General features: G+C 60.8%; 50 protein-coding genes, 5 tRNA genes and 1 pseudogene. 19 read left to right on the forward strand and 37 right to left on the reverse strand.

Going from position 1 to position 54,758, the window contains the following annotated elements; translation table 11 throughout:
* The 4 genes from ACTJLA_RS02960 to ptsP form a co-directional block, all read right to left on the reverse strand.
* Window positions 1-1,260 (reverse strand): alkaline phosphatase D family protein (locus ACTJLA_RS02960; RefSeq protein WP_440840640.1); only part of this gene is annotated, 1,260 nt, incomplete at its 3' end.
* A 205-nt stretch (window positions 1,261-1,465) separates the two neighbouring features.
* Window positions 1,466-3,175, reverse strand: coding sequence for a PTS fructose-like transporter subunit IIB (locus tag ACTJLA_RS02965; protein WP_314547633.1), 1,710 nt, complete (start codon window positions 3,173-3,175; stop codon window positions 1,466-1,468).
* A gap of 11 nt (window positions 3,176-3,186) precedes the next feature.
* Window positions 3,187-4,107, reverse strand: a complete 921-nt coding sequence (gene pfkB, locus ACTJLA_RS02970; protein WP_314547631.1) for a 1-phosphofructokinase — start codon at window positions 4,105-4,107, stop codon at window positions 3,187-3,189.
* Window positions 4,108-6,966, reverse strand: a complete 2,859-nt coding sequence (ptsP, locus tag ACTJLA_RS02975; protein ID WP_314547630.1) for a phosphoenolpyruvate--protein phosphotransferase — start codon at window positions 6,964-6,966, stop codon at window positions 4,108-4,110.
* Between the two features lie 284 nt (window positions 6,967-7,250).
* Here ptsP and cra point away from each other — a divergent pair, with 284 nt between their 5' ends.
* Window positions 7,251-8,246 (forward strand): catabolite repressor/activator, encoded by a 996-nt coding sequence (cra, locus tag ACTJLA_RS02980; protein WP_034126263.1) that lies wholly within the window; start codon window positions 7,251-7,253, stop codon window positions 8,244-8,246.
* A gap of 2 nt (window positions 8,247-8,248) precedes the next feature.
* Complete coding sequence (locus tag ACTJLA_RS02985; RefSeq protein ID WP_034126262.1) at window positions 8,249-9,025, forward strand: TatD family hydrolase; 777 nt, start codon at window positions 8,249-8,251, stop codon at window positions 9,023-9,025.
* On the opposite strand, the gene ACTJLA_RS02990 is transcribed toward ACTJLA_RS02985, so the two are convergent.
* The 6 genes and pseudogenes from ACTJLA_RS02990 to ACTJLA_RS03015 all read right to left on the reverse strand — a co-directional run bounded on the left by ACTJLA_RS02990 (window position 8,972) and on the right by ACTJLA_RS03015 (window position 15,426).
* The gene (locus ACTJLA_RS02990) at window positions 8,972-9,400 is read right to left on the reverse strand and encodes a hypothetical protein (protein ID WP_054896896.1); all 429 of its coding nucleotides are present in this window, start codon (window positions 9,398-9,400) and stop codon (window positions 8,972-8,974) included. The two genes, ACTJLA_RS02985 and ACTJLA_RS02990, sit on opposite strands and share 54 nt — an antisense overlap.
* Window positions 9,401-9,525: 125 nt before the next feature.
* Window positions 9,526-10,455 carry a methyl-accepting chemotaxis protein gene (locus tag ACTJLA_RS02995; protein WP_371262625.1) on the reverse strand — a complete coding sequence of 310 codons (930 nt, stop codon included), beginning with the start codon at window positions 10,453-10,455 and terminating at the stop codon, window positions 9,526-9,528.
* Window positions 10,432-11,523, reverse strand: a pseudogene (locus ACTJLA_RS03000) (methyl-accepting chemotaxis protein); the annotation flags it as partial. The gene ACTJLA_RS02995 and the pseudogene ACTJLA_RS03000, both read right to left, overlap by 24 nt.
* A gap of 297 nt (window positions 11,524-11,820) precedes the next feature.
* Window positions 11,821-12,657: a regulatory signaling modulator protein AmpE gene (ampE, locus tag ACTJLA_RS03005; protein WP_034126259.1), complete on the reverse strand. Its 837-nt coding sequence runs from the start codon at window positions 12,655-12,657 to the stop codon at window positions 11,821-11,823.
* Window positions 12,654-13,217, reverse strand: a complete 564-nt coding sequence (gene ampD / locus ACTJLA_RS03010; protein ID WP_054896894.1) for a 1,6-anhydro-N-acetylmuramyl-L-alanine amidase AmpD — start codon at window positions 13,215-13,217, stop codon at window positions 12,654-12,656. The genes ampE and ampD overlap by 4 nt, the downstream gene beginning before the upstream one ends.
* A 61-nt stretch (window positions 13,218-13,278) precedes the next feature.
* Window positions 13,279-15,426 (reverse strand): DUF1631 domain-containing protein, encoded by a 2,148-nt coding sequence (locus ACTJLA_RS03015; protein ID WP_314547621.1) that lies wholly within the window; start codon window positions 15,424-15,426, stop codon window positions 13,279-13,281.
* Between the two features lie 245 nt (window positions 15,427-15,671).
* On the opposite strand from ACTJLA_RS03015, the gene nadC reads away from it, so the two are divergent.
* Complete coding sequence (gene nadC, locus ACTJLA_RS03020; RefSeq protein WP_089041392.1) at window positions 15,672-16,520, forward strand: carboxylating nicotinate-nucleotide diphosphorylase; 849 nt, start codon at window positions 15,672-15,674, stop codon at window positions 16,518-16,520.
* A gap of 170 nt (window positions 16,521-16,690) precedes the next feature.
* Here nadC and ACTJLA_RS03025 read toward each other — a convergent pair whose 3' ends face one another.
* The 3 genes from ACTJLA_RS03025 to ACTJLA_RS03035 form a co-directional block, all read right to left on the reverse strand.
* Window positions 16,691-16,996, reverse strand: a complete 306-nt coding sequence (locus ACTJLA_RS03025) for a DUF6388 family protein (protein WP_034126255.1) — start codon at window positions 16,994-16,996, stop codon at window positions 16,691-16,693.
* Between the two features lie 149 nt (window positions 16,997-17,145).
* A tRNA-Thr gene (locus ACTJLA_RS03030) sits at window positions 17,146-17,221 on the reverse strand.
* A 64-nt stretch (window positions 17,222-17,285) separates the two neighbouring features.
* Entirely contained in the window at window positions 17,286-17,699 is a 414-nt protein-coding gene (locus ACTJLA_RS03035; protein WP_054919391.1) for a pilin, read from the reverse strand.
* A 201-nt stretch (window positions 17,700-17,900) separates the two neighbouring features.
* On the opposite strand from ACTJLA_RS03035, the gene ACTJLA_RS03040 reads away from it, so the two are divergent.
* From ACTJLA_RS03040 to yacG, 4 genes are read left to right on the forward strand one after another with little or no spacing between them, the layout of a single operon-like run.
* Window positions 17,901-19,109, forward strand: coding sequence for a type II secretion system F family protein (locus ACTJLA_RS03040; protein ID WP_314547617.1), 1,209 nt, complete (start codon window positions 17,901-17,903; stop codon window positions 19,107-19,109).
* The gene (locus ACTJLA_RS03045) at window positions 19,106-19,972 is read left to right on the forward strand and encodes a prepilin peptidase (protein ID WP_057976746.1); all 867 of its coding nucleotides are present in this window, start codon (window positions 19,106-19,108) and stop codon (window positions 19,970-19,972) included. The genes ACTJLA_RS03040 and ACTJLA_RS03045 overlap by 4 nt, the downstream gene beginning before the upstream one ends.
* Window positions 19,969-20,592, forward strand: coding sequence for a dephospho-CoA kinase (gene coaE / locus ACTJLA_RS03050; RefSeq protein ID WP_054896889.1), 624 nt, complete (start codon window positions 19,969-19,971; stop codon window positions 20,590-20,592). The genes ACTJLA_RS03045 and coaE overlap by 4 nt, the downstream gene beginning before the upstream one ends.
* Window positions 20,589-20,789 carry a DNA gyrase inhibitor YacG gene (gene yacG, locus ACTJLA_RS03055; protein ID WP_003188437.1) on the forward strand — a complete coding sequence of 67 codons (201 nt, stop codon included), beginning with the start codon at window positions 20,589-20,591 and terminating at the stop codon, window positions 20,787-20,789. Before coaE ends, yacG begins: the two co-directional genes overlap by 4 nt.
* On the opposite strand, the gene ACTJLA_RS03060 is transcribed toward yacG, so the two are convergent.
* On the reverse strand, window positions 20,786-21,001 hold the full coding sequence (locus ACTJLA_RS03060) for a hypothetical protein (protein ID WP_003171680.1): 216 nt from the start codon (window positions 20,999-21,001) through the stop codon (window positions 20,786-20,788). The genes yacG and ACTJLA_RS03060 overlap by 4 nt on opposite strands.
* A gap of 64 nt (window positions 21,002-21,065) precedes the next feature.
* Window positions 21,066-21,755 (reverse strand): energy-coupling factor ABC transporter permease, encoded by a 690-nt coding sequence (locus tag ACTJLA_RS03065; RefSeq protein WP_314547615.1) that lies wholly within the window; start codon window positions 21,753-21,755, stop codon window positions 21,066-21,068.
* Between the two features lie 128 nt (window positions 21,756-21,883).
* Between ACTJLA_RS03065 and ACTJLA_RS03070 the strand changes: the two genes are divergently transcribed.
* Genes ACTJLA_RS03070 through ACTJLA_RS03080 form a run of 3 tightly spaced genes read left to right on the forward strand, consistent with a single transcriptional unit; the run spans window position 21,884 to window position 24,100 of the window.
* Window positions 21,884-22,513 (forward strand): DUF1780 domain-containing protein, encoded by a 630-nt coding sequence (locus ACTJLA_RS03070; protein WP_003188431.1) that lies wholly within the window; start codon window positions 21,884-21,886, stop codon window positions 22,511-22,513.
* A 54-nt stretch (window positions 22,514-22,567) separates the two neighbouring features.
* Window positions 22,568-22,741: a DUF3094 family protein gene (locus ACTJLA_RS03075; RefSeq protein ID WP_034126248.1), complete on the forward strand. Its 174-nt coding sequence runs from the start codon at window positions 22,568-22,570 to the stop codon at window positions 22,739-22,741.
* A 60-nt stretch (window positions 22,742-22,801) separates the two neighbouring features.
* Entirely contained in the window at window positions 22,802-24,100 is a 1,299-nt protein-coding gene (locus ACTJLA_RS03080) for an NAD(P)/FAD-dependent oxidoreductase (protein WP_032903990.1), read from the forward strand.
* Window positions 24,101-24,307: 207 nt separating this feature from the next.
* On the opposite strand, the gene ACTJLA_RS03085 is transcribed toward ACTJLA_RS03080, so the two are convergent.
* The 7 genes from ACTJLA_RS03085 to rluD form a co-directional block, all read right to left on the reverse strand.
* Window positions 24,308-24,384: transfer RNA gene (locus ACTJLA_RS03085), tRNA-Pro, on the reverse strand.
* A 94-nt stretch (window positions 24,385-24,478) separates the two neighbouring features.
* Window positions 24,479-24,554 (reverse strand) — tRNA-Lys (locus ACTJLA_RS03090).
* A 5-nt stretch (window positions 24,555-24,559) separates the two neighbouring features.
* Window positions 24,560-24,636, reverse strand: a tRNA-Pro gene (locus ACTJLA_RS03095).
* 9 nt (window positions 24,637-24,645) lie between these two features.
* Window positions 24,646-24,721: transfer RNA gene (locus ACTJLA_RS03100), tRNA-Asn, on the reverse strand.
* Between the two features lie 295 nt (window positions 24,722-25,016).
* On the reverse strand, window positions 25,017-27,581 hold the full coding sequence (clpB, locus tag ACTJLA_RS03105) for an ATP-dependent chaperone ClpB (protein ID WP_003188426.1): 2,565 nt from the start codon (window positions 27,579-27,581) through the stop codon (window positions 25,017-25,019).
* Between the two features lie 135 nt (window positions 27,582-27,716).
* Window positions 27,717-28,442: a peptidoglycan editing factor PgeF gene (pgeF, locus tag ACTJLA_RS03110; RefSeq protein ID WP_034128049.1), complete on the reverse strand. Its 726-nt coding sequence runs from the start codon at window positions 28,440-28,442 to the stop codon at window positions 27,717-27,719.
* Complete coding sequence (gene rluD / locus ACTJLA_RS03115) at window positions 28,439-29,401, reverse strand: 23S rRNA pseudouridine(1911/1915/1917) synthase RluD (protein WP_003188422.1); 963 nt, start codon at window positions 29,399-29,401, stop codon at window positions 28,439-28,441. The genes pgeF and rluD overlap by 4 nt, the downstream gene beginning before the upstream one ends.
* 149 nt (window positions 29,402-29,550) lie before the next feature.
* On the opposite strand from rluD, the gene ACTJLA_RS03120 reads away from it, so the two are divergent.
* Both ACTJLA_RS03120 and ACTJLA_RS03125 read left to right on the forward strand, forming a co-directional pair.
* Entirely contained in the window at window positions 29,551-30,576 is a 1,026-nt protein-coding gene (locus ACTJLA_RS03120; RefSeq protein ID WP_034128050.1) for an outer membrane protein assembly factor BamD, read from the forward strand.
* Window positions 30,577-30,703: 127 nt separating this feature from the next.
* Window positions 30,704-30,937 carry a PP0621 family protein gene (locus ACTJLA_RS03125; protein ID WP_034128051.1) on the forward strand — a complete coding sequence of 78 codons (234 nt, stop codon included), beginning with the start codon at window positions 30,704-30,706 and terminating at the stop codon, window positions 30,935-30,937.
* Here the strand turns inward: ACTJLA_RS03125 and thiO are convergent.
* Genes thiO through pilV form a run of 5 tightly spaced genes read right to left on the reverse strand, consistent with a single transcriptional unit; the run spans window position 30,924 to window position 34,231 of the window.
* Window positions 30,924-32,033 (reverse strand): glycine oxidase ThiO, encoded by a 1,110-nt coding sequence (gene thiO, locus ACTJLA_RS03130; protein WP_054896886.1) that lies wholly within the window; start codon window positions 32,031-32,033, stop codon window positions 30,924-30,926. The two genes, ACTJLA_RS03125 and thiO, sit on opposite strands and share 14 nt — an antisense overlap.
* Window positions 32,034-32,092: 59 nt before the next feature.
* Window positions 32,093-32,497 carry a type IV pilin protein gene (locus ACTJLA_RS03135; protein WP_034128053.1) on the reverse strand — a complete coding sequence of 135 codons (405 nt, stop codon included), beginning with the start codon at window positions 32,495-32,497 and terminating at the stop codon, window positions 32,093-32,095.
* 11 nt (window positions 32,498-32,508) lie between these two features.
* Window positions 32,509-33,039: a pilus assembly PilX family protein gene (locus ACTJLA_RS03140; protein ID WP_057977372.1), complete on the reverse strand. Its 531-nt coding sequence runs from the start codon at window positions 33,037-33,039 to the stop codon at window positions 32,509-32,511.
* A 5-nt stretch (window positions 33,040-33,044) separates the two neighbouring features.
* Window positions 33,045-33,752: a PilW family protein gene (locus ACTJLA_RS03145; protein ID WP_314550863.1), complete on the reverse strand. Its 708-nt coding sequence runs from the start codon at window positions 33,750-33,752 to the stop codon at window positions 33,045-33,047.
* Window positions 33,749-34,231, reverse strand: coding sequence for a type IV pilus modification protein PilV (gene pilV, locus ACTJLA_RS03150; protein WP_034128056.1), 483 nt, complete (start codon window positions 34,229-34,231; stop codon window positions 33,749-33,751). The genes ACTJLA_RS03145 and pilV overlap by 4 nt, the downstream gene beginning before the upstream one ends.
* A gap of 197 nt (window positions 34,232-34,428) precedes the next feature.
* On the opposite strand from pilV, the gene ACTJLA_RS03155 reads away from it, so the two are divergent.
* Window positions 34,429-35,010 carry a GspH/FimT family pseudopilin gene (locus ACTJLA_RS03155; protein WP_054896883.1) on the forward strand — a complete coding sequence of 194 codons (582 nt, stop codon included), beginning with the start codon at window positions 34,429-34,431 and terminating at the stop codon, window positions 35,008-35,010.
* Here ACTJLA_RS03155 and ispH read toward each other — a convergent pair.
* The 6 genes from ispH to murJ all read right to left on the reverse strand — a co-directional run bounded on the left by ispH (window position 34,964) and on the right by murJ (window position 42,485).
* Entirely contained in the window at window positions 34,964-35,911 is a 948-nt protein-coding gene (gene ispH / locus ACTJLA_RS03160) for a 4-hydroxy-3-methylbut-2-enyl diphosphate reductase (RefSeq protein ID WP_032893637.1), read from the reverse strand. The two genes, ACTJLA_RS03155 and ispH, sit on opposite strands and share 47 nt — an antisense overlap.
* Window positions 35,912-36,092: 181 nt before the next feature.
* Window positions 36,093-36,530: an FKBP-type peptidyl-prolyl cis-trans isomerase gene (locus tag ACTJLA_RS03165; RefSeq protein WP_169855857.1), complete on the reverse strand. Its 438-nt coding sequence runs from the start codon at window positions 36,528-36,530 to the stop codon at window positions 36,093-36,095.
* Window positions 36,531-36,537: 7 nt separating this feature from the next.
* A complete protein-coding gene (gene lspA, locus ACTJLA_RS03170) occupies window positions 36,538-37,050 on the reverse strand; it encodes a signal peptidase II (RefSeq protein ID WP_034128058.1) in 513 nt (170 codons plus the stop codon).
* A complete protein-coding gene (ileS, locus tag ACTJLA_RS03175) occupies window positions 37,043-39,874 on the reverse strand; it encodes an isoleucine--tRNA ligase (RefSeq protein ID WP_034128059.1) in 2,832 nt (943 codons plus the stop codon). Before ileS ends, lspA begins: the two co-directional genes overlap by 8 nt.
* 14 nt (window positions 39,875-39,888) lie before the next feature.
* Entirely contained in the window at window positions 39,889-40,827 is a 939-nt protein-coding gene (gene ribF / locus ACTJLA_RS03180; RefSeq protein ID WP_003188404.1) for a bifunctional riboflavin kinase/FAD synthetase, read from the reverse strand.
* A gap of 119 nt (window positions 40,828-40,946) precedes the next feature.
* Window positions 40,947-42,485: a murein biosynthesis integral membrane protein MurJ gene (gene murJ / locus ACTJLA_RS03185; RefSeq protein WP_034128060.1), complete on the reverse strand. Its 1,539-nt coding sequence runs from the start codon at window positions 42,483-42,485 to the stop codon at window positions 40,947-40,949.
* Between the two features lie 253 nt (window positions 42,486-42,738).
* Here murJ and rpsT point away from each other — a divergent pair, with 253 nt between their 5' ends.
* The gene (gene rpsT / locus ACTJLA_RS03190) at window positions 42,739-43,017 is read left to right on the forward strand and encodes a 30S ribosomal protein S20 (protein WP_003188401.1); all 279 of its coding nucleotides are present in this window, start codon (window positions 42,739-42,741) and stop codon (window positions 43,015-43,017) included.
* Window positions 43,018-43,296: 279 nt separating this feature from the next.
* On the opposite strand, the gene ACTJLA_RS03195 is transcribed toward rpsT, so the two are convergent.
* Window positions 43,297-43,782, reverse strand: a complete 486-nt coding sequence (locus tag ACTJLA_RS03195) for an FKBP-type peptidyl-prolyl cis-trans isomerase (RefSeq protein WP_003188398.1) — start codon at window positions 43,780-43,782, stop codon at window positions 43,297-43,299.
* Between ACTJLA_RS03195 and ACTJLA_RS03200 the strand changes: the two genes are divergently transcribed.
* From ACTJLA_RS03200 to ACTJLA_RS03210, 3 genes are all read left to right on the forward strand, one after another.
* On the forward strand, window positions 43,781-44,068 hold the full coding sequence (locus ACTJLA_RS03200; RefSeq protein WP_102666761.1) for a DUF3565 domain-containing protein: 288 nt from the start codon (window positions 43,781-43,783) through the stop codon (window positions 44,066-44,068). The genes ACTJLA_RS03195 and ACTJLA_RS03200 overlap by 2 nt on opposite strands.
* Window positions 44,069-44,147: 79 nt before the next feature.
* On the forward strand, window positions 44,148-46,247 hold the full coding sequence (pta, locus tag ACTJLA_RS03205; protein WP_003188396.1) for a phosphate acetyltransferase: 2,100 nt from the start codon (window positions 44,148-44,150) through the stop codon (window positions 46,245-46,247).
* A complete protein-coding gene (locus tag ACTJLA_RS03210; protein WP_314550852.1) occupies window positions 46,248-47,147 on the forward strand; it encodes an acyltransferase in 900 nt (299 codons plus the stop codon).
* A 181-nt stretch (window positions 47,148-47,328) separates the two neighbouring features.
* On the opposite strand, the gene cysN is transcribed toward ACTJLA_RS03210, so the two are convergent.
* The 3 genes from cysN to ACTJLA_RS03225 all read right to left on the reverse strand — a co-directional run bounded on the left by cysN (window position 47,329) and on the right by ACTJLA_RS03225 (window position 51,166).
* Complete coding sequence (cysN, locus tag ACTJLA_RS03215; protein WP_003188392.1) at window positions 47,329-49,227, reverse strand: sulfate adenylyltransferase subunit CysN; 1,899 nt, start codon at window positions 49,225-49,227, stop codon at window positions 47,329-47,331.
* A gap of 9 nt (window positions 49,228-49,236) precedes the next feature.
* Window positions 49,237-50,154 carry a sulfate adenylyltransferase subunit CysD gene (gene cysD, locus ACTJLA_RS03220; protein ID WP_054896879.1) on the reverse strand — a complete coding sequence of 306 codons (918 nt, stop codon included), beginning with the start codon at window positions 50,152-50,154 and terminating at the stop codon, window positions 49,237-49,239.
* A 253-nt stretch (window positions 50,155-50,407) separates the two neighbouring features.
* Window positions 50,408-51,166, reverse strand: coding sequence for a Nif3-like dinuclear metal center hexameric protein (locus ACTJLA_RS03225; RefSeq protein ID WP_020302961.1), 759 nt, complete (start codon window positions 51,164-51,166; stop codon window positions 50,408-50,410).
* A 101-nt stretch (window positions 51,167-51,267) separates the two neighbouring features.
* Between ACTJLA_RS03225 and algW the strand changes: the two genes are divergently transcribed.
* Together algW and ACTJLA_RS03235 are read left to right on the forward strand one after the other, a co-directional pair.
* Window positions 51,268-52,428: a Do family serine endopeptidase AlgW gene (gene algW / locus ACTJLA_RS03230; RefSeq protein WP_003188388.1), complete on the forward strand. Its 1,161-nt coding sequence runs from the start codon at window positions 51,268-51,270 to the stop codon at window positions 52,426-52,428.
* Window positions 52,429-52,540: 112 nt separating this feature from the next.
* Complete coding sequence (locus ACTJLA_RS03235) at window positions 52,541-54,634, forward strand: TonB-dependent siderophore receptor (protein ID WP_314550844.1); 2,094 nt, start codon at window positions 52,541-52,543, stop codon at window positions 54,632-54,634.
* Window positions 54,635-54,758 lie beyond the last annotated feature (124 nt).

Below are 54,758 nucleotides of genomic sequence, written 5' to 3' on the forward strand. Positions count from 1 at the left end.
ATGCGCCGCACAGTAATGCACATCGGCCGTCAGCCACAGGTGGTTGCGCACCTTGTGCTCATGCAGGAACCCTAGCAGTTCGGCGATCTCCAGCTCACGCCCTTGCGCCGGGCCAGGGTCGCCATTGGCGATCGCTTCCCAACGCGCCACGCCGGGGCTGACCTCACCGTCGGGCACGCCCAGGCCGATAGGCATGTCGGCGGCTACCACCTTCCACTGCGCTTGCGATGCCTTGAGCCCGCGCTTGAGCCAGTCCAACTGTTCACGCCCAAGAAAGGGTTTTTCAGCGCCCAGGTTGTCATCATTGGGCCCGCGATAGCTGCGCATATCCAACACAAACACATCCAGCAGCGGCCCATAACTGAGCTTGCGATAAATGCGCCCGCCACTGTCGGCGCTCTGTCGGCGCATGGGTGAATATTCCAGCCAGGCCTGGCGGGCACGGCCCACCAGGGTGTTGATGTCGCGGGTCTGGTAACGCTCATCCAACTGCTTGCTCGATGACCAGTTGTTGATCACCTCGTGATCGTCCCACTGCCAGATCTGCGGCACCTCGGCGTTGAAGCGGCGTACGTTTTCATCCAGCAGGTTGTAACGGTAATTGCCGCGATATTCATCGAGGGTTTCCGCGACTTTGCTTTTGGCTTCAGTGGTGATGTTGCGCCAGATGCGCCCTCCTTCAGTGGTGAGCTGCGCGGGTATCGGGCCGTCGGCGTAGATGGTGTCGCCGCTGTGGATAAAAAAGTCTGGCAGGCGCAGGCGCATGGCTTCATAGATGCGCATGCCACCGATGTCCGGGTTGATGCCGAAGCCTTGGCCGACGGTGTCGCCGCTCCACACAAAACGGATATCACGCCGCTGTTGCGGCACGCTACGCAGGTGCCCGAACCAGGGTTCACTGGCAATGCCGGTCTGGGCGTCTTCGAAATGCACGCGGTAGAAAATCGCCTGGTCGACCGGCAGCCCGGTGAGCTCGACACGGGCGGTAAAGTCGGTGCGGCTGTCGGCCAGGGGCGAGACGAATCGGCGCGGGTTGCTGAACACGCTGCGGGTATCCCACTCCACCACCATCTTCGCCGGGCGGTCACTGCGGCTCCAGATCATTGCGCGATCGCCCTGCAGGTCGCCCGATTGCACGCCGTCAGTGAGTTGCGGTCGGTCCTTCACCGAAGCGATCACCGCCGGCGCCAGGCCCGGCAACAGCAGGCCAGCGCCCACAGCTTGCATCACACGGCGGCGACCGAGATCGAAGTGGCTCATGCAGGTGCCCTCTTGAGTATCAAAAGGGCCACTAAAGCATGACGGGATGAAGCGCAGATGACAGGCTACAACTGTAGGAGCGAGCTTGCTCGCGAAAAACGTCAACGATCACGCGGGCTTGCTGAATGAACGCGGCGCCTGCGAGTTCTTCGCGAGCAAGCTCGCTCCTACAGGGTATTTGGGCTTGCCCCCACACTTTTACTGGTCAGGCAGTCACGGCCAGCTCGGCCGCTTCCGGTCGCTTGAGCACGGCATACACCAAGCCGGTCAACACACTGCCCGCCACAATCGCCAACAAATACAACAACGCATGGTTCATCGCATTCGGAATCACCAACACAAACAACCCGCCATGGGGCGCGGCGAGTTTGCAGCCGAAGTACATCGACAGCGCACCGGTCAACGCGCCACCGGCGATGCTGGCCGGGATGACGCGCAGCGGGTCTTTGGCGGCGAAGGGAATCGCGCCTTCAGAGATAAAGCACAGCCCCAGGATCATCGCCGCCTTGCCGGCCTCGCGCTCGGTCTGGGCGAACTTGCGCCGGGCCAGCAACGTGGCGATGCCCATGCCAATCGGCGGCACCATGCCGGCGGCCATGGTCGCGGCCATCGGCGCGCCGCTCGACGCGGCCAGCAGGCCAACCGAGAACGCATAGGCCGCCTTGTTGATCGGCCCACCCAAGTCCACGCACATCATGCCGCCGAGCAGAATGCCCAGCAGCACCGCGTTGGTGGTGCCCATGGTGCTGAGGAAATCCGTCAGGCCCGTGAGCAAGCGGGCGACCGGTGGGCCCACCAGGTAGATCATCACAAGCCCGGTAAACAGGCTCGCCAGTAACGGGATGATCAGGATCGGCTTGAGCGCTTCCAGGCTCTGGGGCAGTTGCACTGCGCGGCTGATCAGTTTGACGCAATACCCGGCGACGAAGCCGGCCAGGATGCCGCCGATAAACCCAGCCCCCAGCGTCCCAGCCAGCAGCCCGCCGATCATGCCGGGCGCAAGGCCAGGACGGTCGGCAATCGAGTAGGCGATGTAGCCCGCCAGCAACGGCACCATCAACAGGAACGCCTGGTCACCCACGGATTTGAGCGCCGCCGCCAAGGTGCCGGGCTGCTCGAAAGCATGGATGCCGAACACAAACGACAAGGCGATCAGCAAGCCCCCCGCCACCACCATCGGCAACATATACGACACGCCGGTGAGCAGGTGTTTGTAGACGCCGGTTTTCTCCGCCTTGGCCGGTGCACCGCCGGCCGCGCTTTCCACCGCGCCTTCGGCCAGGGCTTTGTTGAGGATGGCTTCGGATTGCTTGAGGGCAATGCCGGTGCCACAGCGGTAAATCTTCTTGCCGGCGAAACGCTCGGTGGCCACTTCGATATCCGCCGCGAGCAACACCACATCGGCATCGGCAATCGCTTGCGAGCTCAACGGGGTGCGAGCGCCCACCGAACCTTGGGTCTCGACCTGCAGGTCATAACCCAGGCGCTGAGCAGTCTGCTGCAAGGCTTCGGCGGCCATGAACGTGTGGGCCACACCGGTGGGGCACGCGGTAATCGCGACGATACGCGGCGCAGCCTTGGCCGCCACCGGGGCGGCGTCGGCGACATACACCCGGGCTTCTTCGGCGCCCCGGCGCAGCACGCCTTCGACATCCGCCAATGCCTGGGCCGGTGTGCTCTGGAACACACGCTTGCCGACAAACCGCTGCATATCCACCGGGGTACTGCTGACCAGCAGCACCCACTCGGCATCATCAATCGTCGCCTGGGACAACTGGCGCTCCGGGCGCTGTACATCGACGACTTCAACACTGGTGTGCAAGCCCATGCGCTGGGCGGCGGCGTCCAACAAGCGGGCGCACAGCACACTGGTGACCATGCCGTTCGGGCAGGCGGTAACAATGGCTAACTTCATCACAAACCCTCTTATTGTTCTGTCAGCGTGCGTACATCGACGCCGCTTTCGAGATGCGCCAACTGCGCGTCATCGCTGATGCCAAAACCGATCTGTGTCACCGCCATCGCGGCAATCGCCGTGGCCCGGCGCAAGGTGTGCTCCGACGTATCGCCACTGAGCAAACCGTGGAGCATCCCGGCCAGCAGCGAGTCGCCGGCGCCCACGGTACTGGCCACTGCCACCTTGGGCGGCGTGGCGTGCAGCGCCGCACCCGGGCGGTACCAGGTCACGCCTGCGGCCCCGTCGGAGACCACCACATGTTCGACGCCTTGCTGATGCAGGCGGCTGATGGCATCGGTGGCGTTACCCAAGGCCTCGGCCAACTCTTCGGTATTGGGTTTGACCAGCCACGGGCCAACCTCCAACCCCAGGCGCAGCGCTTCGCCGCTGGTGTCCAGGGCGACTTTCAAACCGAGGTCCTTCAACGCCTCCAGCAGACCTTTAAACCACTGCGGGCTGACGCCGCGCGGCAAGCTACCGGCCACCACGACCGCATCGAACTCCGGGCCAATGATCGCGACCATCTTGAGCAGCGCTTTTAGCGCCTCTTCAGTCACCAGCGGCCCCGGTGCATTGATGTCGGTGACACGCCCATCCTGTTCGGCAATCTTGATGTTGCTACGGGTTTCGCCGGGAACCCGGATGAAGGCATCGCCAAACCCACGGCGCTTGATCAGCGCATTGAAAGCCTGGGGGTTGGCACTGCCGAGAAACCCGCCCACGCTGACGTAATGGCCCAGGTCCGCCAGCACTTGCGCCACATTCACGCCCTTGCCCGCGGCGTGGGTGAGCATCGCTTCACTGCGATTGACCTCACCGGGTTGCAGGTGCGCCAGGCGTACCGTGAGGTCCAACGCCGGGTTCAGCGTCAGGGTCAGAATATTCGCCATCTACACGGCCTCCACTAGGGCACGCACTTCGGCGGGCGAACCCACCGCCAGTGCTTGTTGCGCCAGGCCCTGGGCCTCGCTCAGACTGAATTCACGCACCCGCGCCTTCACTTCAGGAATGCTGCGGGCCGACACGCTCAACTCATCCACGCCCAGGCCGACCAGCACCGGCACCGCCAGCGGGTCCGCCGCCAACTCGCCGCACACGCCTACCCATTTGCCGTGGGCATGGGCGGCGCGCACGGTGATGTCGATCAGTTGCAGGACTGCAGGGTGCAAGCCATCGGCCTGGGCCGACAGGGTCGGGTGGCCGCGGTCGATGGCCAGGGTGTATTGGGTCAGGTCGTTGGTGCCGACGCTGAAGAAGTCGACTTCCTTGGCGAGGACCGGCGCCAGCAGCGCGGCTGAGGGCACTTCGATCATGATCCCCAGTTGCAGGTCTGCCACTGGGATCTCCAGGCGCAGGCGCTCGGTCATGTCCCGGGCGGCGCGCCACTCATCCACGCTGCCGACCATGGGGAACATGATGCGCAGCGGGCGGTTGTCTGCTGCACGCAGCAATGCGCGCAGTTGCGCTTCCATGATCTGCGGGCGTTGCAACGTCAGGCGAATGCCGCGCACACCCAGAAAGGGGTTTTCCTCTTCGGCGATCGGCCAATAGGGCAAAGGCTTGTCGCCGCCCACATCCAGGGTGCGCACCACCAACGGGCGACCATTGAGGCCGTCGAGTACGCGACGGTATTCGGCCTCCTGAGTGGCCTCGTCTGGCGCCTGGGAGTGAGCCATGAAAATCAGTTCGGTGCGCAGCAGGCCAATGCCTTCGGCGCCCTGCTCCACTGCGCTGGCCACCCCGGCGCTTTCGCCAATATTGGCGAACACTTCCACGGCGTGGCCGTCACGGGTCAGCGCCGCTTCATGGCGCTGGGCCGATGCGGCTTGCAAGCGCTGTTCGCGGCTGTCGCGCTCCACGGTGGCCCGTTGCAGGGTGGCGGCGTCGGGGTCCACATGCAGGCGACCACGCTGGCCATCGAGCAACAGTGGCGTGCCCGGGTTGAGCAATAACACCGCAGCGCCAGCGCCGACCAAGGCCGGAATGCCCAGGGCGCGGGCGACAATGGCACTGTGAGCGGTGGCGCCGCCCCGGGCGGTGAGAATGCCGGCAACGCGGGCCGGGTCCAGGCGCGCCACGTCCGAAGGGCCGACCTCTTCCATCACCAGGATGTAGGGCTCGCTCGGTTCCTGCACGCTCTGGACGCCGCACAACTGGGCCAGCACGCGGCGGCCGATGTCACGCAAGTCGGCAGCACGCTCGGCCAGCAAGGCATCCTGCAAGGCTTCCTGTTGCTTGGCGGCGGCTTCGATCACGCTCATCCAGGCGGCTTCGGCGCTTTCGCCCTGCTTGAGGCGGGTGTCGACTTCGTCGGTCAGTTCCGGGTCGTCGAGCATTTCCTGGTGGGTAATGAAAATCTCGCGGATGGCCTTGGCCTGGCTACGCTCGATCAAGCCCTGGATATCCGTGCGCACGTCGCTCAAGGCGGTGTGCAGGCGCTGGCGTTCGGCGGCGGCGGATTCGCCCCGTAGCGGGTAATCGAACACCTGCGGCACCTGGATATGAGCCGGGCCGATCGCGATACCCGGCGCGGCGGCAATGGCCTGGAGTTGGCTACCGCTCAGTGGCGCGCTGAGCACCGGTTCGATATCGACCTGTGCGGGCTGTGCGCTCACCGTGGGCAAGGGCTCGACCTCTTCGCCAAGGCCCTCTTGCACGGCGGCCAAGAGGGCGGGCAGTGCATCGCCGGCCACCGTCGGCTCGGCCACAAACTCCAGCACCTGGCCACGACGTGCGCCGAGGCTGAGCAACTTGCTCAGGCTTTTGACCGACACGGCGCCCACCGCGCCATCGACGATACGTACGCGGATATCGCCGTCAAAACTTTTCGCCAATTGCGCCAGGATCTTGGCCGGGCGCGCGTGCAGGCCGTGGGCGTTGGCCAGGGTAATACGGGCGCTGGGCCAGTCCGGCGGCAGTTCACCGCCCAGCACTTCCAGCACCGCGCGGCTGCTGGTGGCGCGTCCCAACTCGTGGCCGCGCCCTTCAATCAGCAAGGCACACAGGCGTTCAAGCAGGGTCTGGTGCGCTTCACCGAGGCTCGCCAGGCAGAACAGGCCGTGCAAGGGCTGGCCGAGGTAACGCATAGGTTTGTCCGGCGTCACAAAGGCCAGGCCCGGGCGCTTGACCGTCTGCTCGCTGTGCAACCACCACAGGCCATCGCCCAGGGGCAGCGCGTCGACTTGCTGCAATACGGCGGCAAAGCCATTGCTCACGCAGTCGGCCTGGCGCAGCAGGCGCGCACCGCGCCACACCAACTCTTCAAAATCATCGGCCGACACGCCCAGGCTGATCATCTGCGCATCCAGCGCCAGTTCCTGGGGCGCGCCTTGCAACAGTTTCAACAGCGCTTCGGCATTGCCGGCACGGCGCAACGCCTGGCCCAGGTCGGTTTCACCGAGGGCACGGGTGAGCAGTTGCAACAGGCGCAGGTGTTCATCGGATTTAGCCGCGATGCCAATCGCCAGATAGACGATCTGGCCATCGCCCCAGTCCACCCCTTCGGGGAACTGCAGCAGGCGCACACCGGTGGAAAACACTTGGTCGCGGGTTTCTGGCGTGCCATGGGGGATAGCAATGCCTTGGCCGAGAAAGGTCGAACCTTGGGCTTCACGGGCTTGCAAGCCACTGAGATAACCTTCGGCAACCAGGCCATCGGCCACTAATTTGTCAGCGAGCAGGTGCAAGGCAGCAGATTTATCCACAGCCACCTGGCCCATGGATATCTGCTCTACAGTGAGCTCAAGCATGCCGTTCTCCTAGTTAGTGCGACAGGCGCACTAGGTATTGTTGTAGGTAAATATGATCAAAATTAACTGACTGAGCGGTCAATTGGCAGTGGTCACTCAGTAGCGAACATCGTAAAAATACGCTTGCTGAAACGTTTAATCTAGAATTTATGGCAGATTACGCGTTAATTACGCAAGCTTGAAGGGCCACTCGGCGCTTGCTGTGGGACATTGGTCGAATGCTGGAATCGGTTACGATTGGACAAAATGTCGGGGCGAGCGCCAAAAAACAAGGAAATCCCGGTTTGAAACTCAGTGATATCGCACGTCTGGCCGGTGTGTCCGTTACCACCGCCAGCTATGTCATCAATGGCAAGGCCGAACAGCAGCGCATCAGCAACGCCACCGTTGAGCGTGTGCGTGCCGTGGTCCAAGCCCATGGCTTTACCCCCAACCCTCAAGCCGCGGGGCTGCGCAGCCGGCATACGCGGACCTTGGGGTTCATCCTGCCAGACCTGGAAAACCCCAGCTACGCACGCATCGCCAAACTGCTGGAACAAGGTGCGCGGGCGCGCGGCTATCAGTTACTGATCGCCAGCTCCGATGACGAAGCGGACAGCGAGCGCCAACTGCTGCAACTGTTCCGGGCGCGGCGTTGCGATGCGTTGTTCGTCGCCAGTTGCCTGCCGGCCAGCGATGACAGCTATCGCGAGTTGCAGGCCAAGGGGCTGCCGGTGATTGCCATCGACCGGGAGATGGAGCCGAACCAGTTCTGCTCCGTGGTCAGCGACGACCACCAGGCCTGCCAGCAACTCACTAGCAGCCTGCTGCAACCGTTGCCCAAGCAGATCGCGCTGATCGGCGCACGGCCCGAGCTGAGCATCAGCCAGGCGCGTACCGCCGGTTTCCGCGATGCGCTGCAAGGCTTTACGGGCGAAGTGATCATCGAACAGGGCGAAGCCTTCAGTCGTGACTGCGGCCGAGAGCTGATGGAGCAATTGCTGCAACGCCTGGGGCATCTGCCGGACGCGCTGGTAACCACCTCCTACGTACTGCTCCAAGGCGTGTTTGATGCGCTGCATGACTTCCCTCTCAAGTCACGCCCCCTGCGCCTGGGCACCTTCGGCGATACCCAGTTGCTGGATTTCCTCCCGCTGCCGGTCAACGCCATGGCCCAACAACATCAATTGATCGCCGAGACCGCCCTGCGCCTGGCCCTGGCCGCCGTTGAAGAAGAACAGTACCAACCCGGCGTGCATGCGATTGGCCGGACCTTCAAGCAGCGTATCCTCGAGGCCTGAGCGTGGAGCTGATCGACACCCACACGCACCTGGACTTCGAGGACTTCGACCAGGATCGCACGCACGTCCTCGCCCACAGCCGTGACCTCGGCGTGCGGCGCCTGGTGGTGCTGGGGGTGTACCAGAAAAATTGGCAGCGGCTATGGGACTTGGTGCAACAGGACGAAGGCTTGTTCGCCGCCTTCGGCTTGCACCCGGTGTATCTCGATGAGCATCGCCCCGCCGACCTGCTGGAGCTGGGCGACTGGTTGACGCGCCTGCATGGCCACCGGCAACTGTGCGCCGTGGGCGAAATTGGCCTGGATTACTTTCTTGAACAGTTGGACCACGAGCGCCAGCAACCGCTATTTGAAACCCAGCTGAAACTCGCGGTGGATTTCCAGCTGCCGGCCCTGCTCCACGTTCGCCGCAGCCACGCCGCGGTAATTGCCACCTTAAAGCGTATCCGCCTGCCCAGAGGCGGCATCATCCATGCGTTCGCCGGCAGCGTTGAAGAGGCACGCGAGTACATCAAGCTCGGGTTCAAACTGGGCCTGGGTGGCGCTGCCACCTGGCCCCAGGCCCTGCGCATGCACCGGGTACTGGCCCAATTGCCCCTCGACGCCGTGGTGCTGGAGACCGACTCGCCGGATATGGCCCCGGCCATGTACCCCAACCAGCGCAATAGCCCGCAGCACCTGCCAGACATCTGCACGGCCCTGGCCGAGCGCATGGGTATCAGCCCTCTATTGCTGGCTGAGGCGAGCACACGCAATGCGTGCGAGCTGTTCAACTGGTAGCGCACTGATGGCCTGCAAGTTCAAGGTCATTGTCTGGCGATGACGGGCGTAGCGCACCACCAGCAAATGGATCAACACCGCGACCAGTGAAATGTTGAACTGCGCGATGACACTGAGCAGCCCCAGCCACTCGGCGACCAAGGCCACCAGCAAGGTCGCGCACGTCAGCATGATCATGCTCGGCCGCACCAGCGCCCATTGGTCCAGGGCCCTGAATTGGCGCAACTGCTTGACGCAGCCCAACTGCAACCCGCAGTGGCAATACATACAGTCAAACGGCACATCGATGGCAATGGCGTTCAGTTGCCAAGGCTTGAGTTCAAACGTCATGTTGCACTGGGCGCAGTGCCCCCTGATACCGATTGCGGCGGCCATCGTTTTGTCCCCTCGTGACCGTGACGGATGAAATAAATTTTCACCTATTCACGCCCCGATAAAAGACGCATCGGTAAATCAAGACATGGGCCACAGGGCCCGTGGCTCCGCCCTTCAGAACCTCCCTACACCCGAAACGCACCAATCAATTGCTTCAACTCAACCACCTGGGTTGCCAGTTGTCGACTGGCCGCTTCCGTGTGCTGGGCGCCTTGCGCTGCATGCTCGCCAGCACGGTTGATTTCGACAATGTTCTGGTCGATGTCGTGGGCGACCGCCGTTTGCTGCTCCACGGCGGCGGCGATTTGCTGGTTCTGATCGACGATCATCCCAACTGCCCCCAGGATATTTTCCAAGGCTTGCTGGACTTTTTCCGACTGCCCCACCGTGCCATTCGCCATTTCATGGCTGCTGCCCATGGCCTTCACCGCCGCGCCCACGCCGCTGTGCAAGCGGCTGATCATCTGCTCGATTTCCTCGGTGGAGTGCTGGGTGCGCCGAGCCAGGGTGCGCACCTCGTCGGCCACCACCGCAAAACCACGCCCTTGGTCACCGGCGCGCGCGGCTTCGATGGCCGCGTTGAGCGCCAGCAGGTTGGTCTGCTCGGCAATGCTCTTGATCACTTCCAGGACGCTGCTGATGGACTGGCTGTCGGCAGCCAGTTGGTTGATCACCCGCACCGATTCGTCAATCTCCGCCGCCAGGCGGGCGATGCCGCCTTGCTGGGATTGCACCAGCGCACGCCCGGTGACCGTTTCATCATTGACGCTCTGGGCACTACTGACCGCCGCCGCCGCGCTGCGCGCCACCTCTTGGGCAGTGGCGGACATCTGGTTCATCGCGGTCGCCACTTGTTCGATCTGGCTGCGCTGGCCGGACACCGCCTGGTTACTCTGTGCCGACACCGCCTGCACCTGGCCGGCCTGCAGCTCCACCTGGCTGACCGTATGCCCAACACGTTCGATCAGGTCATGAATCTTGGCCACGGTGCCATTGAACACCTGGCCCAAGTCGCCCAGCTCGTCGCGGCTTTGAGCAACGAAGGTGACCGTCATGTCACCTGCCGCCACTTTGTCCATCATCGCCCCCAGGCGGCGCAAGGTGGTGCGAGTGGAGACAAAGAAACCGGCATAGAGATAGAAAATCAACGCAAATACCGCCGCCAGGGCCGTGACCAGCAACACCATGTGCAGGCGGTTTTGCGCCAGGCGTTGCTGCAACTGCTGCCCGAGGAACGCCAGGGTGGCGTCATCCAATTGATAGGTCTTGGCCATCAACTGGCTGACGCCGTCATAAAAACCCTGCCAAGACGTATCGAGGGTCTCGGCCATCACCACCTGCTCTTCAAAAAACTCGCTGCCTTGCTTGAGGCTGGCCCGGCTGGCTTGCGCCGAAACGTCGAGGGCTGCATGCGCGGCCTGGCTGGCGCCCAACGCGTCCTGCAGCTTCAAGCCATATTCCCCGTGGAGTTTTTCCAGCTGCTGCAGCAGTTCGTCAAAACGGGTGCTGGAGGATGAATTGATAAAGCCCTGCCCCAGGGAGTACGCGCCCATCGCACGGCCTTCGCCCAAGGCCTGGGTGACTTGAGGGGTGACGGTGGTGACCAGGTCGCTGAGCTGGCGCAGATCACTTTGCGGATCACGGCTCAAGCCGGCTTGGCTGGCAATGATCTGGCTGAACATCTGGGCCTGGTTGAGTAACTTGCCGATCAACGCCGCTTTGTTGAGCAACGAAGTTTCCTGTTGCTGGGCCTTGAACGCAGCGATCAGCTCATCGCGCTTACTGTCGAAGACGGCAACTTGCTCGGGCTGGGTCGCGATGGCGCGCAAGCCTTGCAAGCGCCCCACTACACTCGCTTCCAAGGCGCTGATCCTGGTCTCCAGGTCTGCCGCTTTACCGGACTGGCCGAGGGTGGCATTGATCTCTACCTGGTTGTTGAGGGTTTCCAGATCGCGGCGCAACGCCAGGCTGCTGCCGAGCAGGTCGAGACTCTGCAGTTCGACCCGGGTGCCCTGGTATTCACGCCACGAGTCGCGCACCAGGTAATAGTTGGTCGCCAGCATCGGCAGCAGGAACAGCACGCTGATCAGGCTGAACTTCATGCCGAAACTCAGGCGGTTCATCAGCGCGACGGCGGGATAGAGCAAGCTCTTCACAGGTGACCTCCCCTTCTTTTATTTTTATTGAGGCGCAGGGCGGCGGCAGATAGCCACTATTTGGCGCTCTATCTGTATAGCTCAATTCGAAAGGGAGTTTTGTAACGTAAGGTTAACGGCGTGTCTGGAGGCCAAATGTGGCAAGGGGAAAGCCCTAACGCCATGTAGGAGCGAGCTTGCTCGCGAAAGACTCACAGACGCCGCGTTTATTCAGGAAGCACGCGTTATCGTTGACGTTTTTCGCGAGCAAGCTCGCTCCTACCATCAGGGCAACACCGTCCAGATCGCAAACCCGGCATACCACAGCACCGCCGCACGCAGCAGCAGTTCCCACAGGCGATCCAGGCTGTTGATGCCATCGGCCCCCACCACGGGCGCAGGAATTTCCGCGGCGGCCAGGCCGACTCTTTCCACCAACTGTGCCGCGCTGATGTCCCAGCTCAACAGTTCGTGGAGCATCACACGGCTGACCCCGACGAAATTACCCACCAAGGCAAAGCTGGCCGCCAGCAGGCGTACCGGCAACCAGTCAAACGCGTGGCGCAGTTGCGTGGCGCGCTCGGCCACCAACGGGTTCTGGCTGTTTTCGCTGGCCAGCGCCAACAGCCGGTAGGCCAGGGCGGCCACCGGGCCCAGCAGGAAATACCAGAAAATCACCGCGAAAAAGCTTTGATACGCCTGCCACAGCAGGTAGCCCTGGACGCGCTCCAGCAATTGCTCGCCACTGTCGGCGCCAAGTTTGAGGTCGCGTTCGGCCACATGCTCGGCCGCTTGCAGGTCACCGCGCCGCCAGGCGTCGCGAAACGGCCCCAGCCCCGCCAATAGATCGCCACGGCCCAGGCTGTAGATCACCACCAGCAAGTGCACCGGCAATGCCAACAGGCCATAGGCCACCGGTTCCAGGACCAGCAACAACAATGCCAGCAATGCCACCGGCAGCAGCACCAATATCAGCAGGATCAACCAAGGGCGCTTGCCCATGCGCGGGCTCGATTCCAGCTTGGCCAGCTCACGCAGCCATCCACCGTCGCGCTGCAACCGCAGGCGCAGGGCCGAGAACTTCTCGATCCACACGGCCAGCACCAACACCAGGAAACTCATCGTTCGTGTCCTCCATCCTGCAGGGCGCTGCGAAAGCGCGCCCAATCAAAAGCGGGGCCCGGGTCGGTCTTGCGCCCCGGAGCGATGTCGCTGTGACCACAAATACGTTGGCGGGTGATATCTGGGTATGCGGCCAGCAGTTGGCGTGTCAGGTCGATCAACGCCGCATACTGGGCATTGGTAAACGGTAGGTCATCCGTGCCTTCCAGCTCGATTCCCAGAGAAAAATCGTTGCAGACCTCGCGCCCTTCAAAGACGGAAATACCGGCATGCCAGGCACGGTCGCGGCACGAAACAAATTGCGTCACAGTGCCGTCACGTTCAATCAGAAAATGCGCAGACACTCGTAGGCTCGCGATCCCTTCAAAATAGGGATGCTCTGAGATATCCAGGCGGTTCTGGAAAAATTCCTGCACCTTGCCGGTGTTGAACTGCGCCGGGGGCAAACTGATGTTATGCACCACCAACAGCGAGATTTCGCCTTCAGGGCGCTCGTTGAAGTTGGGCGAAGGGCAATGACGAATGCCCTGGCACCAACCGCTGGCGGGGTCCAACTGCATACAGGCTCCTTGAATGATAAGAGGTGTGACCAGTATGCCGCGTTCCACCCTGCGGTTGCGATCACTTGCCGCGATTGAGTTGCCGCAGGTTGTCCACCACCGCTGCCAGCGCACGCTCGAACAGCGGGCCATCATCCAAGGCGTGCAGGACGCCCTGCTTGAACGCCAGCGCTAACTGGCCCGCGCTTTTCTCCAACACTTTGAGGCCCGCGCGGCTGACAAAAACATAGGTATCGGCGGGCGGCATGATGGCGGTCAATTTGCAGCGCAGGGTACCGGCTTCATTTTGCTGCAGCGCTACCCAGGTACCGGCTCGCAACTGCTTGGCTTTGAGCAGGTCGGGGTCATCATGGGGCATTGGTTCGTCGGCACCCGGCGGGCCAGCCCCCAGGATAAAAGGCTCACGGACTTCAACCAGCACCTCGCCGTCGAGCGGCTGAACATGCATGGCCTGCAACCGCAGGAAGAACTCGCGGGTACTGAAAGGATCGAAGGCCGCACCGGCCAACCCGTCACGCAAGGCCTTGAGCAGCCCGGGTAATTGCTCGAGCAAACGCCGGCCCGCTTCGGTGTCTTCACGCAGGCCGACGCTCCAGATCAATTCATCCACGGTGCGCAGTGCCGCCTGCCACTGCAGCGATTGTTCACCGTGCTTGAGAACGGCCACTAACAGCACCTGGCTCCAGGCCTGCTGCACAAATTGCAGCACCGATTGCGGCAAGGTTTTGCCCACGAGCCGCCGATTGAGCACGTGCGCCACACGCTGGCGCGCCACCTCGACCTGCAGGCGCTCTTGCTCGGCGTCACGGGTATGTCGCGCAAGTCGCTCGCTGCGCTTGCGCTCCTGGGCTATGAATGCGCTGAACGTGGTGAGCAACTGGGAGAAAATCGCCGGGTCTTCGACAAACTCATTCAGCACACGCTGTACGAGTTGCTCGATACACAGATAGAGGTTGTCCCGTGGGTGGTCATGGGGCGGGCTCCAGCCGATGACGGCACTCGCGATGTCATTGAGCAAGCGCCGCGCCGGATGCTCCGCGCAACTGAACAGGCTCTTGTCCAGCACCGCCACTTTCAGCAGCGGGATCTGCAAACGAGCGATCAGCGCCTTGAAAGCGTCCGGCACACTGCTGTCATCGAACATGAACTCGAACAGCATGGCGACTAGATTGGTCACATCTTCGTCTGCCTCTTCTAACACCCTCGACTTGCCGCTTTTGACGCTGCCCCGGGTCAGCAACTGTTCCAGCTGGTTGCGCAGGTCGAAATCGTCCTCGCCACCGGGCTCCGGGACATATTGCTGCAAGTGCGACAACAGCCGTAGCAGGTCACGGGTGGCAATCGGCTGCGGCTCGGCACTGGCTTCAAGGGTCGGGGCCACGCTGCCACGCACGGCTACCAGTAACTTTTGCAAGGCACTGAACGCTTGCTGGCCGCTTTCATCCAGCGGCGGGTCGGCGACCGCTTGGCTGGTGTAATGCTGGTGCTCCCGGGCCTCGCGCCCGCCAGCTCGACGGGACGGGACCGTCTTGAGTTGCGGCAATACGCCGGTGGCGATCAGCAATTGGTTGGCCTCGCCATACAACAGGTCGGCATCACTGAGCACGTATTTCTCAAACAGCTTGAGCATGACCAGCTTGACGCGAATCTCCACCCCCAGGCTGCGCCCTGCTTGCAGGAAAAACTCACAAAGCCGCGCAGGGCCCAAGGGGTTTTCAGGGTCCTCCAGGCGCCTGCCGAGCAGTTCACTCAAGCGTGCGTTCAACTGCCCCAGGGCCAAGCCATCACGATGCCGCACCCGACCGAGCATCGCCTCCAGAGCCACGGATTTTTCCACATCATCCGCGCTGGTGCCGGGTGCCGCCTCATAAGACACCACCGGCACCAGGTGTGCACCGCTGCACCGGGCCTGGCCCAGGTTGGCGAACGCCACAAACAGCTGCTCCATGAACACGCGCTCGAAGTTCTTGCGCTTGAGGCGCAGGTCGCGCATGGCCTCGAAAAAAATATGATGGTCGACGGTGCTACGGGCCTTTTCGGCCATTTCGAACAGGGTGTCGTCGGCGTTATCGAACAGTTCCTGCAAGCCTTGCTGCAGCTGTTGCGCAGCCTTGTCACGCACCTGCAGCAACACCACCGGCAGGCGCGCGAGCGGCGATGGCGTGGCCTGTGCCCTGTTGATAGGCACCACCTTCCCGTCATTGTGCATCCTGGCCTCCTGAAACGGCGGTTTTGAGCGGTGGAGAGACGGAGCGCAGGCCCGGCAGGCACTGCAAACACCCGATCACCTCCAGGACGTCAAAGCTATGACGCCAATTGCAAGGCGCGAGATTATCTTGCAAACGAGGGCAGTTGCGCCAGCACACTCTGACTTTGTGCGGTAAATGAGTGGCGAGCCTGGGTTAGAACGCACGCTGGCCCTATAATCGAGGCACTTTGTTTGTGGAGCCTGTTATGCCGAACCTCCGTCTTGCCGACCTCACCGCCGAAATCGAAGCCAACGTGCGCCGCGCACTGCTGGAAGACATCGGCAGTGGCGACATCACCGCGCAGTTGATCCCGGCCGAACGGCTGGCCAAGGCCACGATCATTACCCGTGAGGCGGCTGTTATCGCCGGCACGGCGTGGGTGGATGCGGTGTTTCGTCAACTGGACCCACGGGTCGCTGTGCACTGGCAGGTGGCTGATGGTGAACGAGTGAGCCCCAACCAGGCGTTGTTCCACCTTGAGGGCCCGGCCCGCTCGCTGCTCAGTGGTGAACGTAGCGCGTTGAATTTTCTGCAATTGCTGTCAGGGGTTGCCACCCGTGCGCAATTTTTGGCGGACTTTGTCGCCAGCACCCAGGTCAAGCTGCTGGACACCCGCAAGACATTGCCCGGCCTGCGTTTAGCGCAGAAATATGCGGTGACCTGCGGCGGTTGCCACAACCACCGTATCGGGCTGTATGACGCGTTCCTGATCAAGGAAAACCACATCGCCGCCTGCGGTGGTATTGCCCAAGCGATCACCGCCGCCCACAAGATCGCCCCGGGCAAGCCGGTGGAAATCGAAGTGGAAAGCCTGGAGGAATTACGCGAGGCCCTGGCGGCGGGTGCCGACATCATCATGCTGGATGAACTGAGCCTGGAAGACATGCGCGAAGCCGTGTGCCTGAACGCAGGCAAGGCCAAACTGGAAGCCAGCGGCGGGATCAATGAAACCACCTTGCTGCCTATCGCTGAAACCGGCGTGGACTACATCTCCATCGGCGCGATGACCAAGGATGTGAAGGCGGTGGATCTGTCGATGCGCCTGAGCATCTGAGAAACCATGCAGGGCCGGGCGATTGTGGCGAGGGAGCTTGCTCCCGCTGGAGTGCGCAGCGCTCCCAAACCGTTCATCGACGTACACCTGATGTATTTCGATCACTTAATTTGGGGCTGCTTCGCAGCCCAGCGGGAGCAAGCTCCCTCGCCACAACAAGCCCGCCGTGCCTAGACCACCAGATTATTCATCTCGCAGTACTCGTCCCAATCGACACCCAGCACCTCGGCCGCCTCTTTGTGCAAGGCCAACCGCGCGGCTTCGAACTCTTCCGGCGTCGAGGTGTACTTGAGGGTCAACTCCCAAGGCTGGTAGCCCTGACTCTCGGCCTCATCTTCGAATGCCCACTGAATCTGGTCGCGCTGATCGTCGGCACTCAGGTCCTTGATCTCTTCTTTAAGCTGCGGCGTCGCTTCAAGGTAATGCTTGAGCGCTTGTTCGTGCCGTGCTTCCTGGGTCATCTCAGTCGTGGTCATGTCGTTCTCTTAGATCGAGGAATGGGAATGCATCTGGGTCTTCAAGGTTGCGCAGATACAAAAGAGCGGGGGCAAATGCCCGGCTCACCTGGCCTTCAGAACCATTCTGGGATCATCTGAAAACATTGCCGTTGAAACAGTGGTGCCTGTGGTGCCCGAGACAGGAATCGAACCTGCGACCTTCGCGTTACGAGTGCGCTGCTCTACCGGCTGAGCTACACGGGCGGTGGGCTAAAGCTAGCACTGCATTGGGCATGCAGCAACCAACTCGCTCACCGCCCGGCGACTGTCACGCGCCGTTGGCGCCGCAGCCCTTGGCAGCGTACTGCGGCTCTACCGTGGTGGCACAGCTCCAGCCGGTGGTGGCGCTGCGGGTCAAGGTGATGGTCTTGCCGAGCACGGGCGCGGGCGCGTCCAAGATTTCACAACGGATGGAGCCTGCGCCCGAGGCCACATCGCCTGTCGCTTCGATCACGCAGTTGGCGGTAGGGCTGGCGCCACCGATGAGGGCCAGGGTTGGCACGGTGCCCTGGTTGATGGCGTCCTCGTAGCCGGCCTTTAGCGCGCTGATTTCAGCCAACCCCGCCGTGAACTTGGCCTTGGCCTGGTGCTTGGTGTACATGGGCAGACCGATGGTGGCCAAAATGCCGATGATTGCCACGACGATCAATAATTCGATCAAGGTAAAACCTTTTTGACGCATCTCTTTCACTCTCCAGAATAGAACCATGACAAGGCGCATCCTGCGCCCCGTAGTGTGCAACGGCGCCAGTGTACTCATCCCCACGCAGCCGTTCGCCTGCAAGACGCACAATCTGACATTTTATCGCCCAGCGCCAGCCTGCCCGAATTCGCCACCTGACTAAGCTATAAATTCTTCACGACCTGGGTGCGCCAACCTCACATGAACGACACGTCGACAATCTATGCCTGGGAAGGCATCAACCGCAAAGGCCGCCGGGTTTCCGGGCAAATCGCCGGGCATAACCTTGCGCTGATCAAGGTACAACTGCGCCAGCAAGGGATCTGCCCTGAGCGTGTGCGCAAGAAATCTTACGGTTTACACATCTTCAAGACGCGAATAACGCCCGCAGATATTGCCCTGTTCACCCGCCAGTTAGCCACCTTGCTCAAAGCCGGCATCCCGCTGCTGCAAGCCTTCGACATCATCAGCGAAGGCGTCGAAAACCTACAGCTGCGCGAACTGGTGAAGGCGTTGAAACAGCACATTGCCAGCGGCCACCCCTTGGCCACTGCCCTGCGTCAATATCCCCGCTACTTCGATGAGTTGTATTGCAATCTGGTAGCAGCTGGCGAAATAGCCGGCGCCCTGGAAACCTTGCTCGAGCGCGTGGCGATTCATCTGGAAAAAAGCCAACGGCTCAAAACCAGGATCAAGAAAGCCATGACCTACCCTGTCGCGGTACTGGTAATTGCCACAGGGGTGAGCACAGTGCTGTTGATTCACGTTGTGCCGCAGTTCCAGAACCTGTTCGCCGGGGTCAACGGCCAATTGCCGGGGTTTACCCTGGCGGTCATTGCGCTCTCGGAACTGCTGCAGCAGGCGTGGTGGATGCTGGGGCTGGGCGTGGGCGCCATAATGGTCGCTGGGCATCACGCCTATCGAACTTACCCGGGCTTTCGCCATTGGTTGGCGGCGGGTTTGTTGAAAGTGCCCGTGGCAGGCAAACTGCTGCACAAATCTGCGGTTGCTCGCTACGCTCGCACACTTTCCACCACCTTTGCGGCGGGCGTCCCTCTGGTACAGGCATTGGGTTCGGTGGCCGGCGCCGTCGGCAATGGCCCCTTCAAACAGGCAATCGAACGTATGCGCCACGATGTATCCACAGGCATGCAGTTGAATCAATCGATGCATAACAGCGGCCTGTTCCCAGGCATGGCGATCCAGATGACCGCAATCGGGGAGGAGTCCGGCACCCTGGACCGCATGCTGGAAAAAGTCGCGAACCACTACGAGTCAGACGTGGATACCTTGGTCGACAACCTCACCAGCCTGATGGAGCCGCTGATCATGGTCGTATTGGGGGGGATTGTCGGCGCGCTGGTAGTCGCCATGTACCTGCCGGTGTTTCAATTGGGGACGGCGTTTTGAGCCTGCTGCTGAGCGAACATCCCTGGGCGTTTGTTGGCCTGGCGCTGGTGTTGGGCCTGATCGTCGGCAGCTTCCTCAATGTGCTGGCGTGGCGCCTGCCCAAAATGCTCGAGCGGGAATGGCGTGCCCAGGCCCATGAGATTCTCGACTTGCCAGCCGAGCCCGGTGGGCCGGCCTATAACCTGATGCACCCGAACTCCTGCTGCCCGCACTGCAATCAACCGATTCGGCCTTGGGAAAATATCCCGGTGCTCAGCTACCTGCTGCTCCGCGGGCGTTGTGCCCACTGCCGCGACCCTATCGGCCTGCGTTACCCCCTCACCGAACTCGCGTGCGCGCTGATCTCAACCGCTGTCGCCTGGCACTTCGGCTTCGGCTGGCAAGCCGGCGCGGTGATGCTGTTGAGTTGGGGCTTGCTGGGCATGAGCCTGATTGATCTGGACCACCAACTGCTGCCGGATGTGCTGGTGCTGCCGCTGCTATGGCTGGGGCTGATCCTCAACAGTGCTGACCTGCTGACGCCACTGCCCGATGCAGTGTGGGGCGCGGTCATCGGCTACATGAGCTTGTGGTGCCTGTTCTGGCTGTTCAAGCTGGCCACCGGCAAAGACGGCATGGGCCATGGCGACTTCAAGTTATTGGCCTTGCTGGGAGCCTGGGGCGGCTGGCAGATTCTGCCGATGACCCTGCTGATGGCCTCGCTGCTGGGCGTATTTGCCGGGCTGATCCTGCTGCGTTTGCGTAAGGCCCAGGTGTCAGCGCCAATGCCGTTTGGCCCCTGCCTGGCAATTGCCGGCTGGATTGCATTGCTCTGGGGTGGTCAAATAACCGACTTCTATTTGCAGTCTGTCGGTTTCAGATGACCACTTCTGTTGCAACACCCTGGATTCTTGGACTCACGGGCGGCATTGGCAGCGGCAAAAGCGCTGCGGCCGAGCACTTTATCAAGCTGGGCATCGACCTGGTGGATGCCGATCATGCCGCGCGCTGGGTGGTCGAGCCTGGCCGCCCTGCCCTGGCACGCATCGCCGAACATTTCGGCGCCAGCGTGCTGCAACCCGACGGCCAGCTGGACCGTGCCGCGCTGCGCAAACTGATCTTTGAGATCCCACAAGAGCGTCTGTGGCTGGAAGCCTTGCTGCACCCGCTGATCGCCGAGGAAATTCGCAGCCACCTGGCACGCGCCCGATCGCCCTACGCGATCCTGGTGTCGCCGCTGCTGATCGAGTCCGGACAGTACAGCATGACCCAGCGCATCCTGGTGATCGACGTGCCGCAATCGCTGCAGATTCAGCGTACCCTGCAGCGCGACGGCATCAGCGAACAACAGGTGCAGGCGATTCTCAAGGCCCAGTCCAGCCGCGAAGACCGCCTGAACCATGCCGATGACGTGCTGGTCAACGATAAGGACCTCGCCTGGCTGCACGGCGAGGTCGAGCGACTGCACCACTTTTACCTTACTTTGCGTGGAGGCCGATCATGAGCCAACCCTTGACCGTCGACTGCCCAACCTGCGGTGCACCCGTGGAATGGAAAGCGACCAACCTCAACCGACCGTTCTGCTCGGACCGTTGCAAGCTTATCGACCTGGGCGCCTGGGCCGCTGAAGAACACAAGATTCCCGTGGCCCCTGACGCCGAAGATGAACTGTTTTCCGAAGACCTGCCGCCGCGCCACTAAGGCCGCATAAAGGCATATTCCTGCTGGTCGTCGAGGTTTTCTGCAAGGTATTGCAACTCGTCGGCCAGGTCTTCAAAACTGCGTACCCCCTTGCTTTGCTGCACCACCGCACTGAGCATGGCGCGCAAGGTCAAGCCGGGGTCAAAACCGATTTCCTGCGCTGCATCCTGGCTTCTGCGCAACTCCTGCCGTGCCCACTCGTACACACTCATGATCCGTGCTCCTGAAAATTTTGCAGAGCATGGACCCGCGCCGCTGCCTGGCATTTGACCTGGATCAACGCCGCGAATCGTCGTCCTTCCACGGCGCCGAGAGGTAGCGGGTACGGTTGAACGTCTCCAGCCATTCCGGGCAAAACACCACCAGCGCGCTGATGACCATGCCGTTGATGAAGGCTTCGGGAAAGATGATCAGCCATAGGTAACCGACAAAATCTTCTAACCACTCAGGCATCGCAAAAAGACCGTCCAACCACAACAGGCCCAGGCCGGCCAACAGGCACAGCAATGCCGACAGTGCGGCAGCAAAAAAGCCCGAACAGAAGATATACACAAAGGGGTTTCTCGGCTGCGCCCGCTCTACCAGCAGCGCGCACCCTTCGGTGACCAGCACTGGCAGCACGATCAGCAGCAGGCCATTGATGCCAAGCGCGGCCAGGTCCTGGCGCCCCAGCAATATCAAGCCAAGCTGGGCGGCAAAGCCTCCGACGATTGCCAGCGGCCAATCCAGCAGCAAGGTCACGGCGGTCATGCCGATAAAGTGGTAGGACACGCCGGTATCGAAATCCCGTCGCACCAGCCACAGCATGAACAGCGCGAACACCGTACCGAACAGCAAATGCTGGCGCCGACGGTCGGCAAACAGCTCCACCCATGGCGAGCGCAGAGTCGCCCACATCACCACGGGCGCATATACCAGCCAGCCGAAGCCGAGAGTCTGGGGTGCCAGAACCGCTGCACTGATCACGGATGCTCTGCCTTTACCAAAAACCTCATCACACACCTCGTCCCTGGGCCTGTTTCACGCAAGCATTCTACACCCGGGTTTTAAGGCAAGACTTCCTGTGGTCATCATTTGAACGCTAAGCTGCGACTATGGATGACTCAGATTATTTGCGCCTGCTCACCGTAGCAGCCGAACAAGCCAATGCGTTTCTGTCCAATGCCCGCAAGTGGGAGCGTGAGCGTTGGGTCTGCCAACGCCTGTTGCAAGGCTTGAATGTGCCCTACCGTGTCGAAGAATTCCACGCAGCGGGCCAGGAGCCGCCCGACGTGTTGTTTCGCGACGCCAGCTTCGAGGTCTTTTTTGTGTTGGATGAGGGCCGCCGCCTGAATGACGAGTGGCGCGATGAGTTGCTGCGCAGGCGCAGTGCTTTCTCCTTGAGTCAACTGGTACGGCGCGAAGCCAAGCCACGGCGAATCCCCGCCCATGAATTCCTGCTGCGCCTGGCCCCCACACTGCGTAAAAAAGCCCACAACTATAAAGAGCGCGGGATGGACCTGGGGGAGTTGGACCTCATTGCGTTTACCAGCCTCAAGCGCGAAGTACTGGACCTCAACAGCCATTTTCCGCCGCCGACCGAATACCTGCGCCAGGGCTGGCGCTCGCTGTCACTGGTGGGTCCAACCTTCGCCCGGGTGTTGTTCGCGCACCCGGACGCACCGGACTTCTTGCGCAACAACCTGGGCCGCAGCATAGTGTTTGATGTCGGCATCAGCCTTTGATGCCCCTGGCTGTAACGTGGCGCCCCTTTGCAACGTCTACCTGACGAGGCCTTTATGACCAGCCGCCTGAAACCCGATGACCAAGAGCGTGTCGAAGAGTACCTGCGACTTTCCCAGCACAGAGTCGAGCGCAAGCCTTTCCGGCCGTGGCTGCTCCTCTGCGTGGTGCTGGTCGTGGTAATCGGGCTCGGTGCGCTGAGCCGCCTATTGAGTTACCTGACGCTATGAGCCGCATGGCGCTCGCGAGGGTAACTGCTCCGATTTCTTTTAGCCTTGCGAGATATCCCCATGACCCATCGTATTATTATCGTCGGCGGCGGTGCCGGCGGCCTGGAGTTGGCTACCCGCCTGGGTAAGACTCTGGGCAAGCGTGGCAAGGCCAGCATCACGCTGGTCGACACCAACCTGACCCACATCTGGAAGCCGTTACTGCACGAAGTCGCTGCCGGCTCGCTGAATTCCTCGGAAGACGAACTCAACTATGTCGCCCAAGCCAAATGGAACCACTTCGAGTTCCAGCTGGGCCGTATGAGCGGGCTTGATCGTGAGCAGAAGAAAATCCAGCTGGCCGCCACCCTCGACGAAGAAGGCCGCGAACTGGTGCCTGCCCGCGTGCTGGGCTATGACAGCCTGGTGATTGCGGTAGGCAGCACTACCAACGACTTCGGCACTGAGGGCGCAGCGCAACACTGCCTGTTCCTCGATACCCGCAAGCAGGCCGAGCGCTTCCATCAACAACTGCTCAACCACTACCTGCGCGCCCATGCCGGGCAAACCGACGCCGTTGAACAGATCAGCGTCGCCATCGTGGGTGCCGGTGCCACCGGGGTCGAGCTGGCCGCCGAGCTGCATAACGCCGCCCATGAACTGGCCGCCTATGGCCTGGATCGTATCAAGCCGGAAAACATGCACATCACTCTGATCGAAGCCGGCCCGCGGGTATTGCCTGCACTGCCGGAGCGGATCGGTGGGCCAGTGCACAAGACCCTGGAAAAACTAGGGGTGACGGTACTGACCAACTCGGCGGTCAGTGAAGTAACTGCCGATGCCTTGATCACCAGCAGCGGCCAGGTGATTCCGGCCAGCCTCAAGGTCTGGGCGGCCGGTATCCGCGCACCCGGTTTCCTCAAGGACATCGACGGTCTGGAAACCAACCGCATCAACCAACTGCAAGTCCTGCAAACTCTGCAAACCACCCGCGACGAAAATATCTTCGCCTTTGGTGATTGCGCCGCCTGCCCGCAACCGGGCACCGACCGCAATGTGCCGCCACGTGCCCAAGCGGCTCATCAACAGGCCTCATTGCTCGCCAAGTCGCTGAAGCTACGAATCGAAGGCAAGGAGCTGCCGACCTACACGTACACCGACTACGGCTCGCTGATCTCGCTGTCGCGCTTTTCCGCGGTGGGTAACCTGATGGGCAATTTGACGGGCAGTGTGATGCTGGAAGGCTGGCTGGCGCGGATGTTCTACGTGTCGCTGTACCGCATGCACCAGATGGCGCTGTATGGGTTCTTCCGCACGGCGATGCTGATGCTGGGCAGCAAGATCGGCCGCGGCACCGAGCCACGCCTTAAATTGCATTAACAACCTGGTCTCGAAGGAGGCCTGGCAAAAGTGGGAGCGGGCTTGCTCGCGAATGCGCCGTGTCAGTCAGTACATCTGTGACTGAACCACCGCATTCGCGAGCAAGTCGAATCGTCGCACCGCCGCTCCCACTTTATTTTGCGGTGAATTCAGAATTTGCGAGCACAAAAAAAATCCCCGTATCTTTCGATACGAGGATTTTTAATATGGTCGGGGTAGGGGGATTCGAACTCCCGACATCCTGCTCCCAAAGCAGGCGCGCTACCGGACTGCGCTATACCCCGGTAATAAAAAGGCGACCTTTCAGTCGCCTTCTTCGATCAGCGCTTTTGGCCTCTGATCTTAAGATTCGATTCCAGCGTTAACTGGTCTCAAAAATGGTGGGTCGTGTGGGATTCGAACCTACGACCAATTGGTTAAAAGCCAACTGCTCTACCAACTGAGCTAACGACCCAAATATGGTCGGGGTAGGGGGATTCGAACTCCCGACATCCTGCTCCCAAAGCAGGCGCGCTACCGGACTGCGCTATACCCCGGTTTGAAATTGGCTCCGTGACCAGGACTCGAACCTGGGACCCAATGATTAACAGTCATTTGCTCTACCGACTGAGCTATCACGGAACTACATATTTCAAAGTTACTGCTGTGTTGCTTCCTCTTCGACCCTGTCCGTATCGCTACGTTAGCGTCTCTGAGGCGCGCTATTCTACAATCTTAAAAACCCCTGTCAACCCTTTAAATTGCTTTTAAGACAATGATTTGCGCTTCTTTCTGATTTCTTCTTGGGGAGAAGAAACCCGTGGGCTGACGTTGCTGCGGGGCGCACTTTACAAGCCTTTGCCTTACAGTTCAACGCCCTATCGAAAAAAAAGGCCCCGCAATGCGGGGCCTTCTATGGTTGCGCCAAGCGCAGGGCTTAATGGAAGACGATTTCGTCGTCTTTCACCGTCGCCGTGACGCGGGTGCCAGGCATAAAGCTGCCCGACAGAATCAGCTGCGCCAGTGGGTTCTCGATCCAGCGCTGGATCGCACGTTTGAGTGGCCGTGCGCCATACACCGGGTCGTAACCGACCGCGATCAGCTTGTCCAACGCTTCGCCGCTCAGCTCAAGGTCCAGCTCGCGCTCAGCCAGACGGCTACGCAGGCGGCCCAACTGGATCTCGGTGATGCCCGCGATCTGATCCCGCGCCAGAGGCTCGAAGATCACCACTTCATCGACCCGGTTGATGAATTCCGGACGGAAGTGCGTGGTCAACGCGTCCATCACCGCCGCACGCTGAGCTTCACGATCACCCACCAATTCCTGGATCTGTGCCGAGCCCAGGTTGGAAGTCATCACGATCACCGTATTGCGGAAGTCCACCGTACGCCCGTGGCTGTCCGTCAAGCGACCATCCTCCAGCACCTGCAGCAAGATGTTGAACACATCCGGGTGCGCCTTCTCGACCTCATCCAGCAGGATCACCGAGTAAGGCTTGCGCCGCACGGCTTCGGTCAGATAACCGCCCTCTTCATAGCCTACATAGCCTGGCGGTGCACCGATAAGGCGAGCCACCGAGTGTTTCTCCATGAATTCGGACATATCGATCCGCACCATGGCCTCTTCAGTATCAAAGAGGAACTCGGCCAGGGCCTTGCACAACTCGGTCTTACCCACACCGGTTGGGCCGAGGAACATGAACGAGCCGCTTGGACGGTTCGGGTCGGACAAACCTGCCCGGGAACGCCGTACCGCGTTGGACACCGCCACCACTGCCTCTTCCTGGCCGATGACGCGCTGATGCAACAGGCTTTCCATCTTCAGCAACTTGTCGCGCTCGCCTTCGAGCATCTTCGACACAGGAATACCGGTCCACTTGGAGACCACTTCGGCAATTTCTTCCTCGGTCACCTTGCTGCGCAGCAACTGGTTCTCAGGCTTGCCGTGCTGATCGACCATCTGCAGGCTGCGCTCCAGGTCCGGGATCACCCCGTACTGCAACTCGGCCATGCGGTTCAGGTCGCCTTTACGGCGCGCCGCTTCCAGTTCCTGACGGGACTGCTCGATCTTTTGCTGGATCTGCGCCGAACCCTGTACTTCGGCTTTTTCCGAGGTCCAGATTTCTTCGAGGTCCGAATACTCGCGTTCCAGGCGAACAATTTCTTCCTGGAGTTTTTCCAGACGCTTCTTGGCCGCTTCGTCTTCTTCTTTCTTCAACGCCTGGGATTCGACTTTCAGTTGAATCAGGCGCCGATCCAGGCGATCAAGCACTTCCGGCTTGGAATCGATCTCCATACGGATGCGGCTGGCCGCTTCGTCGATCAGGTCGATAGCCTTGTCCGGCAACTGACGATCAGTGATATAGCGATGGCTCAACTTGGCCGCCGCAATGATCGCACCGTCGGTGATCGCCACCTTATGGTGGACCTCATAGCGCTCTTTCAGGCCACGCAGGATCGCGATGGTGTCTTCTTCGCTGGGTTCTTCCACCAGAACTTTCTGGAAGCGACGCTCAAGGGCTGCGTCCTTTTCGATGTACTGACGGTATTCGTTAAGCGTAGTTGCACCGACGCAGTGCAACTCACCCCGCGCCAAGGCAGGCTTGAGCATATTGCCGGCGTCCATGGAGCCTTCGCCTTTACCGGCACCGACCATGGTGTGCAATTCGTCGATAAACAGAATGATCTGCCCTTCCTGCTTCGACAATTCGTTAAGCAAGGATTTGAGGCGCTCTTCGAACTCACCCCGGAACTTGGCACCGGCAATCAGCGAGCCCATATCCAGAGACAGCAGGCGCTTGCCTTTGAGGCCGTCTGGCACTTCACCATTAATGATGCGCTGGGCCAGGCCCTCGGCAATCGCGGTTTTACCCACGCCAGGTTCACCGATCAACACCGGGTTGTTCTTGGTGCGACGTTGCAACACCTGGATGGTGCGACGAATCTCGTCGTCACGGCCGATCACCGGGTCCAGCTTGCCTTCTTCGGCACGCTTGGTCAGGTCTACGGTGTATTTGTCCAAGGCCTGGCGCGACTCCTCATGGTTAGGGTCGTTCACCGCCTCGCCGCCACGCAGGTTGTTGATGGCGTTTTCCAGGGCTTTCTTGCTCACGCCCTGGCCCAGCAACAATTTGCCGAGCTTGCTGTTGTCGTCCATGGCGGCGAGCAGCACCAGTTCGCTGGAGATGAACTGGTCACCTTTCTGCTGGGCCAGGCGGTCGGCCTGGTTGAGCAGGCGCGCCAGATCCTGGGACATATTCACGTCACCGGTGGGATTCTGGATTTTCGGCAGTTGGTCGAGCTCTTTGCTCAACTCCTTGCGCAGACTGTTAACGTCAAAGCCCACCTGCATCAGCAAGGGTTTGATAGAACCACCTTGCTGTTCCAGGAGTGCCTGCATCAAGTGCGCAGGCTCAATGGCCGGGTGGTCGAGGCCCACCGCCAAGGATTGAGAGTCGGACAAGGCCAACTGTAATTTGCTGGTTAAACGATCAATACGCATTAGTCACCTTCCTTTTGAGCAGGCCGGAGCTATGAACAAACACATCCTGAATGAAGAAACCTGCCAGATACCCTTATAGATGGGGTGGATTCTGGGCGTTTCAAGCGGCGGACGGTTGATACAGGTCAGGACAGTCTAGCGTTCAAGCCAGATAAGGGAGGCGAATCGGCCCGTACGCGGGCTGCGGCGATAAGAAAAGAAACGCGGGTCGGTCACAGTGCACAAACCGCCACCATACACAGCGGAAACACCGCGCACTCCCAGACGCAGACGCGCCAGCTGGTAGATGTCGGCCATGAACTTGCCAGCGTTGTGGCTGGGAACAAATGCTTCAGCGGTGGCCGGCAGTTGCTGCATGAACACTTCACGCACCTCCGGGCCAACTTCGAAGGCTTGCGGGCCAATGGCAGGGCCGAGCCAGACCAGAACGTCTGCGGGAGCGCTATCCAGGCTTTCGAACGCGGCCTCCAGCACCCCAGCGGCCAAGCCACGCCAACCGGCATGGGCTGCAGCAACGCGGGTGCCCGCTCGATTACAGAACAGCGCAGGCAGGCAATCGGCGGTCATGGATGTGCAGGCGATGCCAGCGGTGCTGGTCCAACTGCCGTCTGCCTCGACAGTACGGCCCGGATCGGCCTCAACCACCTGAGTGCCATGGACTTGACGCAACCAGGCAGGCTGGATATCGAAGGCGTCACTCAGGCGACGGCGATTTTCAAGGACGGCCTCAAGGCTGTCCTCGACATGATCGCCCAGGTTGAGGCTGTCGAACGGCGCCAGGCTGACGCCGCCCGCACGGGTGGTGACGCAGGCTTTTACCCGAGCCGGCGCGGGCCAGTCAGGTATCAGCCAGTCATTCATCCGACAAACGCCTCGCGATCCTGCTTGAGCAGCGAAAGCAGCCAGACCAGATCGTCTGGAAGTGGCGATTCCCAGCTCATGCGCTTACCGCTCGTCGGATGATCCAGTTCCAGGAAGCGTGCATGCAGTGCCTGGCGCGGGAACGTCTTGAGCGACTCAACCATGGTCTGGCTGGCCGCCGGCGGAATACGGAAGCGGCCACCGTAGGCTGGGTCGCCGACCAACGGAAAGTTGATGTGCGCCATGTGCACGCGAATCTGGTGGGTACGCCCGGTTTCCAGCTTGACCCGCACATGGGTGTGGGAGCGGAAACGCTCCAGCACACGGTAGTGGCTGACGGCCTGCTTGCCGCCCTCCATCACCGCCATACGCTGGCGCTGCTGGCCGTGACGACCAATGGGCGCGTTGATTTTGCCACCGGCCACAACGACGCCGATCACAATGCACTCATAGATGCGGCTGACGCTACGGCTCTGCAATTGCGTAACCAGTTGCGTCTGCGCCTGAATGGTCTTGGCTACCACCATAAGGCCGGTGGTGTCCTTGTCCAGACGGTGCACGATGCCGCAGCGCGGCACATTGATGATGTCCGGCACGTGGTGCAACAGGGCATTGAGCAAGGTGCCATCAGCGTGCCCGGCGGCCGGGTGAACCACCAGGCCCGCGGGTTTGTTGATGACCAGGATGTCGTCGTCTTCATAGACGATATCCAGCTCGATGTCCTGGGCAACCCATTCTCCCTGGGCTTCCTGCTCGGCAGTCAGCTCAAGAATCGCACCGCCATGGACTATGTCTCGCGGGCGGATAACCGCTCCATCCACAGTCAGGCGGCCGTCTTTGATCCAGGCGGAAAGGCGCGAGCGCGAGTGCTCAGCGAATAATTGTGCGGCGACTTGATCGAGGCGTTGGCCGCCCAATTCGGACGGCACCTCTGCGCGAAGTTCAATTTTATCGGACATGCTCAGACTAGGCGTGGCGTAGCCTTTGGTTTCGGCTGCGCGCTTGTGGTTAAATACGGCGTCTTTTGCCCCGAGGCTTTCAACGGGGCGCTCATCATAACAGGACGGCCCCGCCCAAGACAGCGGCCGTCATAGGGACGCAAGCCGCCATGCAAGTGAAACACCTGCTGCTGATCGCCATCCTCGCCATGACTGCTGCTTGCTCGTCAACAAAGGACGTCGTCGACGAAAACCTGAGCGAAGTCGAGCTGTACCAGCAAGCTCAGACAGACTTGGACAATAATAGCTTCACCAGCGCCACAGCGAAGCTGAAGGCATTGGAGTCGCGTTACCCGTTCGGCCGCTATGCCGACCAGGCCCAGCTTGAGCTGATCTACGCCAACTACAAGAACGCCGAGCCGGAAGCTGCCAAATCCGCTGCCGAGCGTTTCATCCGCCTGCACCCGCAGCACCCGAACGTGGACTACGCCTACTACATGAAGGGCCTGACCTCGTTCGACCAGGATGTTGGCCTGCTGGCGCGCTTCCTGCCGCTGGACATGACCAAGCGCGACCCGGGTGCTGCCCGCGACTCCTATAACGAGTTCGCCCAGCTGACCAGCCGCTACCCCAACAGCCGCTATGCGCCGGACGCCAAGCAGCGCATGATCTACCTGCGCAACCTGCTGGCTTCGTACGAGATCCACGTGGCCCACTACTACCTGACCCGTCAGGCTTATGTGGCCGCAGCCAACCGTGGCCGCTACGTGGTGGAAAACTTCCAGGAAACCCCGTCCGTGGGTGACGGCCTGGCCGTGATGACCGAGGCTTACCAGCGTCTGCACCTGGACACCCTCGCGACTACCAGCCTGGAAACCCTGAAGCTCAACTACCCTGACCACCCTAGCCTGAAAGACGGCCAGTTCGTGCCTCAGGTTGACGAAGCGGACAACCGTTCGTGGCTGAGCAAGTACACCCTGGGCCTGATCGAGTCCCGTCCACCGCTGCCGCCGGGTGAAACCCGCGCCAACCAGGACGTGATCAAGCAGTACCAGGACGCCAAGGACGCCATTCCTTCGGAGCTCAAGCCGCACGACGAGAACGGCGATGTGATCGAAGAAGAAGAGCCGCAAGCCCTGGGCGACAACCAGGACCGTTCGTGGTTCAGCTACATGACCTTCGGTGTGTTCGACTGATTGTTCGACGCAACGCAAAAGGGAGCTCTGAAGGAGCTCCCTTTTTTATGAGCCAGTATTTATTGCCCTGTGCGCCCGTGACCACCTTGGCTAAACTGGCGCATTCCTTTGCGAGAAACTGCCCATCATGCTTCGTCTACTGTTCTGGATTGCCGTCATTGCTGCCGCGGTATGGTTCTGGCGCAAATTCAAAAACCCTGCCTCCCGTCAGCAACGGCCTGCCGAGCCGGATGCAGCCCTGATGGTGCGTTGCGCTCACTGTGGCGTGCACCTGCCGCAGGACCGCGCACTGAGCTCACGTCAGGAATGGTACTGCACCCAGGCGCACCTGGAACAAGGGCCAAAGTCTATCCAGCGTTGAGGCGACCTGCGGGGGCGTAAGGCGCTGGATCGATGATCGGAGCCCGCGCCAGCAGCAAATCGGTGAACAACTGGCAAGATGCCGGTGCGAGTACCAGACCATTGCGGTAATGCCCACAATTGAGCCACAGCCCCCTGAAGCCAGGGACCTCACCGATAAACGGTATACCTTCGGGTGAGCCAGGCCGCAAACCGGCCCAATGCCCGACCACTTCGGCGTCCGTCAAGGCGGGAATCAGTTCCTGCGCAGATGCCTTGAGGCTTTCAAGCGCGGTGTCGGTCGGCGTCTTGTCGAATCCCTCATACTCCAACGTGCTGCCGATCAGGATGTGCCCATCCCGCCGCGGGATCGCATAACGCCCCTTGGCCAGGACCATGCTGGATAAAAAATCGGACGCGCATTTGTACAGGATCATCTGGCCTTTAACCGGCTCCACGGGTAGCCCCAAGCCCAGCGTATCCAGCAGTTGCCCGCTCCAGGCGCCGGCCGCGAGCACCACGTGATCCCCCAAAACGTGGCCCGTAGCGGTATTCACACCCACCACCCTGCCGCCGCCGAGTACAAAGCCCGACACATCGCATTGCTCGCGAATCGTCACGTTCGGCAACGCCAGCAGCGCCGCCTTCAATGATTTGACCAGGCGCGGGTTGCGAATATTGGCCACGTTGGCCATGTAGATCGCCTGGGAGTAGCCACCCCCCAGCACCGGCACCGCGTCATGGGCCGCCGATACATCCACCTTGCTCAACGGTCGCCCTTCACGGGCAGCCCAGGCCAGTGCTTGCGCTTCGTCATCCAGGTCGAGCCAATACAAACCCGTGGTATGTACCTCCGGATCGACGCCGGTAGCAGCAAATAGCCGTTGCGCCAGTTGAGGGTAAAAATCCTGGGACCAATGGGCCAAGGCAGTGACCGCCTGGCTATAGCGCCACGGGTACAACGGCGAGACAATCCCACCGCCCGCCCAGGAAGCCTCTTGCCCAAGCCCACCGCGCTCCAGCAGCGTGACCGCCTGGCCCTCACTGGCGAGGTTGTACGCCGTCAACAGACCGATTACTCCGCCGCCGACAATCACTACTTGCTGTTGCTTAGCCATCATTTGATCCAGCCGATAAACAGGGAAAGGCGCGCCCGGCGCCCACGCTTCAAGTACGCTCATCCTTGCCCCCAGCAGACCTTGGGCGACATTTCAGGCCCTGCTCCCGGGTTGCCGCGCATACCGGTGCTGGTCAAGCTGAATGCTGCGCACTCGTCGTTCGCCATGACCGAGTCCGCAGCGGGTGTGGCGAGCAGGTCAAAATCCTGAGGGTTGAGGACGGCACTGATTCTATAATGATCATTGCCCGCGCTGACGTCGCCTGCATCAATAAAAGTGCCATTCCTCGTATAAGAACGCTCCAGTTGCTGGGCCTGTTCGCTCAACAACGCGACGATCTGCGCCCGATACGCCTTCTTCACCTGGCTGAGGTACCCGGGATACGCAATCCCGGCCAGCAACGCGATGATCGCCACGACGATCAGTAACTCAATCAGGGTAAAACCCTGGCTCTCCTTGCCCATCCGATTGCTCCTTATTGAAGTTGCCGCCATAAGACCCGTCGAAACCTGACGCGGCCGCCCTCCTCTACACGGGCATAGACCGTCTCCAGCACCGTGCGCGATTGCCCCGCGAGACCGACCGAAGTGACTCGAAAAAGCGTGGCCAGGGAATGGGACGGCAAATGAGCCAGCCCTTTACCCTCGCCGAGGGATTGAATGCCATAAAACCCATTCTTCAAGGCAAGCCAGGTGATCGCCGAGACAGGGTTCGTCCCGGCCGCCGTCAAGGAAAACGCTTCAGCAGGCGGCGCACAACGGGTGATCGAGTGGCAGACAGGCATCGCCTGGCCAACCTTTTGCACGGCCGATTCCCCCAACCTCAGGCCGCTTTCGGCAGATTGAAACGATTGATTGCGATGCCAGAGGCTGCTCGCGACTTTTTGCTGGGAGACCGCAGCCTGTATCGAGGACAGCCCCACCTGCGACAGCACCAACAGGAACACCAGACTGATCAGCAGCACCGTCCCGGCCTGCCGCATTTGGATACCGCCCTGCATGGTCATTGCCCCTACCCCAGCCGATTTCGCAGTGCCGCCACGACACTGTAGGTCTGGTCCTTCACCCGCCCAGCGGGATCTTGAAGGGTCATGAGAATGCGCACGCTGCGTATCAGCGACTCATCGGCCGGATGGCTGTCATAGCGCACCACAACTGTCGATACCGAGGTGGCCGCCATGCCGAAGCTGACGTCGAATGCCCGCACGTTATCCATCAATACTGCCTTGGCCGGTGCTGCCGGGGTACTGATCTTCAACTGACCCGATTCGTAGGTGTAGGTAAGTTGGCGTATGCCAAAGCGAAGTTGGCCGGATTCGGCTCCGGGTGGTGTGCCTGCATAAGCCCTGGCCGCCTCCTTGCAGTCGGACAACACTGTCCAGTCAGTCTTGCCGACGCCATCGGCGACATTCGCGGTCACCAGCGTCAGTGACTTCGCACTCCCCGCCGCTTCCCAGCTTATCGGCCGATCAAAGGCAGCCGGAGCATTGTCGATAGCGGCCACGGCCAAACACCCCAGCATGCCTGCCTGGCGAATATCCTGGGTGATCTTGCTCAGCACAAACCGCGCATCATCCTGCAGCAGCATGGCGGCCTGCTGGCTGGCATGGGTCAACCGCGAACTGATCAGTATCTGGCTCGCCCCCAGTATCAAGATCAACCCGATGGCAAGCGCCAGCAACACTTCCACCAGACTGAAACCTCGCCCAAGACGCTTCATTGCGACACTCCCTGTTCATTACTGATTCGACTGGTCAGGGTGAAGGTTTCCCGCGCCCCTGGGCGGTTTGCTGCTCGGGCATCCGCCCAACTGATGCTGATGGTGACCTCTTGCCCGTTCACCACCACTGAACCTTTGGCATCCTCGCCGGCAAAACCCGTGATATTGGCCTCGAAATCGTGCAGGTCGAGGTCACGCACGCTGGCGGTGGCAGTGTTGGGCGGCGCCAGCTCCGCCCTGCCCCATGTGTAATCGGCGCCAGCATTGGTGCGAATGCGGTCGAGCATGTCATAGGCAATAAAACTGGCTTGGCTGGTCATCCTGGCGCTGTTGGTGTACTTGAGCGCGTTGAGTTGCAGCACCGCAGCGCCCATCAGGCCGATCGCCAAAATCAACAGCGCTACCAGCACCTCGACCAGCGTCATGCCGGATTGGCGCGAGTGCGCAACGCGCAGGAATCGGTTCTGGCAGGCTGGCATTTGCGTCGTCATCCATGTCGAAGGCCGGTGAAAAAAAGCAGGCAAGACCTGCTGTGCGACCCAAGACTAGCGTCGGTTTTCGAGCGGCGCTGCTCCCGGAACAAAGGGAAATACTTTGGACATAAAGGCCATCATCCAGCGCCAACGACCAAGCGCTATACCTAGAAAACCTACTCGTGCCCAAGGAGGGAACGCACATGAAACAACAAGGTTTCACCCTGATTGAGATGTTGCTGGGGCTGATCGTCACCAGTTTTCTCGCGCAACTGGCCGTACCCGGTTTCAAGGGTTTGCTTGAATCGCAGCAACGACAAAGCGCGGCCCAAGCACTTGCCTCCGGGCTGCGCTACGCACGCACCGAGGCCATCGCGCGTAACCGGGCGGTGGTCATTCATGCAAAGGACGAGGACTGGAGCCTGGGATGGCGCGTGATACTGGATGTGAGTGGGCGCGGCCACCTGGATGACGACAATCCGGTATTGCTGGAGCGCGAGAGCAATGGGCGCGTGCCGGTCGCCGGTAATGGCCCGGTTACGAGCCAGGTGCGCTTCAGCGGCCTGGGGGAGCCAGTGTTCGCCGGCGGGGGATTTCGTGCCGGCACCGTGCATGTGTGTGGCAAGGACCAGGCACAAAGCCTGTATCAGATCGTGCTGGCCCCCAGCGGGCGCGTCAGCCTGCGCAATGACAAGACCGAACAGGCATTATGCCGAGGCTATTCCAGCACCCTGGCCGTCAGAGCAACGAGCGGACCCGCAGTTCCTTGGGCATCGAGAACGTGATGTTTTCTTCACGACCCGCCAGCTCATCGGCGCCGGTAGCACCCCAGGCTTGCAACTGTTGGATCACACCGCGCACCAGCACTTCCGGAGCGGAGGCACCCGCCGTGATGCCGATACGCTCAACGCCATCGAACCAGCTGCGCTGCATGTCTTCGGCACCGTCGATCAAGTACGCCGGCGTGGCCATGCGTTCGGCCAGCTCACGCAAGCGGTTGGAGTTGGAACTGTTAGGGCTGCCGACCACCAGCACAACATCACACTCATTCGCCAGTTGCTTGACCGCATCCTGACGGTTTTGCGTGGCGTAGCAGATGTCATCCTTGCGTGGGCCGCCAATGGCCGGGAAACGCGTGCGCAGGGCATCGATGACGCGGCTGGTATCGTCCATGGACAAGGTGGTCTGGGTAACGAAAGCCAGGCGGTCGGGATTGTGCACCTGCAAGTTGGCGACGTCTTTTTCGTCTTCAACCAGGTAGATGGCGCCGCCGTTGCTGGCGTCGTACTGGCCCATGGTGCCTTCGACTTCCGGGTGACCGGCATGGCCGATCAGGATGCATTCGCGACCGTCGCGGCTATAACGCGCCACTTCGATGTGCACCTTGGTTACCAGCGGGCAAGTGGCATCGAACACTTTTAGGCCACGGCCGGCCGCTTCGGTACGTACGGCCTGGGACACGCCATGGGCACTGAAGATGACGATAACGTCGTCGGGTACCTGGTCGAGTTCTTCGACAAAGATCGCACCGCGTGCGCGCAGGTCTTCGACCACGAACTTGTTATGCACGACTTCGTGGCGCACATAAATCGGCGGCCCGAAGACTTCCAAGGCGCGGTTGACGATTTCGATCGCCCGGTCCACGCCAGCGCAGAAGCCACGGGGGTTGGCGAGTTTGATTTGCATGCTGTGCCTCGTGCCTTGCAGGCCAAGAAATTGGATCAACTCAGCTCTATAGAATAAGCGTCTGTGTGAGCGGGCTTGCCCGCGATGCAAACGTCTCGATGTATCAGGTACACCGAGGTGATGCTATCGCAGGCAAGCCAGCTCCCACACAAGCCAGCCCCACAGGAACCGGTTTCGTCAGTTAGAGCGCTTTAACGTCGATGATTTCAACATCAAACGTCAAGGTTTTACCGGCCAACGGATGGTTGAAGTCGATGGTCACTTGCGCATCATCGAAGGCTTTAACCACACCGGGCAATTCGGTATTTGCCGCATCATTGAAGATCACCAGCAAGCCTTCCGACAGGTCCATACCCTCGAACTGCGAACGCGGGATGATCTGCACGTTTTGCGGGTTGGGTTGGCCGAAGGCGTTTTCCGGCAGGATCTGCAGGTTGCGCTTGTCGCCCGCCTTGAACCCGAACAATGCCGCTTCAAAACCAGGCAGCAGGTTACCGTCACCAACCTTGAAGGTCGCCGGGGCTTTGTCGAAGGTGCTGTCTACCGTGTCGCCATTCTCCAGGCGCAATGCGAAATGCAAAGTGACTTCCGTGTTCTGGCCGATGCGTTGCTCAGCCAATACCTGATCAGTCATTGACGGTTTCTCCGGTTTTCTTGCTCTTGAACATATCCAGCGCCAGCATGATTGCACCAACGGTGATGGCGCTGTCGGCAAAGTTGAACGCAGGGAAGTAGTGGCGGTTCTGCCAGTGCACCAGGATGAAGTCGATCACATGGCCCAGGGCGATGCGGTCATACAGGTTACCCAGCGCGCCGCCCAACACCAGGGCCAGCGCGATAGCCAGCCAGGTGTCGTCGCGACCCAGGCGCTTTAGCCACACCACCAGCACGGCACTGACCACAAGGGCGATCACCGCGAACAGCCAGCGCTGCCAGCCGCCGCCGTCAGCGAGGAAGCTGAAGGCGGCGCCAGTGTTGTAGGCCAGGGTCCAGCTGAAGTAATCCGGAATCACCACGATTTGCTGGAACATTTCCAGGGAGCCCTCGAAGTGAGCCTTGCTGACCTGGTCAATAACCAGCACCAGCAGGCTCAGTACGAGCCAGCCCAGACGTCCGAAACGACTGGCTGCATTAGGCATAGTGGCGAACCTCGCCTTCACCGCTGATGTTATCGACACAACGACCGCAGATTTCCGGGTGCTCAGGGTTCACACCGACATCTTCACGGCAGTGCCAGCAACGGGCGCATTTAGGGAAGGCCGATTTCACCACCTTGAGCTTCAGGCCCGGTACCTCGGTGACCACGGCATCTGCCGGGGCCTGGGCGAAAGGTGCCAGGCTCGCGGTGGAGGTGATCAGTACGAAGCGCAGTTCGTTGCTCAGCTTGGCCAGGTCAGCAGTCAGGCCATCCTCGGCAAACAGGGTGACTTCGGCTTGCAGGTTGCCACCCACGGCCTTGGCCGCACGCTGGACTTCCAGTTCCTTGTTCACCGCAACCTTGACGGCCATGACGCCCGCCCAGTACTCGCGGCCCAGTTCGAAGTCGGCCGGCAGTTCGGTCAAGCCTTCGTACCAGGTGTTGAGCATGACGGACTCGTTACGCTCGCCCGGCAGGTATTCCCACAGTTCGTCGGCGGTGAACGCCAGGATCGGTGCGATCCAGCGCACCAGCGCTTCGCTGATGTGGTACAGCGCGGTCTGCGCCGAACGGCGAGCTTTGCTGTTGGCGCCGGTGGTGTACTGGCGGTCCTTGATGATGTCGAGGTAGAAACCGCCCAGCTCCTGCACGCAGAAGTTGTGGATCTTGGAGTAGACATTCCAGAAGCGGTATTCGCCGTAGTGCTCTTGCAACTCACGCTGCAGCAACAGGGTACGGTCCACGGCCCAACGGTCCAGCGCGAGCATGTCTTCGGCCGGCAGCAGGTCGGTGGCCGGGTTGAAACCGGTCAGGTTCGACAGCATGAAGCGCGCGGTATTGCGGATACGACGATAGGCGTCGGCGCTGCGTTGCAGGATCTGCTCCGAAACAGCCATCTCACCCGAATAGTCAGTCGAGGCCACCCACAGACGCATGATGTCGGCGCCCAGGGTGTCATTGACCTTTTGCGGCGCAATCACGTTGCCCAGGGATTTGGACATCTTGCGGCCGTTCTCGTCGACGGTGAAACCGTGGGTCAGCAGTTCGCGGTACGGTGCGTGGTCGTCGATGGCGCAACCGGTCAGCAGCGACGAGTGGAACCAGCCACGGTGTTGGTCCGAACCTTCCAGGTACAGGTCGGCGCGCGGGCCGGCCTCGTGACCCATCGGATGCGAGCCACGCAGCACGTGCCAGTGAGTGGTGCCCGAATCGAACCACACGTCGAGGGTGTCGCTGATCTTGTCGTACAGCGGCGCTTCATCGCCCAACAGCTCGGCGGCGTCCAGCTTGAACCAGGCTTCGATACCTTCCTGCTCAACGCGCTGGGCCACAAGCTCCATCAGTTCGACGGTGCGAGGATGCAGCTCGCCGCTTTCCTTGTTCAGGAAAAACGGAATCGGCACGCCCCAGTTACGTTGGCGGGAGATGCACCAGTCCGGACGATTGGCGATCATCGAATGCAGGCGCGCCTGGCCCCAGGCCGGAACGAACGTGGTGTCTTCGATGGCCTTGATCGCGCGGTTACGCAGGGTATCGCCGCTGGTCGGCTCTTTGTCCATACCGATAAACCACTGCGCAGTGGCGCGGTAGATCAGCGGGGTCTTGTGGCGCCAGCAGTGCATGTAGCTGTGCTTGATGGTTTCGGTGTGCAACAGCGCGCCGACTTCCGAGAGCTTGTCGATGATCGGCTGGTTGGCCTTGAAGATGAACTGGCCGCCGAAGAACTCCAGGGACGGCGCGTACACGCCATTGCTTTGCACTGGATTCAGAATGTCGTCGTTGACCATGCCATAGGCTTTGCAGGTCACGAAGTCGTCTACGCCATAGGCGGGCGCAGAGTGAACGATGCCAGTGCCGGCGCCCAGCTCCACGTAGTCCGCCAGGTACACCGGCGACAGACGGTCATAGAACGGGTGACGGAAGTTGATCAGCTCCAGCGCGGAACCCGTGGTGGTAGCGATCACCGAACCTTGCAGCTCGTAACGCGCCAGGCACGACTCGACCATTTCCTCGGCCAGCACCAGCAGGCGATCACCAACGTCCACCAGGGCGTAGGTGAATTCCGGGTGCACGTTCAGCGCCTGGTTGGCCGGGATGGTCCATGGGGTGGTGGTCCAGATCACGATGGCCGCTGGCTTGCTCAGGCTTGCCAGGCCAAAGGCCTCGGCCAGCTTGGCGTCGTCGGCGATCGGGAAGGCTACGTCGATGGTCGAGGACTTCTTGTCTTCGTACTCCACTTCCGCTTCGGCCAGGGCCGAACCGCAGTCGAAGCACCAGTTCACGGGCTTGAGGCCCTTGAACACGAAACCGCCCTTGACGATTTCAGCCAAGGCGCGGATTTCACCGGCCTCGTTCTTGAAGTTCATGGTCTTGTAGGGATTGTCCCACTCGCCCAGTACACCCAGGCGGATGAATTCGGATTTCTGCCCTTCGATCTGCTCGGCGGCGTAGGCACGGCACAGTTCGCGGGTCTTGTCCGCGCCCAGGTTCTTGCCATAAGTCACTTCGACTTTGTGCTCGATCGGCAGGCCGTGGCAGTCCCAACCCGGGACATACGGCGCGTCGAAGCCCGACAGGGTCTTGGAGCGCAGGATCATGTCCTTGAGAATCTTGTTCAGCGCGTGACCGATGTGAATCGTGCCGTTGGCATAAGGAGGGCCGTCGTGCAGGACGAACTTCGGACGATCCTTGCCAATTTCGCGCAACTTTCCGTACAGGCCAATACTGTCCCAGCGCTGCAGGATCTGCGGTTCGCGCTGTGGCAGGCCGGCCTTCATTGGGAAGGCGGTGTCCGGAAGGTTTAGCGTGGCTTTATAGTCGGTCATTTAAGGCTCTTCGGTTAGCGATGGGCGCTAGGTGCGGCTAGTGCACGGGCGGCGGCGACATCCGCATTGATCGCCGTTTTCAACGCCTCCAGGGAGGCGAAACGCTGCTCTTCACGCAGCTTCTGGTGGAAAACCACCGTCAAACGCCGATCGTATAAATCACCGGCAAAATCCAAAAGGTGAACTTCCAGGTGGGCCTTGCCATCACCTGCAACCGTGGGTCTGACGCCTATATTGGCGACTCCCGGCCACGATTGGCCATCGATGTCGACACTTACCAGGTAAACCCCGGTCAGCGGCACACGACGGCGCTTGAGTTGCACGTTGGCGGTTGGCGTGCCCAATTGGCGCGCCAGCTTCTGGCCGTGCAATACCCGTCCGGCAATGCGGAACGGGCGGCCGAGCAAACGCTCGGCCAGGTCGAAGTCGGCGGCGGCCAGGGCGTTACGCACCTGGGTGCTGCTCACGCGCAGGCCGTCCAGTTCGACGGTTTGCGCGGCCTCGACAGTGAAACCCTGATTCACACCGGCATGTTGCAGGAAATCGAAATCCCCGACCCGGTCACAACCGAAATGGAAGTCGTCGCCGACCTCCAGGTGCTGCACACCCAAGCCGTCCACCAGGATGCGGTCGACGAACTCGGCGGCGCTGAGGCTGCGCAAACGCTGGTTGAATGCCAGGCAGAGGACACGGTCCACGCCCTCCTCCGCCAACAGCTGCAACTTGTCCCGCAAGCGCGCCAAGCGTGCCGGCGCCGTTTCCGGGGTAAAGAACTCCCGCGGTTGTGGCTCAAAAATCACCACGCAGCTGGGCACGCCCAACTCGACCGCACGCTCGCGCAGCCGAGCCAGGATAGCCTGGTGGCCACGGTGAACACCGTCAAAGTTGCCAATAGTGGCGACGCAGCCCCGATGCTCGGGGCGCAGGTTGTGGAGACCTCGAACCAGCTGCATAACGCGCTTCTTGCTCATAAAGTGGTCGATTATAACCACACCCAGCCCCGGACGACAGGCAACAGCGCAGGCCAAATGGGTCGAATCGATAAAACAACTGTTTTATCGCGGCAAACTCGCTATCCCAGCGACTTGCGATTGAAATCGCGCAGGCGGAAGCCCTGCAACAGCAACATCCCGAAGTACACCACCACGCCCGCCACTACCAACGCGCCCAGGCGCATGAAGCGCTCCAGCATATCGCCATCACCCCAGGCCGGCATCACCTGCATCAGCCCCACCAGCACCGCGGACATTGCGGCCACCGCCACAAGCAACTTGAGCGTGAACATTCCCCAACCCGGCTGCGGCTGGTACATCTGCTGCTTGCGCAGCTGATAAAACAACAGGCCGGCATTGATACAGGCACCGGCACTGATCGCCAGCGCCAGCCCGGCATGGGCCAACGGACCGATAAACAGCAGGTTGAGCAACTGTGTGACGATCAGCGTGAAAATCGCGATCTTCACCGGCGTGCGGATGTTTTGCTGTGCGTAGAAGCCCGGCGCCAGCACCTTGATCACGATAATACCGAGCAGGCCGACAGAGTAGGCAACCAGCGCGTGCTGAGTCATCAAGGCGTCATGTGCATCGAATTGCCCGTATTGAAACAGCGAGACCGTCAGCGGTTCGGCGAGGATTCCCAAGGCCAGCGCGCATGGCAACACCAATAGAAAGCACAGACGCAGGCCCCAATCGAGAATGCGCGAATACTCCTGACGATCCTTGCTGGCATAGGTGCGCGCCAGGGTCGGCAGCAGGATCGTGCCCAATGCCACGCCAAGCACACCGGATGGCAACTCCATCAGACGGTCGGCGTAATACATCCACGATACCGACCCGGACACCAGCAACGAGGCAAACGCGGTGTTGATGATCAGCGAAATCTGACTGACCGACACCCCGAGGATCGCCGGCAGCATATTGCGCATCACGCGCCAGACGCCGGTGTCCTTGAGGTTCAGGCGCGGCAGTACGAGCATGCCGATTTTTTTCAGGTGCGGCAGTTGGTACAACAACTGCGCCAGGCCGCCGGCCAGCACCGCCCAACCCAGGGCCATGACCGGAGGGTCGAAATACGGCGTGAGGAACAGCGCAAAAATAATCATGCTGACGTTCAGCAAGGTCGGCACAAAGGCCGGTACCGAGAAACGATTCCAGGTATTGAGGATCGCCCCGGCGAGCGAAGACAGGGAAATCAGCAATATATAAGGAAAGGTCACCCGCAGCAGATCAGTGGTCAGCGCGAACTTTTCCGGCGTGTTGGCAAAACCGGGCGCCGTGGCCCAGATCACCCAGGGAGCGGCGAGCATCCCGACGATGGTTACCAGCATCAGCACCAGCGTCAGCAAACCCGAGACGTAGGCGATGAACGTACGAGTCGCCTCCTCGCCATGCTGGGTCTTGTATTCGGCCAGAATCGGCACGAACGCCTGGGAAAACGCGCCTTCGGCAAAGATCCGCCGCAACAGGTTGGGCAGTTTAAAGGCAATAAAGAACGCATCCGTGGCCATGCTGGCGCCAAAGATGCGGGCCAGCAGGGTGTCGCGCACGAACCCCAATACCCGGGAAATCATCGTGATAGAGCTGACGGCAGCCAACGATTTGAGCAGATTCATTGAAAGAGTTTGCGCCTATAGATAAAGAGCAGGCGAACTACGCGCCCACTTATGCGATACTGCGCGCCTGCAACAGCACAGAGCCAAAGCTCGCGAGTTTACAGGTCAAGCGCCGGAAATAAATCACCCGCCTCTTCAGATCGACCACTCAGCAGTTCGCATCAGCCGCCCTTGACAACCCGTCAAGTCATCGGCATGATTCGCGGCCTATTTTGTTTGCTATTTCCTAAAAAGTCTTTCGAGGAGCTCGACGGTGGCCAACACACCTTCCGCCAAAAAACGTGCAAAACAGGCTGAGAAGCGTCGCAGCCACAACGCCAGCCTGCGTTCCATGGTTCGCACCTACATCAAGAATGTAGTCAAAGCCATCGACACCAAAGACGCTGAAAAAGCTCAAGCAGCTTACGTTCTGGCTGTGCCTGTTATCGACCGTATGGCCGATAAAGGCATCATCCACAAGAACAAGGCCGCTCGCCATAAGAGCCGCCTGAATGGCCACATCAAGGCTCTGAGCGTTCCTGCTGCAGCCTAAGTGGTAACAACTGCAACGCAGCCCAGGCTGTGTAACAGTTAAGAAATGCCCCGTACCGAAAGGTCCGGGGCATTTTTGTTTGCCCCTGAAAACTGTAGGAGCGAGCTTGCTCGCGAAGATCGTTAACGATGACGCGGGAAGCCTGGCGCCCGGCGGGGCTCTCAGGTTTTTCGCGAGCAAGCTCGCTCCTACAGAAAGTTGACCGGGAATATTCTCAAGGCAAAAAAAACGCCCCGAACCAGTCGGGGCGTTTTTGCTACCACCTGATCAAAACATCAATCAATGGTGATGACCGCCTTCACCGTGGACGTGGCCGTGAGCCACTTCTTCCTGGGAAGCGTCGCGGATGGCCACGATCTTCACTTGGAAGTTCAGGCGCTGGCCAGCCAGAGGGTGGTTGCCGTCAACGGTAACGTCGTCGCCGTCCAGGTCGCGGATGGTGACGATCTGCATTTGGCCGTCCGGCGCGGAAGCGTGGAACTGCATGCCCACTTCCAGCTCATCGACACCTTCGAACATGCTGCGGCTCAAGGTGCTGACCAGTTCGGCGGAGTATTCGCCGTAGGCATCTTCAGGTTCTACGGCGACAGTCAGTTCGTCACCGACGTTCTTGCCTTCCAGAGCCTTTTCCAGGCCCGGGATGATGTTACCTGCGCCTTGCAGGTAAACCAGCGGCGCGCCGCCGGCGGAGCTGTCGATGACCTCACCAGCGTCGTTGGTCAGGGTATAGTCGATGGAGACAGCCTTGTTAGCGGCGATCGTCATGGGGCGAGACCTTTTGCATAAGAATGAAGAACGGACAAGTCTAAACAAGGATTTGCCCGAAAGCGAACGGAACCCGGACGGACGGGGCCGATCAACGGTCACGATCACAGGTTTTCATCAGGACGACGATGGGCACTGGGTGGCCGAGCTGTCTTGCGGCCACACCCAGCACCTGCGCCACCAGCCGCCCTGGCAGTCACGCGCCTGGGTGCTCGACCCCGCGCAACGCCTTGAAAAAATAGGCCAGGCCTTTGCGTGCGGCTGGTGTGCGCAAGGGCACGAATAACGATAACCTTGGCGCCTGATTCGCGGTAGGCACTCACCCATGGAGCGCCACCCAAGCCATGCACCTCCAGAGAATTCGCATGCAGACTTTTTTTATCGCGCCCACCGATTTTGGTGTGGGTCTGACCTCCATCAGCCTTGGGCTGGTGCGCACACTGGAACGGGCCGGCCTGAAAGTCGGCTTTTTCAAACCCATTGCCCAGCCACACCCTGGCGATACCGGGCCGGAACGCTCTACCGAGCTGGTGGCGCGCACCCACGGCCTGAAACCGCCGCAGCCCCTGGGCCTGGCTCACGTAGAGCGCATGCTCGGCGACGGCCAGCTCGATGAGTTGCTCGAAGAGATCATCACCCTTTACCAACAGGCAGCCGTAGGCAAAGACGTGCTGATCGTCGAAGGGATGGTGCCGACCCGCAGCGCCAGCTACGCGGCACGGGTCAACCTGCACCTGGCCAAGAGCCTGGACGCGGAAGTGATCCTGGTCTCGGCGCCGGAAAATGAAGTGCTCACCGAGCTTTCCGGCCGTGTGGAATTGCAGGCCCAACTGTTTGGCGGCCCCAAAGACCCGAAAGTGCTGGGCGTAATTCTCAACAAGGTACGCACCGACGAAAGCATGGAAGCCTTCTCGGCGCGCCTCAAAGAGCATTCGCCGCTGTTGCGCAGCGGTGATTTCCGGCTGCTCGGCTGCATCCCCTACCAACCCGAGCTGAATGCCCCGCGCACCCGCGACGTGGCCGACCTGATGGGCGCGCAGATCCTCAACGCCGGCGACTACGAAAGCCGGCGCATGACCAAGATCATCATTTGCGCGCGCACCATGCGTAACACTGTCGAGCTGCTCAAACCCGGTGTGTTGGTGGTAACCCCGGGAGATCGCGATGACATCATCCTCGCCGTCAGCCTGGCCGCCATCAATGGCGTGCCGCTGGCCGGGCTGCTGCTGACCAGCGACACCCTGCCCGACCCACGCATCATGGATCTGTGCCGAGGCGCCTTCCAGGCCGGGTTGCCGGTGTTGTCGGTGAGCACCGGCTCCTATGACACCGCCAACCAGCTCAATAGCCTCAACAAGGAAATCCCTATCGATGACCGCGAGCGTGCGGAAATCATCACCGACTTCGTCGCCAGCCACCTCGATGCGCGCTGGCTGCACCAGCGCTGCGGCACGCCAAGGGAGATGCGCCTGTCGCCGGCAGTGTTCCGTTACCAGTTGATCCAACGCGCCCAGGCCGCCAACAAACGCATCGTGTTGCCCGAAGGTAGCGAGCCGCTGACCGTACAGGCCGCCGCGATCTGCCAGGCCCGCGGCATTGCCCGTTGCGTGCTGTTGGCCAAGCCTGCGGATGTGGAGGCAGTCGCCCGCGCCCAAGGTATCGACCTGCCCGAAGGCCTGGAGATTCTCGACCCCGACCTGATTCGCCAACGCTACGTGGAGCCAATGGTCGCCTTGCGCAAGAGCAAAAGCCTCAACGCGCCCATGGCCGAGCAGCAACTGGAAGACACCGTGGTGATCGCCACCATGATGCTCGCCCTCGACGAAGTGGATGGCCTGGTCTCCGGCGTGATTCACTCCACCGCCAACACCATTCGCCCGGCGCTGCAGCTGATCAAGACCGCGCCGGGCTGCACCCTGGTGTCGTCGGTGTTCTTCATGCTGTTCCCCGAGCAGGTGCTGGTGTACGGCGACTGCGTGATGAACCCGCACCCAAGCGCTGCGGAACTGGCGGAAATCGCCCTGCAAAGCGCCGACTCGGCGGCGGCGTTCGGCATCACGCCACGGGTGGCGATGATCAGCTACTCCAGCGGTGACTCGGCCAGCGGCGAGGAGGTGGAAAAAGTCCGCGAAGCAACCCTGCTCGCCCACGAACAACAAAGTTCGTTGCTGATCGACGGCCCGTTGCAATACGACGCCGCCGCCAACGAAAACGTCGCCCGACAACTGGCGCCCAACAGCCAGGTGGCGGGCAAGGCCACCGTCTTTGTGTTCCCGGACCTGAACACCGGCAACACCACCCACAAAGCCGTACAACGCAGCGCCGATTGCGTGAGCCTGGGGCCGATGCTTCAGGGCCTGCGCAAACCGGTCAATGACCTGCCACGTGGCGCCCAGGTGGACGACATCGTGTACACCATCGCCCTGACGGCGATCCAAGCCGCCAACCGACCCATGGATATCTAAATGCTGGATTTTCTACCTGCCGCCGTGCGCGGGGTGATCGCTTCGCTGTTGCTGGCGCTGAACACGATCCTGCTGTGTTCGTTCCTGTTTATCGTGGCGCTGTTCAAGGCGCTGCCGTTCGCCAAGCGCCTGAGCGAATGGCTGATGAACCACACCCACGAAGCCTGGGTTACCAACAACAAGGGCTGGATGAACCTGGTGCGCCGTACGCGCTGGCACCTGACTGGCCTTGAGGGCCTGGACTACCAGCACTCGTACCTGGTGACCAGCAACCATCAGAGCTGGGTCGACATCATGGTGTTGCAGTACGTGCTCAATCGGCGCATTCGCCCCCTGAAGTTCTTCCTCAAGCAAGAGCTGATCTGGGTCCCGGTGATTGGCCTGGCGTGGTGGGCACTGGGCTTTCCCTTCATGAAGCGCTACAGCAAGGCATATTTGGAGAAGCACCCCGAGAAGAAAGGCAAAGACCTGGAAACCACGCGCAAGACCTGTGCGAAGTTTCGCGACAATCCCGTGGGGATTTTCAACTTTGCCGAAGGCACACGCTTTACGCCGGGCAAGCATGCGCAGCAGCAGTCACCGTTTCGCTACCTGCTTAAACCCAAGGCGGGCGGCATTGCGTTTGTGCTGGATGCCATGGGCGAGCAGCTCAAATCACTGATCAATGTGACCATCCACTACCCCGGCGGGCGCCCAGGTTATTGGGACTTGCTGTGCGGCAACGTGAAGGACGTGGTGGTGCACTTTGAAGAGGTGCAGATCCCGGCCGAGTTCATCGGCAAGAATTATGAGCAGGATGGGGAATATCGGTTAGCGTTCCAGGGCTGGATCAACCAGTTGTGGCAAGACAAGGATGCATTGCTGGAGCAGCTTCACAAAGACTTTCCGGCCAGCCGCTGATCACATGTGGAAGCAAGTTAATGTGGGAGCTGGCTTGCCTGCGATAGCGGTGCATCAGCTAAGGATAAANCCGCCATCGCAGGCAAGCCAGCTCCCACAGTGATCGAGTTCACATTTGAGAATATGTAAAAAGCCCGCCACCGATCACTCGGTGGCGGGCTTTTTTGTGCGGTTATAAAGCTTAGATCGCGCCGCGCTGACGCAACAGCTCCAGCACTTGCTTGACGCTGTCTTCCAGCGACAACGCCTGGGTGTCGATCACAAGGTCGGCATTCAACGGCACGTCATAGGGGAAGGATTCGCCAGGGATGTTATCCCCACCGGCCGCGTACAACCCTTGCGGGTCACGCTCGGCGCACACCAACGGCGATGCCTGCACGTAGACGGTCAGCAGTCGGTCCGCACCAATCAGCGCCTTGGCCTGTTCACGGCCTTCGGCATCCGGCGCAACGAAAGCCGCCAGGGTCAGCAGGCCGGCTTCGTTGAACTGACGCGCCACATGAGCCGCACGACGCCAGTTCTCGGTACGCCCGGCACGGTCCTGCGGCAACCCTTTGTTCAGGTCGTGACGCAGGTTCTGGCCGTCCAGCACGAACACCGCCCGTCCCATGTCGAACAGCTTGCGCTCGACCGCATAGGCCAGAGTGCTCTTGCCAGCGCCCGACAAGCCGCTGAACAACACCGTGGCCGGCTGCTGGCCGAAACGCAGAGCGCGCTCTTCGGTGGCGACATGCGCCAGGCTGCCGTGCTGCGCAGCGCCGCCATGACCCACCGGTGGCGCAATGATCATGCCCGCGGCCACCGTGCCGTTGGTCAAGCGGTCGATCACGATGAACGCGCCAGTGGTGCGGTTGCTGTCGTAACCGTCCAGGGCGATGGCGGCGTCCAGGCTGACCTTGACCCGGCCAATCTCGTTGAGCTGCAGCGAACTCGCCGGGCCTTCGGCCAGGGTGTTTACGTCCACGCGGTGCACGATGCTGGTGATGGAACCCGGCACGTAGCTGGTGGCGCGCTTGATGTCGTATTTTTTGCCCGGCAGCATCGGTTCTTCGGCCATCCACACCAGCATGGCGTCGAAGGCGTCGGTCACTTGCGGCACGTTGTCAGCATGCACCAACAGGTCGCCACGGGAAATGTCGATCTCGTCTTCCATGGTCAAGGTCACGGCCTGGCCTGGGCCTGCGTGTTCCAGCTCACCTTCAAAGGTGACGATGGATTTGACGCGGCTGCTCTTGCCCGACGGCAATACCACCACTTCGTCGCCCTTGTGCACGATGCCACTCGCCAGGGTGCCGGCAAACCCACGGAAGTTCAGGTTCGGGCGGTTGACGTACTGCACCGGGAAACGCAGGTCGGTGTAGTTGCGATCATTGGCGATCTCGACAGTCTCCAAGATCTCCATCAGCGACTGGCCGGTATACCAGGGCGAACGCTCGCTCTTGTTCACCACGTTGTCGCCCTTGAGCGCCGACATCGGCACGAAGGCCAGGGTGCTCGGCTTGAATGCGATACCTTCGGCGAACTTCAGGTAATCGGCCTTGATCGACTCGAATACGCTTTGGTCAAAGCCGTTGATGTCCATCTTGTTGATGGCTACCACGATGTGTTTGATACCCAGCAACGAGGCGATATAGCTGTGGCGACGGGTCTGGGTCTGCACGCCATAGCGGGCGTCGATCAGGATGATCGCCAGGTCACAGGTGGACGCACCAGTGGCCATGTTGCGGGTGTACTGCTCATGGCCGGGTGTGTCGGCGATGATGAATTTGCGCTTGGCGGTGGAGAAATAGCGGTAGGCAACATCAATAGTGATGCCCTGCTCACGCTCGGCCTGCAAGCCATCGACCAGCAACGCCAGGTCGATATCGTCACCGGTGGTGCCGGACTTTTTCGAGTCGCGGGTAATGGCTTCCAGGTGATCCTCGTAGATCATCTTGGAGTCGTGCAGCAGGCGCCCGATCAGGGTGCTCTTGCCGTCGTCGACGTTGCCACAGGTCAGGAAGCGCAACATCTCTTTGCGCTCGTGCTGGCCCAGGTAGGCGAGGATGTCCTCGCTGATCAAATCAGATTGATGCGACATGACAGCCCCTTAGAAATAGCCTTGACGTTTTTTATCTTCCATCGAGCCTGCACCATCGTGGTCGATGACACGGCCCTGGCGCTCGGAAGTTCGCGTCAGGAGCATTTCCTGAATGATGTCCGTCAGCGTCTCGGCTTCGGACTCCACCGCGCCCGTCAACGGGTAGCAGCCAAGGGTGCGGAAACGTACTTTCTTTTTGACGATGCGGGCTTTGTCTTCCTCGGACAGGTGCTCGAGGATGCGATCGTCGTCGATCATGATCAACGTGCCGTTCTTCTCGATCACGTCGCGCTCGGCGGCGAAGTACAGCGGCACGATCGGGATGCCTTCCAGGTAGATGTACTGCCAGATGTCCAGCTCGGTCCAGTTGGACAGCGGGAACACGCGGATCGACTCGCCCTTGTTGACGTTGCCGTTGTAGACGTTCCACAGCTCCGGGCGTTGGTTCTTCGGGTCCCAACGGTGCTTGCTGTCGCGGAACGAGTACACGCGCTCTTTGGCACGGGATTTCTCTTCATCGCGACGGGCGCCGCCGAATGCTGCGTCGAAACCATGCTTGTCCAGCGCCTGCTTGAGGCCCTCCGTCTTCATGATATCGGTGTGCTTGGCACTGCCGTGGGTGAACGGGTTGATGTTCTGCGCCACGCCATCGGGGTTGATGTGGGTAATCAGGTCCAGGCCCAGCTCCTCGACCATCTTGTCGCGGAACTTGTACATCTCCTGGAATTTCCAGCGAGTGTCGACGTGCATCACCGGAAATGGCAGTTTGCCCGGGAAGAAGGCCTTGCGTGCCAGGTGCAGCATCACGGCGGAGTCTTTACCGATCGAGTAGAGCATCACCGGGTTATCGAACTCGGCGGCGACCTCGCGGATGATGTGGATGCTTTCCGCCTCCAGCTGTTTCAGATGCGTCAGTTTGTCGACCATGGTTACTCACGGAAAAACGATCTTATGGACGGCCAGCGGGCCGTGTTCGAGCGAGGCATGCTAGCACAGCAACTTCTTCTATTTAGGGCGCCAGCTAGACCGAAACGATATATGAATATGCCGCCCAGTTTGGGCTTCAACACTGTAAGTGTGGGAGCTGGCTTGCCTGCGATGGCCTCACCTCGGTGAGCCTGAATGGCTGCGGTGCCTGTATCGCAGGCAAGCCAGCTCCCACAGTGTTCAATGCTGTGCTTTAGATCGGATTGGGGCAGTCGATGAACAGATGCTCCAGGGCAAAGCGCCGCGCCAGGTAGTCGCCCAAGGCCTGCACGCCGTAGCGTTCGGTGGCGTGATGGCCGGCGGCGATGAAGCTGATGTCGTTTTCCCGGGCGCTGTGGAAGGTCTGTTCGGACGCTTCACCGCTCAGGTACAAATCGACACCCGCGGCAATCGCCTGGTCGATGTAGCCCTGGCCGCCACCGGTACACCAGCCGACGCGGCGAATCATCTCGCTGCCTTCGATCAGCAGCGGTTCGCGGCCCATCACGTCCTGCACGCGACGGGCGAAGTCACGAGGTGACAAGGGCTCGGCCAGGGAGCCGACCAGCCCGACGATTTTTGGGTTGCCCGGGTCCAGCGGGCCTTCGACGGTGATGTCCAGGTGGCGAGCCAGTTGCACGTTGTTGCCGACATCGGCGTGCAGGTCCAGGGGCAAGTGGTAGGCCAGCAGGCTGATGTCATGCTTGAGCAGGGTTTTGAGACGGCGCTGCTTCATGCCGGTGATGCACGGGTTTTCGCCCTTCCAGAAGTAACCGTGGTGCACCAGCACCAAGTCGGCCTTGGCTTCGACGGCGGCGTCCAGCAGGGCTTGGCTGGCGGTCACGCCGCTGACGATGCGCATCACTTGGGGCCGGCCCTCGACCTGCAGGCCATTGGGGCAGTAATCGGCAATTTTGGCGCTGCCGAGGTAGCGGTCGGCTTCCTCGACGAGGGTAGTAAGGGGCACGGCCATAAAAGACTCCTAAATATCCCGTTCGCAGGCGTCACAGCCTCGTATAATGCGCGACATTATGGGCGCTCTCCCGCCCCCTGCAACCTGTCAGGACTTACTTGATGCTCAAGGCACTGCGTTTTTTTGGATGGCCATTGTTGGCTGGCGTGCTGATCGCGATGCTGATTATCCAGCGTTATCCCCAGTGGGTGGGCCTGCCCACACTGGATGTGAACCTGCAACAGGCGCCGCAGACCAACACAGTGGTGCAAGGGCCGGTGACCTATGCCGATGCCGTGGTCATCGCCGCTCCGGCGGTGGTCAACCTGTACACCACCAAGGTCATCAACAAGCCCGCGCATCCGTTGTTTGAAGATCCGCAATTTCGCCGCTACTTCGGTGACAACGGCCCCAAGCAGCGCCGCATGGAATCCAGCCTCGGCTCCGGCGTGATCATGAGCCCCGAGGGCTACATCCTCACCAACAACCATGTGACCACGGGCGCCGACCAGATCGTGGTGGCCCTGCGTGACGGCCGCGAAACCCTGGCCCGCGTGGTGGGCAGCGACCCGGAAACTGATCTTGCGGTACTCAAAATTGATCTGAAGAACCTGCCGGCCATCACCCTCGGCCGCTCCGACGGTTTGCGCGTGGGCGATGTAGCGCTGGCCATCGGCAACCCGTTCGGGGTGGGGCAAACGGTGACCATGGGCATCATCAGCGCCACCGGGCGTAACCAGTTGGGCCTTAACAGCTACGAAGATTTCATCCAGACCGACGCCGCGATCAACCCCGGCAACTCGGGCGGTGCGCTGGTGGACGCCAATGGCAACCTGACTGGCATCAACACCGCGATTTTTTCCAAGTCCGGCGGCTCACAGGGCATTGGGTTTGCGATCCCGGTGAAGCTGGCGATGGAAGTGATGAAGTCGATCATCGAGCACGGCCAGGTGATTCGCGGCTGGCTGGGCATTGAGGTACAGCCCTTGACCAAGGAACTGGCCGAGTCATTTGGCCTGACCGGGCGTCCAGGCATCGTGGTAGCGGGGATCTTCCGCGACGGCCCGGCGCAGAAAGCCGGCCTGCAACTGGGCGATGTGATCCTCAGCATCGACGGCGCCCCGGCGGGTGATGGCCGCAAGTCGATGAACCAAGTGGCGCGGATCAAGCCGACCGACAAGGTGGCGATCCTGGTGATGCGCAACGGCAAGGAGATCAAACTGTCGGCGGAAATCGGACTGCGCCCACCACCGGCGACCGCGCCAGTGAAAGAAGAGCAATAACCGTCGCGATCCTAGCGCCCGTTCGCGGGCGCTGGTAAGGCTACATTTCTTAGCGATTCATTCTCATTAGGCATGTTATATTGTTTCAATATCGCTATTGGAACGCTCTATCATGCCGTCTCGAAAGTTTGTGCCCTTGGCCGGCCTGGCCCTGGGTTTGCTGCTCGACCCTGCCTACGCCGAAGAAAACACCCTGGAACTGGACACCATCAGCGTCACTTCCGACGCCTATGAATCCGCCACCGGCCCGGTCGACGGCTACCGCGCCACCCGCTCTGCCAGTGCGACCAAGACCGACACGGCCTTGCGCGACATCCCGCAATCGATCAGCGTGATTCCTGCCACGGTACTCAAAGACCTGGGCAGTACCAGCGTGGAGCGCGCCCTGGAATTCGCTGGCGGCGTATCCAAGCAAAACAACTTCGGCGGCCTGACCCTCTACGAATACAGCGTGCGCGGTTTCACCACGTCCGAGTTCTACCAGGATGGCTTCAGCGCCAACCGTGGTTACCCCAGTACCCCGGACGCGGCGAATATCGAGCGCATTGAAGTGCTCAAGGGCCCCGCCGCCAGCCTTTATGGGCGTGGCGATCCCGGCGGCACGGTGAATATCGTCACCAAGAAACCACAGCCCGAGGCCTTCACCACGCTGCAGAACAGCGCAGGCAGTTGGGACCGCTACCGCACGGCGCTGGATGTGAATACGCCGCTGGACAGCGAGGGGCGCGTGCTGACGCGATTGAACCTGGCCGTTGAAGACAACCACAGCTTTCGCGATCACGTGGACGCCAAGCGTGTGTTTGTCGCGCCCTCCTTCAGTTGGCAACTGGACCCGGACACCACCCTGCTGGTGGAAAGTGAGTTCGTGCGCCACAGCTCCACCTTCGACCGAGGCATCGTCGCCAATACCGGCATGTCCCATTCCACCTTCCTCGGCGAGCCCAACGACGGCAATATCCGCAACCACAACAACCGCATTCAGGCGGCGTTGGAACACCACCTCAACGACGCCTGGAAACTGCGCCTGGCCAGCCATTACAAGCAAGGCAGCCTGTGGGGCGATGCTTCGGAAAGCCGAGCGTTGAACGCAGACGGCCACAGCGTCAATCGCCGCTACCGTGAACGCTCCACCGGTTGGCATGACAGCATCACCCAGCTGGAACTGCGTGGGGTGTTCGATATGGGCAGTTGGCAACATGAACTGTTGATCGGTACCGAGTACGAGGATTACCGTAAGAAAGAGCGTGTGACGGCGATCGCTGGCGACTATCCCATCGACATCTACAAGCCGGTGTACGGCCAGCCCAAACCCAACGGCAAACGCTCCGGTACCGACTTCTTCGAACAGACCAAAAGCCACGCACTCAACCTGCAAGACCAGATCATCTTCACCGACCGCCTGCGCGGTATGATCGGTGCGCGCTTCGAACACTTCGAACAAAGCACCGACGACTTCACCCGCAACCACGCCAAGGGCCGCCAAACCCACGACGCCTTCACTCAGCGCGCCGGCCTGCTCTACCAGCTCACGCCAGAAATCGGCGTGTTTGCCAACGCCTCCACGTCGTTCAAGCCCAATAGCGGCCTGGATGCCGCTGGCAAGTCCTTCAAGCCCGAAGAAGGCGTGGGTTATGAGGTGGGGGTCAAGAGCGAGCTGTTTGACGACCGCCTCAGCGCTACCCTGGCGGCCTTTCATATCGAAAAGGAAAACGTGCTGACCCTGGACCCGGCGACCAACCTCAACCGCGCCATGGGCAAGGCCCGCAGCCAGGGGTTCGACCTGCAAGTAACCGGGCAAGTGACCGACGCAGTCCGCGTGATCGGCGCCTTGGCCTACATCGACGCTGAAGTGACCAAGGGCGACAAAACCATTCCTACGGGCAGCCGCATTCTGGGCGTGGCCAAGCGCAGTGGCAGTGTGTTGGGCGTGTATGAGTTCCAGGAAGGCGCGTTGCGTGGCTCAGACCTGGGCGCAGCGTTCACCTATGTAGGTGACCGCTCAGGCGAAGCCGGCACGGGTTTCGAACTGCCCGCCTACCACACCGTGGATTTGCTGGCCCATTACAAGGCCACGCAGAACGTGACGGTGGGGCTGAACCTCAACAACCTGTTCAATGAAAGGTACTACGAGCGGTCCTACAGCAACTATTGGGTCAACCCGGGTGAGCCGCGCAACTTCACGGTTAGCCTGACCCTTAATCTGTAGATACAGTCAAAATGTGTGGCTTGCCTGCGATGACCATAGGTAATCACGATGCGAAGCGAGCCGCTCTTGATCTTGATCTGCTTGTGATCTTGATCTCAGGCGCCCCGTTAAACCACGCTGGCCG

Source organism: Pseudomonas sp. 22072 (genome assembly GCF_052046095.1).
In the GTDB taxonomy this organism is placed as follows: domain Bacteria; phylum Pseudomonadota; class Gammaproteobacteria; order Pseudomonadales; family Pseudomonadaceae; genus Aquipseudomonas; species Aquipseudomonas paracarnis.

Bases quoted from the DNA above. Each gene is read 5' to 3' on its own strand.
- ACTJLA_RS02965 (WP_314547633.1), bottom strand. From the start codon at position 3,175: ATGAAGTTAGCCATTGTTACCGCCTGCCCGAACGGCATGGTCACCAGT.
- pfkB (WP_314547631.1), bottom strand. From the start codon at position 4,107: ATGGCGAATATTCTGACCCTGACGCTGAACCCGGCGTTGGACCTCACG.
- ptsP (WP_314547630.1), bottom strand. From the start codon at position 6,966: ATGCTTGAGCTCACTGTAGAGCAGATATCCATGGGCCAGGTGGCTGTG.
- ACTJLA_RS02990 (WP_054896896.1), bottom strand. From the start codon at position 9,400: ATGGCCGCCGCAATCGGTATCAGGGGGCACTGCGCCCAGTGCAACATG.
- ACTJLA_RS02995 (WP_371262625.1), bottom strand. From the start codon at position 10,455: ATGACGGTCACCTTCGTTGCTCAAAGCCGCGACGAGCTGGGCGACTTG.
- ampE (WP_034126259.1), bottom strand. From the start codon at position 12,657: ATGAGTTTCCTGGTGTTGGTGCTGGCCGTGTGGATCGAGAAGTTCTCG.
- ampD (WP_054896894.1), bottom strand. From the start codon at position 13,217: ATGCAGTTGGACCCCGCCAGCGGTTGGTGCCAGGGCATTCGTCATTGC.
- ACTJLA_RS03015 (WP_314547621.1), bottom strand. From the start codon at position 15,426: ATGCACAATGACGGGAAGGTGGTGCCTATCAACAGGGCACAGGCCACG.
- nadC (WP_089041392.1), top strand. From the start codon at position 15,672: ATGCCGAACCTCCGTCTTGCCGACCTCACCGCCGAAATCGAAGCCAAC.
- ACTJLA_RS03025 (WP_034126255.1), bottom strand. From the start codon at position 16,996: ATGACCACGACTGAGATGACCCAGGAAGCACGGCACGAACAAGCGCTC.
- ACTJLA_RS03035 (WP_054919391.1), bottom strand. From the start codon at position 17,699: ATGCGTCAAAAAGGTTTTACCTTGATCGAATTATTGATCGTCGTGGCA.
- ACTJLA_RS03040 (WP_314547617.1), top strand. From the start codon at position 17,901: ATGAACGACACGTCGACAATCTATGCCTGGGAAGGCATCAACCGCAAA.
- coaE (WP_054896889.1), top strand. From the start codon at position 19,969: ATGACCACTTCTGTTGCAACACCCTGGATTCTTGGACTCACGGGCGGC.
- yacG (WP_003188437.1), top strand. From the start codon at position 20,589: ATGAGCCAACCCTTGACCGTCGACTGCCCAACCTGCGGTGCACCCGTG.
- ACTJLA_RS03060 (WP_003171680.1), bottom strand. From the start codon at position 21,001: ATGAGTGTGTACGAGTGGGCACGGCAGGAGTTGCGCAGAAGCCAGGAT.
- ACTJLA_RS03070 (WP_003188431.1), top strand. From the start codon at position 21,884: ATGGATGACTCAGATTATTTGCGCCTGCTCACCGTAGCAGCCGAACAA.
- ACTJLA_RS03075 (WP_034126248.1), top strand. From the start codon at position 22,568: ATGACCAGCCGCCTGAAACCCGATGACCAAGAGCGTGTCGAAGAGTAC.
- ACTJLA_RS03080 (WP_032903990.1), top strand. From the start codon at position 22,802: ATGACCCATCGTATTATTATCGTCGGCGGCGGTGCCGGCGGCCTGGAG.
- clpB (WP_003188426.1), bottom strand. From the start codon at position 27,581: ATGCGTATTGATCGTTTAACCAGCAAATTACAGTTGGCCTTGTCCGAC.
- pgeF (WP_034128049.1), bottom strand. From the start codon at position 28,442: ATGAATGACTGGCTGATACCTGACTGGCCCGCGCCGGCTCGGGTAAAA.
- rluD (WP_003188422.1), bottom strand. From the start codon at position 29,401: ATGTCCGATAAAATTGAACTTCGCGCAGAGGTGCCGTCCGAATTGGGC.
- ACTJLA_RS03120 (WP_034128050.1), top strand. From the start codon at position 29,551: ATGCAAGTGAAACACCTGCTGCTGATCGCCATCCTCGCCATGACTGCT.
- ACTJLA_RS03125 (WP_034128051.1), top strand. From the start codon at position 30,704: ATGCTTCGTCTACTGTTCTGGATTGCCGTCATTGCTGCCGCGGTATGG.
- thiO (WP_054896886.1), bottom strand. From the start codon at position 32,033: ATGGCTAAGCAACAGCAAGTAGTGATTGTCGGCGGCGGAGTAATCGGT.
- ACTJLA_RS03135 (WP_034128053.1), bottom strand. From the start codon at position 32,497: ATGGGCAAGGAGAGCCAGGGTTTTACCCTGATTGAGTTACTGATCGTC.
- ACTJLA_RS03140 (WP_057977372.1), bottom strand. From the start codon at position 33,039: ATGACCATGCAGGGCGGTATCCAAATGCGGCAGGCCGGGACGGTGCTG.
- ACTJLA_RS03145 (WP_314550863.1), bottom strand. From the start codon at position 33,752: ATGAAGCGTCTTGGGCGAGGTTTCAGTCTGGTGGAAGTGTTGCTGGCG.
- pilV (WP_034128056.1), bottom strand. From the start codon at position 34,231: ATGCCAGCCTGCCAGAACCGATTCCTGCGCGTTGCGCACTCGCGCCAA.
- ACTJLA_RS03155 (WP_054896883.1), top strand. From the start codon at position 34,429: ATGAAACAACAAGGTTTCACCCTGATTGAGATGTTGCTGGGGCTGATC.
- ispH (WP_032893637.1), bottom strand. From the start codon at position 35,911: ATGCAAATCAAACTCGCCAACCCCCGTGGCTTCTGCGCTGGCGTGGAC.
- lspA (WP_034128058.1), bottom strand. From the start codon at position 37,050: ATGCCTAATGCAGCCAGTCGTTTCGGACGTCTGGGCTGGCTCGTACTG.
- ileS (WP_034128059.1), bottom strand. From the start codon at position 39,874: ATGACCGACTATAAAGCCACGCTAAACCTTCCGGACACCGCCTTCCCA.
- ribF (WP_003188404.1), bottom strand. From the start codon at position 40,827: ATGCAGCTGGTTCGAGGTCTCCACAACCTGCGCCCCGAGCATCGGGGC.
- murJ (WP_034128060.1), bottom strand. From the start codon at position 42,485: ATGAATCTGCTCAAATCGTTGGCTGCCGTCAGCTCTATCACGATGATT.
- ACTJLA_RS03200 (WP_102666761.1), top strand. From the start codon at position 43,781: ATGGGGCGAGACCTTTTGCATAAGAATGAAGAACGGACAAGTCTAAAC.
- ACTJLA_RS03195 (WP_003188398.1), bottom strand. From the start codon at position 43,782: ATGACGATCGCCGCTAACAAGGCTGTCTCCATCGACTATACCCTGACC.
- pta (WP_003188396.1), top strand. From the start codon at position 44,148: ATGCAGACTTTTTTTATCGCGCCCACCGATTTTGGTGTGGGTCTGACC.
- ACTJLA_RS03210 (WP_314550852.1), top strand. From the start codon at position 46,248: ATGCTGGATTTTCTACCTGCCGCCGTGCGCGGGGTGATCGCTTCGCTG.
- cysN (WP_003188392.1), bottom strand. From the start codon at position 49,227: ATGTCGCATCAATCTGATTTGATCAGCGAGGACATCCTCGCCTACCTG.
- cysD (WP_054896879.1), bottom strand. From the start codon at position 50,154: ATGGTCGACAAACTGACGCATCTGAAACAGCTGGAGGCGGAAAGCATC.
- ACTJLA_RS03225 (WP_020302961.1), bottom strand. From the start codon at position 51,166: ATGGCCGTGCCCCTTACTACCCTCGTCGAGGAAGCCGACCGCTACCTC.
- algW (WP_003188388.1), top strand. From the start codon at position 51,268: ATGCTCAAGGCACTGCGTTTTTTTGGATGGCCATTGTTGGCTGGCGTG.
- ACTJLA_RS03235 (WP_314550844.1), top strand. From the start codon at position 52,541: ATGCCGTCTCGAAAGTTTGTGCCCTTGGCCGGCCTGGCCCTGGGTTTG.